General features: G+C 71.2%; 49 protein-coding genes, 1 tRNA gene and 1 pseudogene (1 of these 51 cut by a window edge). 32 read left to right on the top strand and 19 right to left on the bottom strand.

Annotated features, from left to right (window positions below):
* The 3 genes from ACGFH8_RS04275 to ACGFH8_RS04265 all read right to left on the bottom strand — a co-directional run.
* Positions 1–550, bottom strand: partial view of an NAD-dependent epimerase/dehydratase family protein gene (locus tag ACGFH8_RS04275; protein ID WP_393363139.1) — the 5' portion only. The gene continues 101 nt to the left of window position 1, outside the view; 550 of the gene's 651 nt are visible here — the first part of the coding sequence; it begins with the start codon at positions 548–550; its stop codon lies off the left edge, out of view.
* Positions 551–643: 93 nt separating this feature from the next.
* Entirely contained in the window at positions 644–1,393 is a 750-nt protein-coding gene (locus ACGFH8_RS04270; protein WP_393363137.1) for a transcriptional regulator, read from the bottom strand.
* A 31-nt stretch (positions 1,394–1,424) separates the two neighbouring features.
* Positions 1,425–1,507: transfer RNA gene (locus ACGFH8_RS04265), tRNA-Leu, on the bottom strand.
* Positions 1,508–1,588: 81 nt separating this feature from the next.
* On the opposite strand from ACGFH8_RS04265, the gene ACGFH8_RS04260 reads away from it, so the two are divergent.
* The 8 genes from ACGFH8_RS04260 (at position 1,589) to polA (ending at position 11,686) form a co-directional block, all read left to right on the top strand.
* Positions 1,589–2,212 (top strand): ANTAR domain-containing response regulator, encoded by a 624-nt coding sequence (locus tag ACGFH8_RS04260; RefSeq protein WP_088991522.1) that lies wholly within the window; start codon positions 1,589–1,591, stop codon positions 2,210–2,212.
* A gap of 68 nt (positions 2,213–2,280) precedes the next feature.
* Positions 2,281–3,468, top strand: a complete 1,188-nt coding sequence (locus ACGFH8_RS04255) for a hypothetical protein (protein WP_393363134.1) — start codon at positions 2,281–2,283, stop codon at positions 3,466–3,468.
* 365 nt (positions 3,469–3,833) lie between these two features.
* Positions 3,834–4,985, top strand: a complete 1,152-nt coding sequence (locus ACGFH8_RS04250; protein ID WP_393363131.1) for a branched-chain amino acid ABC transporter substrate-binding protein — start codon at positions 3,834–3,836, stop codon at positions 4,983–4,985.
* A gap of 66 nt (positions 4,986–5,051) precedes the next feature.
* Positions 5,052–6,035: a branched-chain amino acid ABC transporter permease gene (locus ACGFH8_RS04245; RefSeq protein WP_393363128.1), complete on the top strand. Its 984-nt coding sequence runs from the start codon at positions 5,052–5,054 to the stop codon at positions 6,033–6,035.
* Positions 6,032–7,189, top strand: coding sequence for a branched-chain amino acid ABC transporter permease (locus tag ACGFH8_RS04240; protein ID WP_393363125.1), 1,158 nt, complete (start codon positions 6,032–6,034; stop codon positions 7,187–7,189). Before ACGFH8_RS04245 ends, ACGFH8_RS04240 begins: the two co-directional genes overlap by 4 nt.
* Positions 7,182–8,123 (top strand): ABC transporter ATP-binding protein, encoded by a 942-nt coding sequence (locus ACGFH8_RS04235; RefSeq protein WP_393363122.1) that lies wholly within the window; start codon positions 7,182–7,184, stop codon positions 8,121–8,123. The genes ACGFH8_RS04240 and ACGFH8_RS04235 overlap by 8 nt, the downstream gene beginning before the upstream one ends.
* Positions 8,110–8,823: an ABC transporter ATP-binding protein gene (locus ACGFH8_RS04230; RefSeq protein ID WP_393363119.1), complete on the top strand. Its 714-nt coding sequence runs from the start codon at positions 8,110–8,112 to the stop codon at positions 8,821–8,823. The genes ACGFH8_RS04235 and ACGFH8_RS04230 overlap by 14 nt, the downstream gene beginning before the upstream one ends.
* Positions 8,824–8,986: 163 nt before the next feature.
* A complete protein-coding gene (gene polA / locus ACGFH8_RS04225) occupies positions 8,987–11,686 on the top strand; it encodes a DNA polymerase I (RefSeq protein ID WP_393363116.1) in 2,700 nt (899 codons plus the stop codon).
* 381 nt (positions 11,687–12,067) lie between these two features.
* Here polA and ACGFH8_RS04220 read toward each other — a convergent pair.
* The 4 genes and pseudogenes from ACGFH8_RS04220 to ACGFH8_RS04205 all read right to left on the bottom strand — a co-directional run.
* A pseudogene (locus ACGFH8_RS04220) lies at positions 12,068–12,412 on the bottom strand (DUF3140 domain-containing protein); the annotation flags it as partial.
* Positions 12,399–12,617, bottom strand: coding sequence for a DUF2945 domain-containing protein (locus ACGFH8_RS04215; protein WP_393363113.1), 219 nt, complete (start codon positions 12,615–12,617; stop codon positions 12,399–12,401). The pseudogene ACGFH8_RS04220 and the gene ACGFH8_RS04215, both read right to left, overlap by 14 nt.
* A gap of 52 nt (positions 12,618–12,669) precedes the next feature.
* On the bottom strand, positions 12,670–13,272 hold the full coding sequence (locus tag ACGFH8_RS04210) for a Uma2 family endonuclease (RefSeq protein ID WP_393363110.1): 603 nt from the start codon (positions 13,270–13,272) through the stop codon (positions 12,670–12,672).
* Between the two features lie 56 nt (positions 13,273–13,328).
* The gene (locus tag ACGFH8_RS04205) at positions 13,329–14,135 is read right to left on the bottom strand and encodes a class I SAM-dependent methyltransferase (RefSeq protein WP_393363107.1); all 807 of its coding nucleotides are present in this window, start codon (positions 14,133–14,135) and stop codon (positions 13,329–13,331) included.
* 458 nt (positions 14,136–14,593) lie between these two features.
* On the opposite strand from ACGFH8_RS04205, the gene rpsA reads away from it, so the two are divergent.
* Positions 14,594–16,105, top strand: a complete 1,512-nt coding sequence (gene rpsA, locus ACGFH8_RS04200; protein WP_357069728.1) for a 30S ribosomal protein S1 — start codon at positions 14,594–14,596, stop codon at positions 16,103–16,105.
* A 612-nt stretch (positions 16,106–16,717) separates the two neighbouring features.
* Positions 16,718–17,899, top strand: a complete 1,182-nt coding sequence (coaE, locus tag ACGFH8_RS04195) for a dephospho-CoA kinase (RefSeq protein ID WP_393363103.1) — start codon at positions 16,718–16,720, stop codon at positions 17,897–17,899.
* Between the two features lie 9 nt (positions 17,900–17,908).
* Here coaE and ACGFH8_RS04190 read toward each other — a convergent pair whose 3' ends face one another.
* Positions 17,909–19,675 (bottom strand): hypothetical protein, encoded by a 1,767-nt coding sequence (locus ACGFH8_RS04190; protein WP_393363100.1) that lies wholly within the window; start codon positions 19,673–19,675, stop codon positions 17,909–17,911.
* Positions 19,676–19,975: 300 nt separating this feature from the next.
* Between ACGFH8_RS04190 and uvrB the strand changes: the two genes are divergently transcribed.
* The 4 genes from uvrB (at position 19,976) to ACGFH8_RS04170 (ending at position 24,624) form a co-directional block, all read left to right on the top strand.
* Entirely contained in the window at positions 19,976–22,084 is a 2,109-nt protein-coding gene (gene uvrB, locus ACGFH8_RS04185; protein ID WP_393363097.1) for an excinuclease ABC subunit UvrB, read from the top strand.
* Between the two features lie 74 nt (positions 22,085–22,158).
* Positions 22,159–23,094 (top strand): helix-turn-helix domain-containing protein, encoded by a 936-nt coding sequence (locus tag ACGFH8_RS04180; RefSeq protein WP_393363094.1) that lies wholly within the window; start codon positions 22,159–22,161, stop codon positions 23,092–23,094.
* A gap of 111 nt (positions 23,095–23,205) precedes the next feature.
* Entirely contained in the window at positions 23,206–23,574 is a 369-nt protein-coding gene (locus ACGFH8_RS04175) for a VOC family protein (protein WP_393363091.1), read from the top strand.
* Positions 23,575–23,766: 192 nt separating this feature from the next.
* Positions 23,767–24,624: a helix-turn-helix domain-containing protein gene (locus tag ACGFH8_RS04170; RefSeq protein ID WP_393363088.1), complete on the top strand. Its 858-nt coding sequence runs from the start codon at positions 23,767–23,769 to the stop codon at positions 24,622–24,624.
* 102 nt (positions 24,625–24,726) lie between these two features.
* Here ACGFH8_RS04170 and ACGFH8_RS04165 read toward each other — a convergent pair whose 3' ends face one another.
* A complete protein-coding gene (locus ACGFH8_RS04165; protein WP_393363085.1) occupies positions 24,727–25,020 on the bottom strand; it encodes an antibiotic biosynthesis monooxygenase family protein in 294 nt (97 codons plus the stop codon).
* Between the two features lie 93 nt (positions 25,021–25,113).
* Here ACGFH8_RS04165 and pnuC point away from each other — a divergent pair, with 93 nt between their 5' ends.
* The 3 genes from pnuC to ACGFH8_RS04150 all read left to right on the top strand — a co-directional run bounded on the left by pnuC (position 25,114) and on the right by ACGFH8_RS04150 (position 28,149).
* On the top strand, positions 25,114–25,770 hold the full coding sequence (gene pnuC / locus ACGFH8_RS04160; RefSeq protein ID WP_393363083.1) for a nicotinamide riboside transporter PnuC: 657 nt from the start codon (positions 25,114–25,116) through the stop codon (positions 25,768–25,770).
* Positions 25,767–26,834, top strand: a complete 1,068-nt coding sequence (locus ACGFH8_RS04155; RefSeq protein ID WP_393363080.1) for an AAA family ATPase — start codon at positions 25,767–25,769, stop codon at positions 26,832–26,834. The genes pnuC and ACGFH8_RS04155 overlap by 4 nt, the downstream gene beginning before the upstream one ends.
* A 316-nt stretch (positions 26,835–27,150) precedes the next feature.
* Positions 27,151–28,149 carry a TerC family protein gene (locus tag ACGFH8_RS04150; RefSeq protein ID WP_393363078.1) on the top strand — a complete coding sequence of 333 codons (999 nt, stop codon included), beginning with the start codon at positions 27,151–27,153 and terminating at the stop codon, positions 28,147–28,149.
* Between the two features lie 169 nt (positions 28,150–28,318).
* On the opposite strand, the gene ACGFH8_RS04145 is transcribed toward ACGFH8_RS04150, so the two are convergent.
* Together ACGFH8_RS04145 and ACGFH8_RS04140 are read right to left on the bottom strand one after the other, a co-directional pair.
* A complete protein-coding gene (locus tag ACGFH8_RS04145) occupies positions 28,319–29,239 on the bottom strand; it encodes an NlpC/P60 family protein (protein WP_393363075.1) in 921 nt (306 codons plus the stop codon).
* 58 nt (positions 29,240–29,297) lie between these two features.
* Complete coding sequence (locus tag ACGFH8_RS04140) at positions 29,298–30,395, bottom strand: mandelate racemase/muconate lactonizing enzyme family protein (protein WP_393363072.1); 1,098 nt, start codon at positions 30,393–30,395, stop codon at positions 29,298–29,300.
* 44 nt (positions 30,396–30,439) lie between these two features.
* On the opposite strand from ACGFH8_RS04140, the gene ACGFH8_RS04135 reads away from it, so the two are divergent.
* On the top strand, positions 30,440–31,237 hold the full coding sequence (locus ACGFH8_RS04135; protein ID WP_393363068.1) for a tyrosine-protein phosphatase: 798 nt from the start codon (positions 30,440–30,442) through the stop codon (positions 31,235–31,237).
* Here the strand turns inward: ACGFH8_RS04135 and ACGFH8_RS04130 are convergent.
* Both ACGFH8_RS04130 and ACGFH8_RS04125 read right to left on the bottom strand, forming a co-directional pair.
* Complete coding sequence (locus ACGFH8_RS04130) at positions 31,206–31,583, bottom strand: lysoplasmalogenase family protein (protein WP_393364495.1); 378 nt, start codon at positions 31,581–31,583, stop codon at positions 31,206–31,208. The two genes, ACGFH8_RS04135 and ACGFH8_RS04130, sit on opposite strands and share 32 nt — an antisense overlap.
* A 77-nt stretch (positions 31,584–31,660) precedes the next feature.
* Complete coding sequence (locus ACGFH8_RS04125; protein WP_393363066.1) at positions 31,661–32,863, bottom strand: RNA-guided endonuclease InsQ/TnpB family protein; 1,203 nt, start codon at positions 32,861–32,863, stop codon at positions 31,661–31,663.
* 56 nt (positions 32,864–32,919) lie between these two features.
* On the opposite strand from ACGFH8_RS04125, the gene tnpA reads away from it, so the two are divergent.
* On the top strand, positions 32,920–33,192 hold the full coding sequence (tnpA, locus tag ACGFH8_RS04120; protein ID WP_393363063.1) for an IS200/IS605 family transposase: 273 nt from the start codon (positions 32,920–32,922) through the stop codon (positions 33,190–33,192).
* Positions 33,193–33,297: 105 nt separating this feature from the next.
* Here the strand turns inward: tnpA and ACGFH8_RS04115 are convergent, their stop codons facing one another.
* Both ACGFH8_RS04115 and typA read right to left on the bottom strand, forming a co-directional pair.
* Complete coding sequence (locus ACGFH8_RS04115; RefSeq protein ID WP_393363060.1) at positions 33,298–34,149, bottom strand: serine hydrolase; 852 nt, start codon at positions 34,147–34,149, stop codon at positions 33,298–33,300.
* Between the two features lie 112 nt (positions 34,150–34,261).
* Positions 34,262–36,130 (bottom strand): translational GTPase TypA, encoded by a 1,869-nt coding sequence (typA, locus tag ACGFH8_RS04110; RefSeq protein ID WP_393363057.1) that lies wholly within the window; start codon positions 36,128–36,130, stop codon positions 34,262–34,264.
* 133 nt (positions 36,131–36,263) lie between these two features.
* Here typA and ACGFH8_RS04105 point away from each other — a divergent pair, with 133 nt between their 5' ends.
* Both ACGFH8_RS04105 and ACGFH8_RS04100 read left to right on the top strand, forming a co-directional pair.
* The gene (locus tag ACGFH8_RS04105; RefSeq protein ID WP_393363054.1) at positions 36,264–37,682 is read left to right on the top strand and encodes a DedA family protein; all 1,419 of its coding nucleotides are present in this window, start codon (positions 36,264–36,266) and stop codon (positions 37,680–37,682) included.
* A gap of 33 nt (positions 37,683–37,715) precedes the next feature.
* Complete coding sequence (locus ACGFH8_RS04100; RefSeq protein WP_393363051.1) at positions 37,716–38,597, top strand: transglycosylase SLT domain-containing protein; 882 nt, start codon at positions 37,716–37,718, stop codon at positions 38,595–38,597.
* 49 nt (positions 38,598–38,646) lie between these two features.
* Here the strand turns inward: ACGFH8_RS04100 and ACGFH8_RS04095 are convergent, their stop codons facing one another.
* Positions 38,647–40,773: an MMPL family transporter gene (locus ACGFH8_RS04095; protein ID WP_393363048.1), complete on the bottom strand. Its 2,127-nt coding sequence runs from the start codon at positions 40,771–40,773 to the stop codon at positions 38,647–38,649.
* A gap of 123 nt (positions 40,774–40,896) precedes the next feature.
* Here ACGFH8_RS04095 and ACGFH8_RS04090 point away from each other — a divergent pair, with 123 nt between their 5' ends.
* The 5 genes from ACGFH8_RS04090 (at position 40,897) to ACGFH8_RS04070 (ending at position 46,104) form a co-directional block, all read left to right on the top strand.
* Positions 40,897–41,412 carry a MarR family winged helix-turn-helix transcriptional regulator gene (locus ACGFH8_RS04090; protein WP_393364492.1) on the top strand — a complete coding sequence of 172 codons (516 nt, stop codon included), beginning with the start codon at positions 40,897–40,899 and terminating at the stop codon, positions 41,410–41,412.
* A gap of 3 nt (positions 41,413–41,415) precedes the next feature.
* The gene (locus tag ACGFH8_RS04085) at positions 41,416–43,098 is read left to right on the top strand and encodes a CocE/NonD family hydrolase (RefSeq protein ID WP_393363045.1); all 1,683 of its coding nucleotides are present in this window, start codon (positions 41,416–41,418) and stop codon (positions 43,096–43,098) included.
* A 160-nt stretch (positions 43,099–43,258) separates the two neighbouring features.
* Positions 43,259–44,140 (top strand): hypothetical protein, encoded by an 882-nt coding sequence (locus tag ACGFH8_RS04080; protein ID WP_393363042.1) that lies wholly within the window; start codon positions 43,259–43,261, stop codon positions 44,138–44,140.
* A 111-nt stretch (positions 44,141–44,251) separates the two neighbouring features.
* Positions 44,252–44,827, top strand: a complete 576-nt coding sequence (locus ACGFH8_RS04075) for an ArsR/SmtB family transcription factor (RefSeq protein WP_393363039.1) — start codon at positions 44,252–44,254, stop codon at positions 44,825–44,827.
* Entirely contained in the window at positions 44,824–46,104 is a 1,281-nt protein-coding gene (locus ACGFH8_RS04070; protein ID WP_393363036.1) for an MFS transporter, read from the top strand. Before ACGFH8_RS04075 ends, ACGFH8_RS04070 begins: the two co-directional genes overlap by 4 nt.
* Positions 46,105–46,152: 48 nt before the next feature.
* Here ACGFH8_RS04070 and ACGFH8_RS04065 read toward each other — a convergent pair whose 3' ends face one another.
* A complete protein-coding gene (locus tag ACGFH8_RS04065; RefSeq protein WP_007462771.1) occupies positions 46,153–46,356 on the bottom strand; it encodes a cold-shock protein in 204 nt (67 codons plus the stop codon).
* Positions 46,357–46,549: 193 nt separating this feature from the next.
* Between ACGFH8_RS04065 and ACGFH8_RS04060 the strand changes: the two genes are divergently transcribed.
* Positions 46,550–47,233, top strand: a complete 684-nt coding sequence (locus ACGFH8_RS04060; RefSeq protein WP_393363034.1) for a class I SAM-dependent methyltransferase — start codon at positions 46,550–46,552, stop codon at positions 47,231–47,233.
* Between the two features lie 102 nt (positions 47,234–47,335).
* The gene (locus ACGFH8_RS04055; protein ID WP_393363032.1) at positions 47,336–47,944 is read left to right on the top strand and encodes a DedA family protein; all 609 of its coding nucleotides are present in this window, start codon (positions 47,336–47,338) and stop codon (positions 47,942–47,944) included.
* Positions 47,945–48,143: 199 nt separating this feature from the next.
* On the opposite strand, the gene ACGFH8_RS04050 is transcribed toward ACGFH8_RS04055, so the two are convergent.
* Both ACGFH8_RS04050 and ACGFH8_RS04045 read right to left on the bottom strand, forming a co-directional pair.
* Positions 48,144–48,797 carry an MBL fold metallo-hydrolase gene (locus tag ACGFH8_RS04050; protein WP_393363029.1) on the bottom strand — a complete coding sequence of 218 codons (654 nt, stop codon included), beginning with the start codon at positions 48,795–48,797 and terminating at the stop codon, positions 48,144–48,146.
* A gap of 7 nt (positions 48,798–48,804) precedes the next feature.
* Entirely contained in the window at positions 48,805–49,521 is a 717-nt protein-coding gene (locus tag ACGFH8_RS04045) for a maleylpyruvate isomerase family mycothiol-dependent enzyme (protein ID WP_393363026.1), read from the bottom strand.
* Positions 49,522–49,699: 178 nt separating this feature from the next.
* Between ACGFH8_RS04045 and rsgA the strand changes: the two genes are divergently transcribed.
* The 4 genes from rsgA (at position 49,700) to uvrC (ending at position 56,914) form a co-directional block, all read left to right on the top strand.
* On the top strand, positions 49,700–50,770 hold the full coding sequence (gene rsgA / locus ACGFH8_RS04040) for a ribosome small subunit-dependent GTPase A (RefSeq protein ID WP_393363024.1): 1,071 nt from the start codon (positions 49,700–49,702) through the stop codon (positions 50,768–50,770).
* Between the two features lie 165 nt (positions 50,771–50,935).
* Complete coding sequence (uvrA, locus tag ACGFH8_RS04035) at positions 50,936–53,881, top strand: excinuclease ABC subunit UvrA (RefSeq protein ID WP_393363021.1); 2,946 nt, start codon at positions 50,936–50,938, stop codon at positions 53,879–53,881.
* 366 nt (positions 53,882–54,247) lie between these two features.
* Positions 54,248–54,733, top strand: coding sequence for a Rieske (2Fe-2S) protein (locus tag ACGFH8_RS04030; RefSeq protein WP_393363018.1), 486 nt, complete (start codon positions 54,248–54,250; stop codon positions 54,731–54,733).
* 156 nt (positions 54,734–54,889) lie between these two features.
* Positions 54,890–56,914 (top strand): excinuclease ABC subunit UvrC, encoded by a 2,025-nt coding sequence (gene uvrC / locus ACGFH8_RS04025; RefSeq protein WP_393363015.1) that lies wholly within the window; start codon positions 54,890–54,892, stop codon positions 56,912–56,914.
* The last annotated feature ends 34 nt before the right edge of the window (positions 56,915–56,948 follow it).

Below are 56,948 nucleotides of genomic sequence, written 5' to 3'. Positions count from 1 at the left end.
GCAACAACCGCCGCAGCACCGGGACGAGCGGTCGCGTCACCGCGTACGCCAACCGGTACCACCGGGTCTTCGACACCGCCCCGTACGTCGGCTGGATGAAACCCGGTCGCGCCGCGTAGCCGTTGGACAGCAGCTCGATGATCGCGTTCTCGGCGCGACCCTTGACCCGCGCCCACATCACCCGGCCCCGACCCGACGAATCGGTCCCCTGACCCGAGACGTAGACGAACGTGACCTGCGGGCTCACCTCGGCCAACAGCCGCGCCGCCGCGAGCGGGTAGTCGTAGCTGACCCGCGTGTACGCCGCCTCGTCGAGGCCCAGCGAGGAGACCCCCAGGCAGTAGAAGCAGGCGTCCACGCCGGTCAACTCGGCGCGCACCGGGTCCAACTCGCCCACGTCCGCGACCGTCAGCTCCCGCAGCTTCGGATCCTGCCGGCCGGTCGGCCGCCGGCCGACGGTCACCACCTCCCGCACGTCGTCGGCGAGCAGACACTCGCGCAACACGCCCTGGCCGACCATGCCGGTCGCACCGAAGATGACCACCCGCATCAGTTCCCACCCCTGTCGTCGACCCGGTAACCGGCCATCCGCCCGCGCGTCGATCAGGCTCCCACGATCGGCACGACCCACGCGAGGCGGCGGTCAGGACTTCGGGCCGACGTGCCGGTCCAGCGTGGCGACCGCAGCCCGCCGCGCCACCGAGAGCGAGTTGCGCCGGTTCATCCGCCAGGCGATGCCCAGCAGGTCGAGCGCCCACTGGCACAGCGCCATGATCTCGGCCGACTCGTTGACGAACATGTAGCGCGGATAGACGTAATGCCGCCCTCGGGTGGTGACTCGGTTGGCAGTGCGGCAGCCGTCGGAGTGGAACAGCCCGCGCAGGAAATCGCCGGGGTAACTCTCCACAATCGATCGCTGCCAGTCGGCCAGGACGATCGGACGCTCGTGCTTCTTGCCGGGGCCGTGCTGCGGGAGCAGGCACGGCCAGTGCACACCGTAACTCTGCACTCCCACGCAACCCTGTTTCTGGACACGCTGCACCTTTGCCGCGAGCACGGCCCGCATGGCGACGTCGCACGCCTCGATCAGCCCTGGCCATGCGTCGGAGCAGTAGATGCGCAACACCGGCACGCGCGCGGTCGTCACCAGGTGGCCGTCGCCGAGGTAGAGGCCGAGCAGATAGGCATAGGCGGCGGGCTCCGTCGGATTCTCGACATCCGGCCGGCATCGGAAGCACCGTAGCTCCGTGCCGCGCTTCACCGGTTCGGGCCGATCGACGCACCAGTGCCAGACCGTGGCGTACGGCAGGGAGAGGGTGCGGGCTACTGCGTGGATGGTGTCTCCGCGAGCGCGGAGAGCGCGGGCCTGCGCCCGCATCTGCGGTGGATGCACACCCGCATCATCGAACAGGTGTATGACAGAGTGCCGGGAGCGGGATTCGAACCCGCAAGCCCTTTCGGGCAGAAGTGTTTGAGACTTCCGTGTATGCCGTTCCACCATCCCGGCGGGTGGCGCTTACTGTACCCGACTACTCTCATGCGGGAGCATGGGTGGTAGCCGTGCAGTGATCGATGGTGGGAGTGGCTGGTGGCTGAGATGCCGACGGATGCCGAGCGCAGGCGCGTGTTGATCGCCGAGGATGAGGCGCTGATCCGGCTGGACCTCGCCGAGATGCTTGTCGAAGAGGGTTACGAGGTGGTGGGGGAGGCCGGTGACGGCGAGACAGCCGTCCGCCTCGCCGAGGAGCTGAAGCCCGATCTGGTCATCCTCGACATCAAGATGCCGATCATGGACGGGCTGGCCGCCGCCGAGCGGATCGCCGGCGCCCGGATCGCTCCGGTGATCATCCTGACCGCGTTCAGCCAGCGTGACCTGGTGGAGCGGGCGCGGGCGGCGGGCGCGATGGCGTACCTCGTGAAGCCCTTCCAGAAGAGCGACCTGGTCCCGGCGGTGGAGATCGCACTGTCGCGCTACTCCGAGGTCGCGGCCCTGGAGGCGGAGGTCGCGAGCCTGACCGACCGCCTGGAGATCCGCAAGGCGGTGGAGCGCGCCAAGGGCGCGTTGATGACCACGTACGGGATGACCGAGCCGCAGGCGTTCAAGTGGATCCAGCGCACGGCGATGGACCACCGGATGACCATGAAAGAGGTCGCCGAGCGGATCCTCGCGGAGACCGCCGGCGGCGAGGTGTCGCAGCAGCCGACTGTCTGAGTCCCCGACCCGCGCGAACCGGCCGCGCCGGGCCACCGCGCGCGGTCCCCGGTGGTTAGCATCGGCCGATGTCCGTCCGACGGGTGATCGCGGTGTCCGGCCTCTTCGCGCTGCTGCTCGCCGGGTGCGACGGGCCGAGGGTGCCGAGCGACGCCGAGTCGACGCCGGCCGCCGCGCCGGCGCTGCGTCCGGATTGGCAACCCCTGGCGCTGCCGGCGCCGCCCGGTGGCGCGGGCCGTCTTCTCCTCCGCGACGCGACGGCGTGCGCGGGTCGCTGGTTCGTGGTCGGTGGCGTGCTCGACGCCCAGGGTGGCACCCGACCGGCGGCGTGGACCAGTGTGGACGGTGCGACCTGGACGGTGCAGCCGGTGCGGCCGGATTCCTTCTACGGTCGGCAGAACGTGTTCCTGTCGGTGGCCTGCCGGGACGGGGAGGCGGCGCTGATCGGGGCCAAGGTCGGCGGCGCGCACGGCTATCCGCGGGTGAGCACGTGGCGGCAGGTGGCCGATGGCGCGCTCGTCGAGGTGCAGGCGTCGTTCGAGACGTACGGCGGGCCGAAGGCGGTGAACGTCTCCCGACTGACGGCCGGTGCGGCGGGTTGGTTGATCGTCGGTAACCGTTCGGCGGGTGCGGCCTCCTGGGTGTCGTCGGCGGACGCGGCGGAGTTCGCGTTGGTCGAGGGCGCGCCGGAGCTGGCCAGTGACGCGGTGGGGGTGACCTGGGCGTTCGACGCGGTGGCGACGTCTGCGGGTTGGCTGGCGGTGGGGGGAATGCTGCCGGCCGGTCGGATCGACCGTGACCCGGCGGTGTGGTCGTCGCCGGACGGGCGCTCGTGGCGGCGCACGGTGTTGCCGGGCGGGTCGGAGTACGAGGAGTTGCAGCGGGTGACGCTCGTCGGCGGGGTGCCGGTGGCGGTCGGGCTGCGTGGGGGGACGTTCGGCGCGTGGCGGCAGGAGGCCGGTGGCTGGGTGGCCGGTGGGACGTTCGGGCGGTGGGCCGGGGCCGGCGTGCAGGCGGTGGCGTCGCTGGTGTCGTCGGGGGATCGGCTGTTCGCCGCGGTGACCGACGGGGCGCGGCACTCGGTGTGGGTGTCGACGGATCGGGGTGGGTCGTGGCGGGAGGTCACGATGCCGCTCGACGTGCCGGCGGGCGTCGATCGGGACGTGACGCTGGTGGCGGTGGGTGACCGGTGGTGGTTGGCGGCGGATGACGGCACGCGAGCCGGGTTGTGGTGGGCCGCCGGCCCGGGAGTCTGAAAGCCGACGGTGCCCCGAGGCGCCACCCCCGGCTGCCGGAGATGGCGCTGCTTTCGCTGTTCACCGGGGGTTTTTTCGGCGGGTAGGGGTCCCCGTGAGCGCGGGCGGACTGCGCCCGGGCGCGGGCTTAAGGACCGATTGACGGATTCACCTGTTACGGGCATCGACATGATTGCCCACGTCTTCGTAACGGTTTCGCAGACCCAGCCTTCAGGCCTTCCGGGACGGTATGTCGTGTCGGTACGCTCCGCCATCACGAGCCGTAACGCAGGGGGAGTCCCTGCGGGGTGGGTGGAATTGCGGTCTGCTGCTGTCGCCGTCGCAACGGGTCAGTCGCGTCCGCATCTGGAGGAGGTCAGGAAGCCGTGAGGCGAAGCTATGTACGGGCGCTGGGCGCGGTTGCGCTCGCCGCGACCCTGGTGGTCTCGGCTGGTTGCCAGGATTCTGGTGGCGGCGACGATAAGGCCGCGTCCGGTGACTGCGGTGGCAAGATCGCGATCTTCGGCGCGTTCACCGGTGACAACGCGGGTCTGGTGATCCCGTCGCTCAACGGTGCGAATCTCGCCCTGGAGCAGTTCAACGCGGCGAACCCGAACTGCAAGGTCACCATGCAGCAGTTCGACACCCAGGGTGACCCTGCGGTGGCGACCCCGTTCGCGAACCAGATCGCGGGGGACAACTCGTTCCTCGGTGTCATCGGTGGTCACTTCTCCGGTGAGTCGGACGCGACGATGCCGATCTACCAGGCCGCTGGCCTGGCGATGGTCAGCCCGTCGGCGACCCGCACGGACCTGACCCAGAAGGGCAACACGTCCTTCTACCGGGTGGTCGGCAACGACGGCACGCAGGCCGGCGCGGTGGCGAGCTACCTGAAGACGCAGAACGCGCAGAAGGTCTTCCTGGTCGATGACGCCAGCGCGTACGGCGCGGGCATCACCGAGGAGCTGGGCAAGCAGCTCGGCCCGCTGATCGTCAACAAGGACAAGATCCAGGAGCGGCAGGCGCAGTTCGACGCCACCATCTCCAAGATCAAGTCGGCGCAGGCGGACTTCGTCTTCTACGGCGGTTACACCCGTGAGGCCGCTCCGCTGGTGAAGCAGATGCGTGCCGCAGGTGTCCAGGCCAAGTTCGTCGGCCCGGACGGTCTCTACGACCCGGCGTTCCCGGCGGGTGCCTCCGGCGGTGCCGAGGGCGCGATCATCACCTGCCCGTGCCTCCCGGCTGACAAGGCCGGCGGCACCTTCTCGGCGGACTACCAGAAGAAGTTCGGCATTCCGCCGGGCTCCTACGGTGCCGAGGGCTTCGACGGCGCGACGATCTTCCTGGACGCCTTCAAGGCCGGCAAGAAGACCCGCGCCGAGATCCTGGCGTTCGTCAAGGCGTACGACAAGCAGGGTGTGTCGAAGTACATCAAGTTCGACTCCAAGGGCGACGTCGACCCCTCGAAGGTCGTCATCTGGGCCTACCAGATCAAGGGCACGGCTATCGAGGCGCTGCAGGAGCTCAAGCTCAGCTGACGCCCACGAAATGGAGTGCGGCCGGGGTGTCTCACCCCGGCCGCACTCGATTCAAGGAGACCCCCGGTGCATTTCGATGAACTGATCGGCCATCTCGGCCAGCACACGGTCGATGGCCTGTCCAAGGGCGCCATCTACGCCCTGATCGCCCTTGGTTACACCCTCGTCTATGGCGTCCTTCGTCTGATCAACTTTGCGCACTCCGAGGTCTTCATGGTCGGCACCTTCTCGGTGCTGATCCTGTGGACCCAGCTCGGGGTGCAAAATAACCCGCCCATCGGCCAGGCGATCCTGTTCCTGGTGCTCGGCCTGGTCGTCGCGGCAGTCGCCTCGGGCGGCACCGCTCTGGCGCTGGAGCGGATCGCGTACCGGCCGCTGCGGCGTAAGAACGCGCCGCCGCTGATCTTCCTGATCACGGCGATCGGTCTGTCGCTGGTCTTCGTGGAGCTCTTCGGGCAGGTGCTGCCGAAGTTGCTCGGTGGCGTGCTGCCGGAGGCGTTCGGCCGGCCCCGGCAGATCGTCGGTATGCCGACGATCATCCAGCAGGAAACCCTGTTCACCATCGGCAACACGGCGATCACGAACATCCAGTTGATCGTCTTCGTCGCGGCGGTGGCGATGATGGCGGTGCTGGACTGGTTCATCAACCGCACCCGGTACGGCCGGGGTGTGCGGGCGGTGGCCCAGAACCCGGAGACCGCCGCGTTGATGGGCGTCAACCAGGAACGCGTGATCATGCTGATCTTCGTGCTGGGTGGCATCATGGCCGGCGCCGCCGCGCTGTTGTGGAGCATGCGGTTCGGCTTCACCCAGAACAGCATCGGCTTCGTGCTGGGCCTGAAGGCGTTCACCGCCGCGGTCCTGGGTGGCATCGGCAACCTGCGCGGCGCGCTGCTGGGTGGCCTCTTCCTCGGCATCGTCGAGGTGTACGGCGCCACGCTCTTCGCGTCCAACTGGGAGGACGTCATCGCCTTCGTGGTGCTGATCGTGGTGCTGATGTTCCGGCCCACCGGCCTGTTGGGTGAGTCGCTCGGGAGGGCCCGCGCATGATCGACAAGATTCGCTCCGCAGACCGCCGCCGCGTCGGCATGCTGACCTCCATCGGCGACCGCTGGCGGGCGCTCACGAAGTGGCAGCAGGCCCTCGGGCTCGCCGCCTTCGTGGCGATCCTCTACTACCTGCCACTGCTCGGCATCCCGGGCCTGACCTGGTTGCGTACCGACTCGATCGAGGGCGGTAACAACTGGGCCGGTGTGCTCTTCATCTGCGCCATCTACGTGCTGGTCGCGATCGGCCTGAACGTGGTGGTCGGCCTCGCCGGCCTGCTCGACCTCGGCTACATCGGCTTCTTCGCCATCGGGGCGTACAGCGTTGCGCTGTTCGGTTCGGTGAACTCGCCCGTGGTCAAGTGGATCCAGCAGGAGTTCAACCTGCCGCCGACCTGGGCGGTGACCTGGGCGATCTGCCTGTTCATCGCGATCGTGCTGACGATGATCTCCGGGGTGCTGCTGGGCTGGCCGACGCTGCGCCTGCGCGGCGACTACCTGGCCATCGTGACCCTCGGCTTCGGCGAGATCATCCGGATCGTGGCCCGCAACGCCACCGGCCTGACCAACGGCCCGGTCGGCATCTCGGCCATCCCCGGCCCGGAGGGCGCGCCGTCGCCGGACAACAAGGTCTTCGGTCTGATCGACGCGAAGCCCTGGTACTGGTTGGCGATCACCTTCGTGCTGGTCATGGTGTTCCTGGTCCGTCGGCTGGAGCACAGCCGGGTCGGTCGGGCCTGGTTGGCCGTCCGGGAGGACGAGGACGCCGCCGCGGTGATGGGCGTGTACCCGTTCAAGTTCAAGCTCTGGGCGTTCGCCATCGGCGCGGCGCTCGGCGGCCTGTCCGGCTTCCTGTTCGGCAGCCGGAACGCCTTCATCGACCCGACCCAGTTCAACGCGAACCTCTCGATCCTGTTCGTCGCCATGGTCGTGGTCGGTGGATCCGGCAACATGATCGGCGTCTCGCTCGGCGCGGTGCTGCTGGCGTACCTGCCGGAGCGGTTCCGCGACTTCGCCGACTACCGGTGGCTGGTCTTCGGTCTGGCCATGGTCCTGGTGATGATCCTGCGTCCGCAGGGCCTGGTCCCGAGTCGGCGGCGTGCCCGCGAGTTGAAGGACCGCGCGGCAGATGCAGAGGAGGTGCCCGCTCATGTCTGACCAGCCCACCAGCACCGCGACGCCGAAGATCCCCACCCAACCGGGGCCTCGGTCGGTGCTGCTCGAAGTCGACGACGTCACGCTCCGCTTCGGCGGTGTGGTCGCCCTCGACAAGATTAATTTCCAGATCTACGAGGGCGAGATCCTCGGCCTCATCGGGCCCAACGGCGCCGGCAAGACCACCAGTTTCAACGTCATGACGGGGGTCTACAAGCCGACCTCGGGGGCCGTCCGGTTCCGCGGCCAGCGGGTGACCGGCCGCAAGCCGCACCAGATCAGCCAGTTGGGCATCTCCCGGACGTTCCAGAACATCCGTCTCTTCCCGGAGATGACGGCACTGGAGAACGTGATGGTCGGCACCGACTCGCGGCACAAGACGAGCGTGCCCGGGGCGCTGTTCCGGCTCTACCGGGTGCGACCGAAGCCGGAGGAGCTGCCGCAGGTCACCGCCGCGTCCGGGATCGTCCGGACCTGGCAGCAGGTGCGCCTGTCGGCGGCGAAGATCTTCGGTCTGTCCCGGCACATCCTGGAGGAGCGGGCGGCCGAGCGTAAGGCGCTCGAGCTGCTGCGCTTCGTCGGGATCGCCGACCGGGCCAACGACGAGGCCCGCAACCTGCCGTACGGCTACCAGCGCCGACTGGAGATCGCCCGAGCGCTGGCCACCGAGCCGAAGCTGATCTGCCTGGACGAGCCGGCCGCCGGCTTCAACCCGGCGGAGAAGGAGGAGCTCCTCGCCCTGATCCGGCAGATTCGTGACATGGGCCTGACCGTCCTGCTCATCGAGCACGACATGCGCCTGGTCATGGGTGTCACCGACCGGATCGTGGTGCTGGAGTTCGGCCGCAAGATCGCCGAGGGTGCGCCCGCGGAGGTCAGCCGCGATCCGAAGGTGATCGCCGCGTACCTGGGGGAGCCCGCCGATGACGCTGCTTGAGCTGGAGAACGTCGCCGTCGCGTACGGCCGGATCGAGGCGTTGCACGGCATCAACCTGACCGTCAACGAGGGTGAGGTGGTGGCCCTGATCGGCGCGAACGGCGCCGGTAAGACCACCACCATGCGGGCCATCTCCGGGACCCGGTCACTCGCCGGCGGGAAGATCACGTTCAACGGCGAGGACATCACCAGGCTCCGCGCCGACCTGCGGGTGGTCCGGGGGCTGTGCCAGTCGCCGGAGGGCCGGCAGATCTTCCCCGGCATGACGGTGCTGGAGAACCTGGACATGGGGGCGTACACCCGGCGGGACTCCGCCGGCGTCGCCGCCGACCTGGACCGGGTGCTGACCCTCTTCCCGCGGCTGGCCGAGCGGCGCAAGCAGGCCGGTGGCACGCTCTCCGGCGGCGAGCAGCAGATGCTCGCGGTCGGGCGGGCGCTGATGAGCCGGCCGAAGTTGCTGCTGCTCGACGAGCCGTCGATGGGTCTGGCCCCGTTGGTGATCCGGCAGATCTTCGACATCATCACGGAGATCAACCAGCAGGGCATGACCATCCTGCTGGTGGAGCAGAACGCCCAGCAGGCGTTGTCGCGGGCTCACCGCGGCTACGTGCTGGAGACCGGTCAGATCGTGAAGGAGGGGTCCGGTCAGGACCTGCTGCACGATCCGTCGGTCAAGGAGGCGTACCTCGGCGTGGCCTGAGGTCGCGTGACGACGGGGCCGGCCGGCGAGGATCACCTCGCCGGCCGGTCTCGTTTCGCGTGGGCGGGCCGGGCGGCGGTGTCCAGCGCGACGCCGAGGGCGCGCTGTGCCCCGCGCGAGGCGGCGAGCGGTTCTGTCGGGCGTACGGACTAGAGTCGCTGCCGTGACAGCTACGACACCGCGCCTGCTTCTCGTCGACGGACATTCCATGGCATACCGGGCATTCTTCGCCCTGCCCGTGGAAAACTTCTCCACCACGACGGGTCAGCCGACAAATGCGGTGTACGGCTTCACCTCGATGCTGATCAACGTGCTGCGCGACGAGCAGCCCAGCCACATCGTGGTGGCCTTCGACGTCTCCCGCCACTCCTTCCGCACCGACAGGTACGCGGAGTACAAGGCCGGCCGCAGCGAGACCCCGACCGACTTCAAGGGCCAGGTCAGCCTGGTCAAGGAGGTCCTGGCCGCACTCCAGATCCCGGTGGTGGAGAAGGAGGGCTTCGAGGCCGACGACGTCATCGCCACGCTCGCCTGCCAGGCCCGTGACCAGGGCATGACGGTGCTGATCAGCAGCGGTGACCGCGACGCGTTCCAGTTGGTCGACGACCAGATCACCGTCCTCTACCCGCGCAAGGGCGTCTCCGACCTGGCCCGGATGGACCCGGCGGCGATCGAGGCGAAGTACGGCGTTCCGCCACAGCAGTACCGGGACCTGGCCGCGCTCGTCGGCGAGACCAGCGACAACCTGCCCGGCATCCCCGGCGTCGGCCCGAAGACCGCCGCCAAGTGGATCACCACGTACGGCGGTGTGGAGGGCGTCATCGCCCGCGCCGACGAGATCAAGGGCAAGGCCGGCGACAGCCTGCGGGAGCGGCTCGCCGACGTGATCCGCAACTACGAGATCAACTGCCTGGTGTCCGACCTGGAGCTGCCGCTGCGCCCGGAGGACGCCCGGTGGACCGGATGGGACCGGGAGGCGGTGCACCAGGTCTTCGACACGCTGGAGTTCCGCATCCTGCGCGACCGCCTCTACCAGTACCTGGAGGCGGTCGAGCCGGAGGCCGAGTCGGGCTTCGACCTCACCGGCGAGGTGCTCACCGAGCCCGGCGCGTTGGCCGGCTGGCTGAGCACGCACGCGCCGACCGGCACCCCGGTCGGGCTGGCGGTCAAGCTCGACACCGGCCCCAACCGCCGGCACACCGCCTCGATCACCGGTCTGGCGCTGGCCACCGCCGGCGGTGCGGCGGCCTGGGTCGACCCCACCGGCCTCGACGCCACCGACGAGGGCGCCCTGGCCGGCTGGTTGGCCGACGCGCAACGGCCCAAGGTGCTGCACGACAGCAAGCCGGCGGTGCTGGCCTGCGCCGCGCACGGCTGGCAGCTCGCCGGCATCGTCCGCGACACCCAGATCGCCGCGTACCTGGCCCGCCCCGACCAGCGGTCCTACGACCTGACCGACCTGGCGCTGCGCTACCTGCACCGCGAGCTGCGGGTCGACGTCCCGGAGACCGGTCAGCTCACCCTCGACGGGCTCGGCGACGAGAGCGTGGCCGAGCAGAACCTGATGCTCCAGGCCCGGGCCACCCTCGACCTGGCCGACGCGATCGACGCCGAGTTGTCCCGCGACGGCGAGCAGTCCGCCCGGCTGATGGCCGGTGTGGAGCTGCCGCTGATGCGGGTCCTCGCCACCATGGAGAGCACCGGCATCGCGGCCGACAACGACTATCTCCACGAGTTGGAGGCGCACTTCGCCGGTGAGGTCAAGACCGCAGCGCAGGGCGCGTACGAGGCGGTGGGTCGGGAGTTCAACCTCGGCTCGCCCAAGCAGTTGCAGGAGATCCTCTTCACCGAGCTGGGCCTGCCGAAGACCAAGAAGATCAAGACCGGTTACACCACCGACGCCGACGCCCTGCAGTGGCTCTACGCGCAGCAGCCGCACCCGGTGTTGGCCCACCTGCTGCGCCACCGGGACGTGGCCAAGCTCAAGTCGACGGTCGACGGGCTGCTCAAGTCGGTCTCCGACGACGGCCGGATCCACACCACCTTCAACCAGACGGTGGCGGCCACCGGGCGGCTCTCCTCCACCGAGCCCAACCTGCAGAACATCCCGATCCGCACCGAGGAGGGCCGGCGGATCCGTCGGGCCTTCGTGGTGGGAGAGGGCTACGAGTGCCTGCTCACCGCCGACTACAGCCAGATCGAGATGCGCATCATGGCGCACCTGTCGTCGGACGACGCGCTGATCGACGCGTTCAACTCCGGCGCCGACTTCCACGCCGCGACCGCCTCGTCGGTCTTCGAGGTGCCGCTCGACGAGGTCACCCCCGACCAGCGTCGCAAGATCAAGGCGATGAACTACGGCCTGGCGTACGGGTTGAGCGCCTTCGGTCTGTCCCAGCAGCTCGGAATCAACACCGAGGAAGCCCGTGCGCTGATGGAAAACTACTTCGCCGGTTTCGGCGGAGTGCGCGACTACCTGCACCAGGTTGTCGCCCGGGCCCGCCAGGACGGCTACACCTCCACCATCCTGGGTCGCCGCCGCTACCTGCCCGACCTGGTCAGCGACAACCGGCAGCGCCGCGACATCGCCGAGCGGATGGCCCTCAACGCCCCGATCCAGGGCTCCGCGGCCGACATCATCAAGGTGGCGATGCTGCACGTCGACACTGCGCTCAGCGAGGCCGGGCTGCGGTCACGGATGCTGTTGCAGGTGCACGACGAGCTGGTCTTCGAGGTCGCCCCCGGTGAGCGGGAGGCGCTGGAGGCGCTGGTCCGGCGGGAGATGGGTGGGGCGTACCCGCTGTCGGTGCCGTTGTCGGTGTCGGTCGGCGACGGGCGCGACTGGAACAGCGCTGATCACTGATCTGTGGTTTCGGTGAGGGGTCTGGGGCGGCCCGACCTTCTCCCGGCGGCTCGATCCCTGCTTTGTGGTTGCGGTGGGGGTTCCGGGGCAGCCCGACCCACTCCGGGCGGTCAGGCTTGATCCCTGCGTGGGTCGGGCTGCCCCGGAACCCCTGACCAGGTCGCCGTGGTCGCGGCGGTTGGCGCGGTGGGTCAGGTGGTCGGGCTGCGCCGGAGCCTCACCGGGTTGTCCTGATCGCGGCCGTTGGCGTGGTGGCCGGGCACCGGGCCCGGCGGGCGCCGTTCCAAGATCTGCGCAACTTCGGGGAAAGTGCTGTGTCGCGGCGTTGTGAGGCATCAAGTTCACCGAAGTTGCACGGATCTTGCGGCGGTTGACCGGCTACTTCGTGGGGTCGTGGCCCCAGTTCATCAGGGACCAGCGCCACTTGGTGTCGCGGACGTTGCCGGAGGGGCGCTGCGCCATGTGTCGGCGTACGTAGCCGACCACCTTGCGCATGTGCTTGTAGTCGCCCTCGGACAGGTCGCCGCGTTTGCGCCGGAGCAGGTTGATGATCTTCCGGCCGGATTCGTGTCCGACGGACTCGCCGCCACCGGAGCGGCCGCCCTTGTGCCAGCCGACCTGCTTGGACTCGTCGGTCTCCAGCCACGTGGACAGCTCAGCGGGCTTCATGTTCACCGCCTCGGTGAACTCCCGATAGGTGTCCCGGCCCTCGTTACTTCTGCTCATGACGCAGCGCCTCGGGTCGGTGGGCCACGTCGCGGCCCGTACCGTCACTGCGGACCAGGTACTGCGGGTCGTCGGGAGCCGCGTTCACGGCCCGCCCACTGATCCGCGTCCGCTCGGTGATCGTCTCCTGCACCACGCCGTACGCGCGGCTGCCGTGGGCCGACCAGGAGACCTGGTCGCCCTTGCGGAATCGCTGCTCGGCCATGCTCCTCGGCTACCCGACACCGGCGCGGCGAAACGGCCGTGCCGGGGAGGCGCTACGGGGTGATCTCGGCGATCGGCAGCTTGATGTCGAACGGCTCGGCCAGCTCGATCACGTCGGCGCCGTCGGCGACCAACTCGTACTGCCGCTCACCACCGGGTCCCACCCGGTCGCCGATCCGGTACGCGTAGACGTGCACCGGGTCCTGCTCGATGCGCCAGTAGAACGGGATGCCGGCGGCGGCGTACTCGCCGGGCTTCGCGAACCTGTCGATCCGTCGCGTCCCGGGCGAGACGATCTCCACGGCGAGGACCACGTCCACCGGACGCAGCAACGACCGGCCGGATGGCACCTCGGCCTGGCACAGCAGGACATCCGGTTGTCGGCTGGTATTGAAACTGAGCCCGACTCCGAGGGCCTGGGCGACCCGAAGGTTGCCCGGGGCGTGCCGTAGCAGCCAGCCGGCGAGTAGGAGGGAGATGGTTTGATGGCCCAGGGTGGGGGAGGGTGTCACCTGGATTACTCCGTCGACGAGTTCGACGCGGGGGGCGTCGTCCGGCAGGGTGAGCAGGTCCTCCAGCGAGTAGTCGGCACGCTGCTGCCGCATCGGGTCCGGACACCAGGGGCCAGGTGATGTCGGGATGGGCTCGGCGCTCATGGGACGAGCCTACCGGCGGTCGATGCGACGCAGGGCGGACTGCGGGTGCGACGCGCTCACTCCGCGGGCTTCTCGGTGACGAAGATGGCGGTGCCGGGGAAGAGCCGACCGCGTAACGGGCTCCACTGCCCCCAGAGGCCCTCGTGCCCCTCGGGCCATTCCGGCTCCACCAGGTCCAGCAGCCGGAACCCCGCGCCGACCAACTCCCGGATCCGGTCGCCGAGGGTGCGGTGCTGCTCCACGTAGGTCGCGACGCCGGACTCGTCCTGCTCCACGTAGGGGGAGCGGTCGAAGTACGAGTGCACGGCCGTCAGCCCGCCCTCGCCGGGGTCGTCCAGGAAGATCCAGCGCATCGGGTGCGTCACCGAGAACACCCACCGCCCGCCGGGGCGCAGCACCCGGTGCACCTCGGCGTGCAGGGCCGCCGAGTCGTCCACGAACGGAATGGCGCCGAAGGCGGTGCAGGCGAGGTCGAACGCCTGGTCGGCGAACGGCAGGGCGAGCGCGTCGGCCTGCACCAGCGGTACGCGTACCCCGGTGCGGCCGGCGGCCTCGGCGGCGTGCCGCAACATGCCGGCGGACAGGTCGAAGGCGACCGGCCGGGCTCCCTGGGTGGCCAGCCAGCGGGCGGCGGCGGCCGCACCGCAGCCCACCTCCAGCACTCGTCGGCCGGGCAGGTCACCGAGCAGTCGGGCGTCGGCCTCGCGCAGGCCCTCCGGGCACCAGACGAAGTCCACGTCGCCGAGGAACGCGCCGTGCTCAGCCTGGTAGTCGTCGGCGTCGGTGTCCCACCAGCCACGGTTGGCCCGCCGGGCCTCGGCGTCACCCACCCGGCGCCGGGTGACCCGGCTGTCGTCATCCACGCGCTCACGCTAGGCCCCACCCACCCGTTGGGTGCGGCGGCGCGTCCAAGATCTGCGCGACTCCTCGCGCGGCACCGTGTGATCGACTCGGTTTCCGTGCGTCCGGGCTGTCCGGGCCGTGGGGACACGCCGGTTTCCAGGAGATCGAGGCAACGACTGGGGCTGCTGTGACGCACGAGACAGCAGGGGTGTTTTCCGGGCGATTGTTCGTCTTTCGCAGGTCACCGCACACAGAGAAGCCGGGAGGGCTTGCACGCTGTGGTAATGCGCACGGTAGGCTAGACGATGCGCTCGCGGATCGCGTTGCCTCGGCAGGGAGCAGGCACGCGGTCGACGGAGCCACATCATGATCTCACTAGGCGATCGTTCGGTGTGCCCGGCGACGGATCCGTTGGCGCGAACAGGTCACTGCGACACCAGCCTGCTGTGACAACCCACCGACCGGAGCAACCGCCCACATGACGAGCAGCATCGAGGCCCCCTCGAGCGCCACCCGGGTCACCCACGACGATCTCGGTTCCGAGGAGGCATTCCTCGCCGCGATCGACGAGACCATCAAGTACTTCAACGACGGCGACATTGTCGAAGGCACCGTCGTCAAGGTCGATCGGGACGAGGTCCTGCTCGACATCGGCTACAAGACCGAGGGTGTCATCCCCTCTCGGGAGTTGTCGATCAAGCACGACGTGGACCCCGCCGAGGTTGTGACGGTTGGCGACCACATCGAGGCCCTGGTCCTCCAGAAGGAGGACAAGGAGGGTCGTCTGATCCTCTCCAAGAAGCGGGCACAGTACGAGCGGGCCTGGGGCACGATCGAGAAGATCAAGGACGAGGACGGCGTCGTCCGCGGTTCGGTCATCGAGGTGGTCAAGGGCGGCCTCATCCTCGACATCGGGCTGCGCGGCTTCCTGCCCGCGTCCCTGGTCGAGATGCGTCGTGTGCGCGACCTGCAGCCGTACGTCGGGCGGGAGCTCGAGGCCAAGATCATCGAGCTGGACAAGAACCGCAACAACGTGGTCCTGTCCCGCCGGGCCTGGCTGGAGCAGACGCAGTCCGAGGTGCGCACCGAGTTCCTCAACAAGCTGCAGAAGGGCCAGGTCCGCAAGGGCGTCGTGTCCTCGATCGTCAACTTCGGCGCCTTCGTCGACCTTGGCGGCGTCGACGGTCTGGTGCACGTCTCCGAGCTGTCCTGGAAGCACATCGACCACCCGTCCGAGGTTGTCGAGGTGGGCCAGGAGGTCGAGGTCGAGGTCCTGGACGTCGACCTGGACCGCGAGCGCGTCTCGCTGTCGCTGAAGGCGACCCAGGAGGACCCGTGGCGGCAGTTCGCCCGCACCCACGCGATCCAGCAGATCGTGCCGGGTAAGGTCACCAAGCTGGTGCCGTTCGGTGCGTTCGTCCGGGTGGACGACGGCATCGAGGGCCTGGTCCACATCTCCGAGCTGGCCGAGCGCCACGTGGAGATCCCGGAGCAGGTCGTCCAGGTCGGCTCCGAGGTCATGGTCAAGGTCATCGACATCGACCTGGAGCGTCGCCGGATCTCGCTGTCGCTCAAGCAGGCCAACGAGGGCTTCGTCGAGGGCGAGGAGCACTTCGACCCCACCCTCTACGGCATGGCCGCGACGTACGACACCGAGGGCAACTACATCTACCCGGAGGGCTTCGACCCCGAGACGGGCGAGTGGCTCGAGGGGTACGACAAGCAGCGCGAGACCTGGGAGAACCAGTACGCCGAGGCTCGTCAGCGCTGGGAGGCCCACACCAAGCAGGTGCAGACCTCTCGGGCCGCCGACGCCGAGGCTGCCGCCAACCCGACCCCGGTCGTTCCGGCCGCGGGCGGCACCGGTGGCGGTGGCACCACCTCCTCGTCCAGCCCGGCCCCGAGCCGGCAGGCCGAGGAGCCGGCCGGCACCCTGGCCACCGACGAGGCGCTCGCCGCACTGCGGGAGAAGCTCGCCGGCGGTAAGTGACCCGCTGAACGACTGAACGACGACGGGCCCCGCCCCCACGATCTCCGGATCGTCGGGGGCGGGGCCTTCGCCGTACCCGCCGTACGCCCCCGGGGCGCGAGCCGAGGGCGGGGCATCCCGGGCGGGTCGCGCGGGCGGGGTATCCCGGTCGAGTCGCGGGCGGGGCATGGTCCGGAACCGAGCCCATGAAGCCCCAAACCCGGCACCAGGACCAGGTGATTGCCAGCCCCGGACTGCCCCCGCTTCGCGATCTTGCACTTTCTGTCCCGACACAGGGGGCATATCACCTATATGGACAACCGAAACTGCAAGATCCGCGCGAACTTCTCGCGAGACACGCCCTGACCTAGCTGCACTCCCAGGAGTCCCTTATCCAGCACGTGCTGACCTGCCGGCCACAGCCCTGACGCAACGGTGTTGGCATCCTGGTTCGAGCACGATCTTGGCGCGGGGGCGCGGGGGCGCGGGGGCGCGGGGGCGCGGGGGCGCGGGGGCGCGGTCGAAGCCGGGCGCGGTCGAAGCCGGGCGCGGTCGGGGCCCGAGATGGGCTCGGAGGTCACCGGGCTGTGGGTGGGTTTGGCGGCGGGCTTGTGGATCCGGTTGACTGGTCGGGTGCTGAGGGTGGGATTGACCGGCGGGATCGGGTCGGGCAAGAGCGCGGTGGCGGCGCGGCTCGTCGAACGGGGAGCGGTGCTCATCGACGCCGACCGGGTGGCCCGGGAGGTCGTCGCGCCGGGCAGCGACGGGCTGGCCGAGATCGTCGCCGCCTTCTCCGACGCGGTGCTGGACGCCGACGGCGCGCTGGACCGTGCCGCACTGGGCGCGGTGGTGTTCGCCGACGAGGCCGCCCGCCGACGGTTGGAGTCGATCACGCATCCTCGGGTGCGGGCCCGCACCGCGGAGTTGGCCGCCGCGGCACCTCCCGACGCGATCGTCGTCAACGACGTGCCGCTGCTGGTCGAGGTGGGTCTCGCGCCGACGTACCACCTGGTGATCGTGGTGCAGACGGCCGTGTCGACCCGACTGGAACGGCTGGTGCGCGACCGGGGGATGGGTCGCGTGGAGGCCGAGCGGCGGATCGCCGCCCAGACCGACGACGCCCGTCGCCGGGCGGCTGCCGACGTGCTGCTCGGCAACGACGGGAGCCTGGCGGCGTTGCACGACGCCGTCGACGCGCTCTGGCGGCAACGGCTGCGGCCCTACGAGGACAACCTGCGTCAGCGGCGGGTGGCGCAACCGGACGGGGACGACCCGACGGGGACCGACGCGGGCTGGCCCGAGCAGTACGCGCGGCTGGCGGCCCGGATTCGGCACACCCTGGGCCCGGACGCCCTGCGGATCGACCACATCGGCTCGACCGCGGTGCCCGGCCTGGCCGCCCAGGACGTCATCGACGTACAGGTGGCCGTGTCCAGCCTGACGGACGCCGACGGGGCGTTGACCGACCGGCTGGCGAACGCCGGGTTCCCGCGGGTGCCGGGGCAGTGGTGGGACGATCCGCGCCCGGCCGGCAGCGGTCGGTGGGAGAAGCGGCTGCACGGCAGCGCGGATCCGGCCCGTCCGGTTCGCCTGCACGTGCGGCTGGAGGGGTCGCCCGGCTGGCGGTACGCGTTGCTGATGCGCGACCACCTGCGTGCCGACCCGGATCAGCGGGCCGCGTACCTGCAGCTCAAGCGGGACCTGGTCGACGCGGCGCCGGCCGCCGGCGGCTCCGGCACGGCCCGGGACCCGTGGTTCGACGAGGAGTACCTGCGGGCCGAGCAGTGGGCCACGCAGACCGGCTGGCGGCCCTGAGCGCACCGCTCAACGGGCACCGGGCCGAACGGGGGAGGGCCGAGGTTTGGCAGCCGGTCGGGGCACCGGGGCCAGTCGGGGCACCGCGGCCGGGTGGAGATCCAGCTGGGCCCACGCGTTGCCGCTGGTGCGCAGCTCCAGCCGCCGCAGCGACCCGTCACGGTCGATCCAGTAGCGCAGCCGCGCGGCTGCCGCACCCACCTCGACGACGTCCACGGTCCGTCCGGCGGTGACGTCCTCGCGTACCCGCACGGCCGTGCCGCGTGGCCCGACCGACCCGGCGGCCAGCGCGGCGTCGACGAGCAGGCCCACGTCGTCGCCGGCGGATCGGGACACCCGCCACGCCCCGGCCGGGGGCGGCAGCGGTGGCCGCCCCGGCGCCTCCGCCGTGCCGCCACCGGCGACCGCCGCCGGCAGGTCCGCTCGGGCCAGACCTGCGGCGTCGCGCCGCAGCAGGCTCCGGCGATCCGGTACGCCCAGGTCGGCAACCGCGAGGTACGCGGTACGCGTGGTCCAGCTCATCCAGCCGGTGCCCCGCAGGTTCGTGTCCGTGCCCGTCGGCGCGGTGAGCGTGACCCCCACACCGCCCTGGGCGCGTAGCCGGACCGGCAGCCGGTCCAGTCGACGCTGTTCGGCGTCGCTCAGCGCGCGGGGGAGGCCCGGCCGGCCGCCGAGGGCGTCCACCGGCCGCAGGGTCGGCCGGTCCGCCCGGTGCAGGGTCACCGTGACCGGGCCGACGCCGGGCAACCGGGTGACGAGCTTGTGCAGCCGAGCGTCCTGGTCGAGCCAGTACCGGGTCTGCCCGTCCGGCTCGGTGCCCGCCGACGAGGAACCCGGCACCCGCGCCGGGCTGCTGCCCGCCGGGGTGCTGCTCGCCGTGGTGCTTCCGGCCGGGCTGCTGCTGGCCGTGGTGCTGCCGGCCGGGGTGCTGCTCGCGGCCGGTGCCCCGGCGGGTAGCGGTGCCTGGAGAACGTCCACCGGGCCGCCCGCCACGGTGTCCCGGGCGATCCAGCGCGCGGTGCCGCCCGACACGGCCGGGGCCGCGTCCGGGCGGTCGGCCGCGAGGCCGAGGAGCAGGTCGAGCACCGGCGCCAGGCTCGCCTCGGGCGGCAGGCGGTGCAGCCGCCACCGATCGGTCGGAGGCACCAGCGGAGGCGCGGCGGGGGTGGGCACCGCCGCCGGGTCGGGCCGGATCACCAGCACCGACCCGGCCCTCTGCACCAGCCCGCGTTCGGCACCCGCGCCGGGCCCGCCCACGTCCAGGTAGAGCAGGGACCGCGACCAGTCCACCCAGCCCACCAGCTCGATCCGGGCCGCGTCGACGCCGGCCGTGACGCGGACCCCGGCGCGTAGATCCCGCAGGTTGGTGACCCGCAGGGCGGCCAGTCGCTCCCCCTCGGCGGCGGTCAGCGGCCGGGCGGGCTCGGGTGGGTCGGGCGCCCAGCTCAACAGCCCGAACACCAACGCCGTCGCGGACGTCACAGCGGTCAGACCGAGCACCATCAGCACGGTACGTCGCCGGCGGCGGCCGGCCGGGCCGGGACCTGCGGTGTCGGTGGTGTCGGCGGTCGAGTCGGTGGTGTCGTCGGGCCGGGTGGTCCTCGGGGTCCTGCCGGAGCGCCGGGCGGTGGCGCCGCGGCGACCGGCGCCGAGCGGTCCGGCGGCCGGGTTGCCGTGCTTGCCTGCCGCGGAGGTGCTGCGCCTGTCGGTGCCGCCCGGTCGGGGCGTGGCCGTGGGGGTGGTGGTGTCGGGCGGCGGGGTCGCAGAGGTGTCCACGGATGTGAAACGGGCGGGGAGGCGCCGGGGTGACGAGCATGGGGCGCTCGCGGCGGCCGGTCTGCGCCTCGAGCGCGACCACACGGGTGCGCACGCCGGACGAGCCGGGTGCTGCGACCGCAGTGCCGGGGGCAGCCGGCCGTGATGACGGCCTGGCCACCGGCCCGGTCGGCCGCCGCGAGCGGCCTACATGGAGAGGGTAGTCCCGGTGACATGGGCCACACAATGGGAATATTGAAGCTGATCACGTACCTGGCGTGACGGCCAAACCTGTCGGACCTCCGGCGTACCGTTGACGGCATGGCGCTCGACATTCCCCGGCTCGACAGCCGCTTCCAGGTCGTCAGTGAGTTCCAGCCGGCCGGCGACCAGCCGGCAGCCATCGACGACCTTGAGCGTCGGGTTCGGCGCGGCGACCGCAACACAGTGCTGCTCGGCGCGACCGGCACCGGCAAGAGCGCCACCACGGCGTGGTTGATCGAGCGGTTGCAGCGCCCGACCCTGGTGCTCGCCCCGAACAAGACGCTCTGCGCGCAGCTCGCCAAGGAGTTCAGCGAGCTGCTGCCGCACAACGCGGTCGAATACTTCGTCTCGTACTACGACTACTACCAGCCCGAGGCCTACATCCCGCAGACCGACACCTACATCGAGAAGGACTCCTCGATCAACGAGGAGGTGGAGCGGCTGCGGCACTCGGCGACGATGTCGCTGCTCACCCGCCGCGACGTGATCGTGGTGGCGACCGTCTCGGCGATCTACGGCCTGGGCACCCCGGAGGAATACCTCAATCGTGCGGTGAAGGTGCAGGTCGGGCATGAGCTCGACCGCGACCAGTTGCTGCGCCGGCTCGTCGACATCCAATACACCCGCAATGACATGGCCTTCCAGCGCGGCACGTTCCGGGTCCGCGGCGACACGCTGGAGATCATCCCGGCGTACGAGGAGCTGGCGATCCGCATCGAGCTGTTCGGTGACGAGGTGGAGAAGCTCTACTACCTCAATCCGTTGACAGGTGACGTGGTCCGCGAGGTCGACCAGTTGGTGATCTTCCCCGCCACGCACTACGCGGCCGGCCCGGAGCGGATGGAGCGGGCGATCCGTGACATCGAGGTGGAGCTGGCCGAGCGCCTCGCCGAGCTGGAACGGCAGGGCAAGCTGCTGGAGGCGCAGCGGCTGCGCATGCGCACCACCTACGACATCGAGATGATGCGGCAGGTGGGCTTCTGCTCCGGCATCGAGAACTACTCGATGCACATGGACGGGCGGCTGCCCGGCAGTCCGCCGCACGCCCTGCTCGACTACTTCCCCGACGACTTCCTCACGGTGGTCGACGAGTCGCACGTCACCATCCCGCAGATCGGCGGCATGTACGAGGGCGACGCGTCCCGCAAGCGGATGCTCATCGACCACGGGTTCCGGCTGCCCAGCGCGGCCGACAACCGACCGCTGCGCTTCGACGAGTTCCTGGAGCGGGTCGGCCAGATGGTCTACCTGTCCGCGACTCCGGGCACGTGGGAGATGGAGCAGGCGCAGGGCGAGTTCGTCGAGCAGGTCATCCGGCCCACCGGTCTGGTCGACCCGGAGGTCGTGATCAAGCCGACCAAGGGTCAGATCGACGACCTGATGCACGAGATCAAACTGCGTACCGACCGCGACGAGCGGGTCCTGGTCACCACCCTGACCAAGAAGATGGCCGAGGACCTGTCCGACTACCTGCTGGAAAACGGCATCCGGGTGCGCTACCTGCACTCGGAGGTCGACACCCTGCGCCGGGTGGAGCTGCTGCGCGAGCTGCGCAAGGGCGACTACGACGTGCTGGTCGGCATCAACCTGCTCCGCGAAGGCCTGGACCTGCCCGAGGTGTCGTTGGTGGCGATCCTCGACGCCGACAAGGAGGGCTTCCTGCGCAGCGGCCGGTCGCTGATCCAGACCATCGGGCGAGCCGCCCGTAACGTCTCCGGTCAGGTGCACATGTACGCCGACAAGATCACACCGTCGATGGCGGCGGCGATCGACGAGACCGATCGGCGTCGGGCCAAGCAGATCGCGCACAACGAGGCGCACGGGATCAGCCCGGAGCCGTTGCGTAAGAAGATCCACGACATCCTGGACGACATCTACCGCGAGGCGGAGGACACCGAAAACTCCCGGGTCGGTGGCGCGGTGCGTCAGCTTTCCCGGGGCAAGGCGCCGGTCAAGGAGACCCGGAGCCGGAGTCGGGGCGCCGCCACGACCACCTCGCGGGAGGGGATGGCCCGCGCCGACCTCGCCCAGCTCATCCAGGAGCTCAGCGACCAGATGCTGGCCGCCGCCCGCGAGCTGCAGTTCGAGCTGGCGGCCCGGATCCGTGACGAGGTCTCCGACCTGAAGAAGGAGCTGCGCGGCATGGACGCCGCCGGCGTGAAGTGACGACAATCGGCGGGGCGTGACCGGCGCCCCGCCGAGGGGGCGGCCGACCCGGGCGGGCGAAGGGTGGGGCGAGGATGACCGCTGTGGCACCGGTCGGGGAGATGATCCTCGGGCTGCCCGAGATCAGCCTGCGCCCGTTCGTCGACAGGTACGTCGGCTATCGGGAACGGGCGGACCTCCCACTGGTCCGCCGGGAGCCGGCGGGCGTCTTCGTGGTGCTGATCCTGGGCTGGGGCGCCCCGCTGGAGGTGACCGACCCGCGCAGCGCGGAGCGCGGCGCCAGCGGGGTCGACTCGTTCGTGGCCGGCACCTTCGACGGCTGGTGCACCACGCGCACGATGGGTGTGGGGGAGGGCGTCGAGCTGCTGCTCGCTCCACTGACCGCCCGCAGGCTCCTCGGTCTGCCGCTGAGCGAGCTGACAAATCGTGCCGTGGGTGTCGGGCAGCTCCCGGGCCGTTGGCTGGATCGGCTGCGGGGCCAACTCGCCGACGCGGCAACCTGGCCGGAGCGCTTCGCCCTGCTCGACCGGGTGCTCACCGGCCGCCTGGCGGCGTCGCCGCCGGTGGACGCCCAGCTCGACTGGGCGTGGCGGTGGCTGGTGGCCAGCGGTGGCCAGGAGGGTGTCGGTGTACTCGCCGACGAGCTGGGCTGGAGCCGGCGGCACCTCGCATCCCGGTTCCGGCAGGAGATCGGGCTGCCACCCAAGATGGTCGCGCGGTTGCTGCGCTTCCAGCACGCGTGCACGACGCTGAGCGACGTGGGGTCGCACGCCGTGCTCGCCCCGGGCGCCAGACCGCCGAGCGACGCCGGCCCGTCCGCGGCCGACGCGGACCCGTCCGGCCCGGGACCGTCCGCGACCTCATCCGGCAGGGCGCACGCCGTGGACTGGGCCGCGGTGGCGGCGCGCTGCGGCTACTACGACCAGTCGCACCTGATCCGGGACTTTCACCAGTTCGCGGGGGCGACCCCGACCGCGCTGCTCGCCGCCCGGTCGACCCTGGCCGGCTGACGCACCGCCCGGTCGACCCTGGCCGGCTGACGCACCGCCCGGTTCCCGAACGACCCGCCGAGGTCACATTCGTCCAATCCGGTTTCGGGCTGGCGGCCGCACACTGTGGTCATGCGAACCGTCTATCCCGTCTTCCGTTACCCCGATCCCCGCGCCGCGATCGACTGGCTCTGCTCCGCCTTCGGTTTCCAGGTGCACGCCGTGCACGACGCACCGGACGGCAGTGTCGCGCACGCCGAACTCGTCCTCGACGGCGGCATGATCATGTTGGGCGCTCGGGCCGACGCGACGCCCAGTCCGGCTCACGACCACTGGTCGGTGTACGTGGCCGTGCCGGACGTCGACGCCCACTGTGCCCAGGCCCGTGCGGCCGGGGCCGAGATCACCCAGGAGCCGTTCGACACCGACTACGGCTCCCGTGACTACGCGGCCCGCGACCTGGCCGGCAACGTCTGGGCCTTCGGCACCTACCGGCCCTGAGCCCCGGGCCGGCCGTGAGCCGGGTCGGTCCTGCGGTCGTGGGCCTCGTGGAGCGGCCCGCCGGGCAGGCCGCCCACACCGGAACGGTCGGTCCAGACCGCCGGCCGCGCCGAATGACCTGATTGCGGTGAGCGAGCGAGCTATTGCACTGGGTGATCGTCCTGCGTACGCTCCCTCGTTGGGGAGGCCGGGATGCCGCTGCCAACAAGTCCTGTCATTCGACGTGCACGTCTCGGCGCTGAGTTGCGCCAACTGCGTCGGCGCGAGGCGCTGACCCTCGAGCAGGTCTGCGACCGGCTGGGCTGGGCCTCGACGTCGAAGCTGTCCCGCATCGAGCTGGGCCAGAGCCGTCCCGATCTCGCGGACGTGCTCGATCTGCTGGACGTCTACAAGGTGCCCTCGCCCGTCCGGGACGCGCTGATCGTGATCGCCCGGGACGCGGCGACCAGCCGCGGCTGGTGGAAGACGCTCGGCGAGATGAGCGAACGCCAGCGCACGTACGCCGAGTTGGAGGCGGGCGCCGCCGACATCGTCGAGTACCAGCCGGCGGTCGTGCCGGGGCTGCTCCAGACGCCCGCGTACACCCGGGTGTTCGTGGAGGCCGGCGCGCGGTTCACGCCGGAGCTCGATGTGGAGTCCGAGGTGCGTGCCCGTGCGCTGCGGCAGGAGGTATTGCGGCGGGCCTATCCGCCGCGCTACACGGCGGTGCTCGCCGAGGCCGCCTGCGACCCGGGCGACCTGCCGGACGAGGTCTGGCGCGCACAGGTACGGCATCTGGTCGCCGTGACCGGGCTGTCCCATGTCACGGTGCGGCTGCTGCCCCGCGGGGTGGCCGGTGGCGGGCTGCACCCGCTCACCCCGTACTCCTGCTATGCCTTTCCCGACCCGGCGGACCCGCGGACGGTGATGCTGGAGACGTTGACCACCGACGTGCGGTTGGCCACCGTGCTCGACGTCGACCGCTACCAGCGGATGACCGAGGCGTTGCTGGCCGCCGCGCTGTCACCGGAGGAGACGGTCACCCTGCTGGCGCGCCGCGTCGGCGAGTAGGAACCACGCCGCGCGGCCACCGGGCCCGGCGCCCCCGAGCCCGTCGGGACCGGTGGTCGGCGCGTGCGCAGGGCACGATAACCGCGGGGTACGACAGCAGACTCAGGCCGGCACGTCGAGGAAGTGCTCGACCAGGGGCGGCCCGGCGAAGTGTGGCCCGATCAACGCCCGCCACTGCGCGAACCGCTCGGTGGCCCGGAAGTTGTTCTCGTGCGCCTCGACCGAGTCCCATTCGACGAGCAGCACGAAGCGCGTCGGCGACTCGATTCCCCGGGTCATCCGGACGGACCGGCAGCCGGTCGCCCCGGCGAGAACCGGGTGACCCTCGGCGTACGCGGCGGCGAACGCGTCCTCGTGTCCGGGCAGTACGTCGATCAGCGCGACCTCAAGCACCATGTCGGAAAGCCTCTCACGGTGGGCCGGTCGGGCGGTGTCGCGGGGTCCGTTCCGGTGTCGGCGACGCCCCTCGGGGGCCCCTAGGGTGGGGTCGTGATCATCGACTGGCTCACCGGTACCGCATTCGAGGTGGCCGGCACGGCCACCACCTGGGCGGAGCTGCTGGGGTTCGCGACAGGTGTGCTCAACGTGTGGCTGGTGGCCCGACAGAGGATCGCCAACTGGCCGGTCGGCATCGCCAACGTGGTGCTGCTCATGCTGTTGTTCTGGACCGCGGGGCTGTACGCCGACGCGGGGCTCCAGGTGGTCTACGTCGCGCTCGGCTGCTATGGCTGGTGGCACTGGTTGTTCGGTGGCGAACGGCGGAGCCGGCTCACGGTGAGCCGGACCGGGCGCCGAGAGTGGCTGCTGTTGGCGATCGTCGGGGTGCTGCTCACCGGCGGGCTGTGGGCTCTGCTGGACCGGGCCACCGACTCGACCGTGCCGCTGCCGGACGCGGTGACCACGGCGCTGTCCCTGCTGGCCACCTACGGACAGACCCGCAAGCGGGTGGAGAGCTGGTGGCTCTGGATCGCCGCCGACCTGATCTACATCCCGTTGTACGCGTACAAGGGACTGCACCTGACCGCCGTGCTCTACCTGGTCTTCCTTGGGCTGTGCGTGCTCGGGTTGCGGGCCTGGCGGGCGGACCTGCGTCGGGTCGACAGGCCGACCCCGGTTCCGCCCGGCCCGGCGCCGGTGAGCGCGTGAACGCCGACGCAGAGTTCGGGCACGGGTTGGTGGTGGGCAAGTTCTACCCGCCGCACGCCGGGCACCACGCGCTGATCGCGGCCGCCGCGGCCCGCTGCGCCGAGGTCACCGTCGTCGTCGCGCCCTCGCGCCGGGAGTCCATCCCGCTCGCGCTGCGGCTCGACTGGTTGCGTGAGGTGCACGGGGACACCCCGTGGGTGCGCTTCGTCGGCAGGTACGACGATCACCCGGTCGACTACGACGACCCGGCCGTCTGGGACGCGCACTGTGCGGTGTTCCGCGACGCGGTCGGTCCCCGGAAGGTGGACGTGGTCGTCTCGTCCGAGGCGTACGGGGCGGAGTTGGCTCGCCGCTTCGACGCCGTAGGAGTGTCGGTGGATCCGGATCGGCGAACCGTGCCGGTCTCCGGCACCGCCGTCCGCGCGGATCCGGCGGGTCACTGGCGGTTCTTGAGCCCGCCGGTGCGCGCCTGGTTCGCTCGGCGGGTGGTGGTGGTCGGCGCGGAGTCGACAGGCACCACCACGATGGCCGCGGCGCTGGCGGCGCACTACGGCACGCGTTGGGTGCCGGAGTACGGCCGGGAGTTGACCGCTGACAAGCTGGCCCGGTTGCGGGAGCGCGTTCCGGGGGCGACCGTCTTCGACGTCACCTGGGACACCGACGACTTTCGCGCGGTGGTCCGCGAGCAGCAGGCGGCCGAGGACGCGGCGGCCCGGGTCGGCGGTCCGCTGCTCATCTGCGACACCGATGCGCGGGCCACGGCGGTGTGGGAGGAGCGTTACCTGGGCAGCACGTCGCCGGAGGTGCGGGCGGCGGCCCGGAGGCCTGCGCTGTACCTGCTGACGGATCACCGGGACGTGCCCTTCACCGACGACGGGCTGCGCGACGGCGAGCACCTGCGGGCCTGGATGACCGAGCGGTTCCGGAGCGAGTTGGCCGGGTGCGGGGTGCCGGTGGTGGAGTTGGTCGGTACGCACGCCGAGCGACTGGCCCGGGCGGTGCGCGCGTGCGACGACCTGCTGGCCGCCGGCTGGTCGCTCAGCGATCCGATACTAGCCTCCTAGGACACCTGGCGGGTGTGCGGCGGGATTCCCGGGACCAGTGGTGTTCAGCGACACCGGGTGCCCGGGGTGTGATCACGGGGCGTGGTGGGCAACAATGGTCACCGAGGAGGGGAGTATTCCTTCGCGACGGAGTCGTCAGCACGGTCGATCGTCGGAACCACGGCGACCCGACCCGGCTCCGTAGGTCGCCGTTTCCGTTCGCGGGCGGCGGCGGAAGAGACCTCCGACAGTCACCAGAGTGAGCGACAGCGGCACACCGGCCCGAGCGGGGGCGTACGGTGTGCCCGACGCCGCGTGTCTGCCGGAGGAAAGAACGTTGGACGTGTCCGGATTAGTGTGGGCGGGGACGCTTGTCGTACTGACCGCGGTCCTGCTCGTTGACCTGTTGATCATTGGCCGGCGCCCGCACGAGCCGAGTGTGCGGGAGTCGAGCCTCTGGGTCGCCTTCTACGTCGGGCTCGCCCTGCTGTTCGGGGCGGGTGTCTGGCTGACCGCTGGTGCCAGCCCGGCCGGGCAGTTCTACACCGGCTGGCTCACCGAGTACAGCCTCTCGGTGGACAACCTCTTCGTCTTCGTGATCATCATGGCCCGCTTCGGGGTGCCCCGGCAGTACCAGCAGAAGGTGCTGCTCGTCGGCATAGTGCTGGCCCTGGTGATGCGCGGTGGGTTCATCGCCGCCGGTGCGGCGCTGATCTCGCAGTTCTCCTGGGTCTTCTACATCTTCGGCGCGTTCCTGATCTACACCGCTGTCAACCTGGCCCGGCAGGGCGAGCCGGACGAGGACGAGTTCTCCGAGAACGTGCTGATCAGGTGGAGCCGCAAGGCGTTGCCGATCTCCAAGGAGTACGACGGCGCGAAGCTCACCACCCACTCGACCGGCAAGCGGCTGTTCACCCCGATGCTGATCGTGATGATCGCGATCGGCACCACCGACCTGATCTTCGCACTGGACTCGATCCCGGCGATCTTCGGCATCACCCAGGAGCCGTACCTGGTCTTCACCGCGAACGTCTTCGCGCTGATGGGCCTTCGTCAGCTCTACTTCCTGCTCGGTGGCCTGCTCGACCGCCTGATCTACCTGAGCTACGGCCTGGCCGTCGTGCTCGGCTTCATCGGCGTCAAGCTGGTGCTGGAGGCGTTGGCCGACAACCAACTGCCGTTCATCAACGGTGGCGAGCACGTCGGCTGGGCACCGCACATCCCGATCTGGCTGTCGCTGCTTGTCATCCTCGGCACCCTGGGCATCGCCACCGCCGCCAGCCTGATCAAGTCCTCCCGGGACCGGCGCCGCGAGCTGGCCGACGCCCGTCGCTGACCGGAGACCGGCCGGGCGCCCCGATGCGCCCGGCCGGTCCCCACCCGGTGCGCGCGCCGACTAGCGGCGGATGTCCTGGCGGTCCGACCCCGGTGCGCGTTGACCAGCGGCGGATGCCCTGGCGGTCCGACCCCGGTGCGCGCCGATCAGCCGAGGATGACCCCCGCCGTCAGACCCGGTGTGCGCCGACGAGCGTGGCGGTCCGATCGGCCGGTAGTGGCTCTTCGATGACCCGCCGCCGCCGGTAGCAGGCGTGCAGCATCCGCCGCTCGCCGCCGGCCCCGGGTGGGGCGGTGACGATGCCGATGTGGTGGATCTTGCGGCCGGGTCGGGCGAAGAAGTAGAGGTCACCGGGGCGCTCCGCCCCCAACGCCAGCGGGGTGGTGGCGACGGCCTGGTCGTCGGCGTCGCGGGGGAGCAGCACCCCGAACCGCCGCCAGGCCAGGTGCACCAGCCCCGAGCAGTCGATGCCGTGCGCGGAGAGACCGCCCCAGATGTAGGCCACGTGCAGCAGCCGCTGCGCCACCGCGAGCGCCTGCTCGGCGGTCGGCGCGGCGGCCGAGGCCGGGACCAGGTGGCTGTCGGGCAGCCAGAGCGGCGCGGCCTGCCCCGGGGCGTGCACCGGCCGCCAGTCGTCGCGGGCGGGGCCGGTCGGCACCAGGCGGGTGCCGACGACGACGCCGGGCAACACCACAGGCCCGCCCGGGGCGGCGTGCAGCGCGGTGACCGTGGCGTCCACCACCACCTGGGCGTCGGTGCGGGTGACCGGGTCGACCGCGGCCAGTTGGTCGGCGGGGAGCCAGCCCGGGTAGCCGCGCGGGTCCAGCTTGGCGGCCGGCTGCTCGACGGCGACGACGCGGGCCCAGCCGTCCGGTCGTAGCTCGCTGACGAGGACCCGCTCGCCGAGCAGGAGTTGGCTCAGCACACAGTCGCCGACCTGCTGCTCGGTGCTGAGACCGGAGACCCAGGCCAGGATGTCGGCGCCGGCGGTCAGCGCCGGGCGATCGACCGGACGGACCGCCTCGGGCGAGGTCCACAGTGTTGCCACCGCGACGCGAACGACGGCCTCGCGGCCCGGTTGCAGCTCCACGTCAACCCCCAGATCGAGTCGGTTGTCCAGGGAACCCTATGAAAGAAAACAACACTCATCAAGCGCGAGCCTGCACCTTAGCTTCAGCCAGCCCGGAGATGCCCAGGCCGGGGGCGTTCGGCAGCACCACGGTAGCCCCGTCGTACCGTATCCCGCCCTGCACCGGCGACCAGGCCAGCCACCAGGCGGCGTCCAGGTCGCTGACCGCTGTGGTGCCGTACGCGGCGACCAGGCTCGCCGCCGCCCCGATGCCGACCTGACTCTCCATCATCGAACCGACAACCGTGCCGAGCCCGTGGGCGGAGGCCAGGTCGAGGAGGGTACGCGCCGGGTGCAGCCCGCCACACTTGGCCAGCTTGACGTTGACCAGGTCGGCGGCCCGACGGCGGATCACCTCCACCAGGTCGCGGACCCCGAAGACCGCCTCGTCGGCCAGGATCGGCACGGACACCCGGTCGCTGACCCAAGCCAGCCCGTCCAGGTCCCAGCGGGGCACCGGCTGCTCGACCAACTCCACGTCGAGCCCGGCGTCCTCGATGCCACGAATCACCCGGACCGCCTCCCGGGGCGACCAGCCCTGGTTGGCGTCCAGCCGGATCCGAACCCCGGGGCCGACGGCCGCGCGGACGGCGCGTACCCGGTCCAGGTCGGTGCTCGCGTCGGTGCCGACCTTCACCTTGAGCACGCCGAACCCGTCGGCCTGCCGCTGCCGCGCCGCCGCCGCCAGGTCCACCGCGTCGCCCGCCGCCAGGGTGACGTCCGTCGGGACCCGCAGCGAGGTGCCCCCGAGCAACCGCACCAGGGGTACGCCCAGCCGTCGGGCGGCGAGGTCGTGCAGGGCGACGTCCACCGCCGCCTTCGCCGCCTCGTTGCCCGCCACCGCGCGCTGCACGTCGGCGCACCGGGTCACCAGGTCGTCCGGGTCACGACCGATCAACCGCGGACCGAGCAGTTCGCCTACGCACGCCCGCGCGCCGGCGACCGACGCACCGGTGACCTGCCAGACCTGGGGCGCCTCGCCGAAGCCGGACCGACCGTCGGTGTCGACGAGTTCGACGACGAGCGTGTCCACTGTGGTGGTACGGCGCAGCGCGGTGACGAACGGGGTGTGTAAGGGGGCAGAAACCCGGTGGGTGCGTACCTCCGAGATCGTCATGTGAGGCACCCTATACGCAGGCACGCGGCAGGATGGGGGACCGGATGACCGGGCAGAGTTGGGAGCTGGTGGGCGCACCGAACGCGCGTGAGTTGGGTGGGCTGGTCGGCGCCGGCGGCCGGCGGGTCCGGGTGGGACAGCTGATCCGGACTCCGGCGCTGGGTCGGCTGACCGACGAGGACCTGCCGGTGCTGGCGAAGCTGGGGCCGGCGTGCGTGCTGGATCTGCGCGCCCCCGCGGAGATCGCGGTCGCCCCGGCGGATCGGCTGGCCGGCGAGCCGCGGCTGGTGTGCCTTCCGGTGCACGACCCGGAGCACCCGGTCTTCACGTACGTCTCGGCGGTGCTGCTGGGCCACGACCTGGACGCGTACGCGGAGTTGGCCCGACAGGGCACGGCGGGGGCGATGGCGGCCATCTACCGGTGGTTCGTCACCGGGGAGTCGGCTCGGGTCGGCTTCGCCGAGGCGGTACGGCTGGCCACGCGGCCGGAGAACCTGCCGATGGTCTACCACTGCTCCGCCGGCAAGGACCGCACCGGGTGGCTGACCGTCATCCTGTTGACGGCGCTCGGGGTGGACGAGGCGGCGGTCCGCGCCGACTACCTGCGCAACAACGAGCTCACCGAGAGCCTGCGGGCGGTGATCGTCGAGGCGATGCGTCGGCGGAATCCCGAGCTGGACGTCGACGCGGTGCTGCCGGTGTTGGAGGTCCGCGCCGAGTACCTCGACGCCGGCTACGACGAGGTGCGCCGGGTGCACGGCTCGTTCGACGCGTACCTGCGCGACGGGTTGGGGTTGACCGACGAAACCCTCAGCGCGTTGCGGGCGCACCTGTTGGAGTGACCGGCGCGCCGGTGGGTGTGCCGGTGCGGGCGGCGCGGCCGGTGACGATCAGCGCCTGGCCGGCGGCGTAGGTCGCCATGACCAGCACCGGCGCGCCGGGTGGCTGGGCCACCCCGGCCACCCCGGCGGCGATCAACAGGTCGGAGCCGAGGAAGAGCGCGGCGCCGAGGCCGACCCGCCAGCCCTGGGTGGCGGCGGTGCTCGCCATGGCGGCCAGCGCTACCGCGTAGGCGGCCACCGGTACGGCCAGCCCGACGTCGATCAGCCCCGTCCACATCCAGGTGAGGGCGACGACGGTCAGCGTCGCGTACCCCAGGGGAACCGCGACCAGCGGCGTGCGGCGCAGCGCGGTCGCGGCACCGTGCCGAGTGAAGGCCGCCAGTTGACGTCCTCTCCGTCCTGAAGGGCGGAGATTCCGGTCTGTTACACCCCCGGAGGGGCAAGCTCCCGGTGGGTAACCGCTTCTCTGCGCGGTGCCGGCACGGGTGCCGGTCTTATCTGCGCTCGACGGTCGTTGAGGTCCGCCCGTCCGGCGGCCCTGATGTTCTTGGCGGCGTTCACGTCTCGGTCGTGCAGGCTGCCGCATGGGCAGCCCCACGTCCGGACATTGAGCGCCATCTTGTCGTTGATCCGGCCGCAGTCCGAGCACATGCGCGTCGACGGGAAGAACCGATCTACCCGGACGAAGGTGCGCCCGCGCCGGGCGGCCTTGTACTCCAGCATGGCCGCGAACTGCGACCACCCAGCGTCGTGCACCGACTTCGCCAACCGTGTCCGGGCCAGACCGGTCACGCACAGGTCCTCGACGAACACCGCTTGGTTGTCGCGGATGATCTGCGTCGAAAGCTTGTGCTGCCAGTCCCGCCGGGTGTCGGCCACCTTCGCGTGCGCGCGGGCGACCTTCCGGACGGCCTTCTTGCGGTTCTTGCTGCCCCGCTGCTTGCGGGACAAGCCCTGCTGCAATCGGCGCAGCTTGCGGGCTGCCCGGCGCAGGAACTTTGGCGCGGTCACCTTCGTCCCGTCGGACATCACTGCGAAGTGCGTCAACCCCAGGTCGATGCCGACCTCCGAGTTCAGCTCGGGCAACGGCTGGTCGACGGTCTGCACCACGAACGAGGCGAAGTACCGACCGACGGCGTCTCGGACCACCGTCACCGACGTCGGGGCAGCCGGCAACTCCCGCGACCAACGGACTTCCAGGTCGCCGATCTTCGGCAACCGCAGTCGACCGTTGTCGAGGACCCTGAACCGGGCGTTGGCGGTGAACCGGACCGCCTGCCGGCTGTCCTTACGGGACCGGAACCGGGGAGGAGCGACCTTACGACCCTTGCGCTTGCCCGAGAGCGAGGCGAAGAAGGTGCGGTAGGCCTTGTTCAGGTCAGCGAGGGCCTGCTGCAACACCACCGACGACACCTCACCCAGCCACGCCCGCTGTGGGGTCAACTTGGCCGCGGTAACCCGCTTGGACAGCTCGGCGTCCGTCGGGTACGGCAGGCCAGCCTCGTGTGCTTCCTGTCGCACGCGCAGCCCGTCGTTGAACACCACCCGCGCGCACCCGAACGCCTTCGCCAGCGCCTCGCGCTGGACGGCATCCGGGTAGAGCCGGTAGTTGTACCGAAGCTGCACGGATCGAGCCTACCTAGGACATCATGCGGACGGTGTGCGCCCACTTCTAGACCGAGTTGGTCGAGTTCAACGGCGAGGAGAACCACGTCCATCTGCTGGTGAAATTCCGACCCAAGCTCGCCCTGGCGAAGCTGGTCAACTCTCTCAAGGGTGTGTCCAGCCGGCGGCCGCGCCAAGAGTTCCCTGACCTCGCCCGCCACTACTACCGCGCCAACCACCTGTGGTCGGCGTCGTACTTCGCCGGCTCCCTCGGCGGGGCATCCCTGAGCGTCCTGCGGCAGTACATCGAGCAACAGAACCGTCCGGCCCAGGGCACGCTCGGGCCTTGACGGCCTCCCGCGCGGGCTCTCACCACCGCCCTGAAGGGCGGTGCACCAGCCCGCATTTCGGTAGCCGCAGTCGGTGGCGCTGTCCTCGCCGCCGAGACTGTCGGGTCAGAGCTGGTGGCGGGCGGCCCAGACCTGCGCCGAGATGTCCGCGAGCAGCAGGCAGGCGTCGTCCTCGACCTGGTCGTCGCCCCCGGCCGGGTCGGTGGTGGTGCAGACGGCGATCAGGTACGGCGGGGCGTCGGCGGGCAGCACCACGCCGACCCCGTGGCGCACACCGCGTACCCAACCGCTCTTGTGCGCGATGCGGGTGCCCTCGGGCAGGCCGGCGGCCAGGTCCTCCCGGTGTTCCTGCGCGAGCAGGACGTCCAGCATGGCCGAGCAGGCCGCCGGCGAGGCGAGCCGGCCCGGGGCGCCGGCCCCGGTGGCCAGCGCGCCGAGCAGGGCGGCCAGGTCGGCGGCGGTGACCGTGTTGGTGATGCCAGCCGCGCGGGCGGCGAAGTCCTCGATGCCCCGGCCCGTGCCGCTGCCGCGGGCACCGGCCAGCGCCCACACCTCGGCGACGGCGGGCAACCCGACGTGTCCGATGACCAGGTTGGTGGCCAGGTTGCTGGACCGCACGATCATCCGCTCGGCCAGCCAGCGCAGCGACGCCGTGCCACCCAGCCGGTCCCAGACGGCGTCGTCGTTGTCGTAGGGCTGCGCGCAGGAGAAGCGGGGCGCGCCGGACTGCGCGGAGTCGAACTCGTTGACCACGGGGACCGGGGCGTCCAGGTCCAGCGTGCCCGCCTCGGCGGCCCGGTGCAGGGCGGCGAGCACCGCCACCTTCATGGTGCTCGCGGCGTAGTGGCCGGCGTCCGGGTGGCGGGTCCAGGTCGGCGGCGCGTCGAGCCGCCCCACGTACGCGGAGACGGTGCCGGGCACCTGGTCCAGGTGGGCGTCGAGATCATCCCAGGTCATGCCGGTGACCGTAGCGGATCAAGCGAGGGTGGGCTCGCGTACCCGTCGGGGGAAAGACGACGGGCGCGTCGGCCGCAAGCGGCCGACGCGCCCGGTGTCGGGTGCTGGTGGGTCAGCCGGCGTGCTTGCGGCGGGCGGTGGCCCGGCCCCGCAGCTGCTGGTCGAGCACCACCTTGCGGATGCGCACCGTGGCAGGGGTGACCTCGACGCACTCGTCCTCGCGGCAGAACTCCAGGGCCTGCTCGAGGGTGAGCTTGCGCGGCGGGACCAGCTTCTCGGTCTCGTCGGAGGTCGACTGCCGCATGTTGGTGAGCTTCTTCTCCTTGGTGATGTTGACGTCCATGTCGTCGGAGCGGGAGTTCTCCCCGACGATCATGCCCTCGTACACCTCGGTGGTGGGCTCGACGAAGAGCTGACCGCGCTCCTGCAGGTTGGTCATCGCGAAGGCGGTGACCGCGCCGGCCCGGTCGGCGACGAGCGAACCGTTGTTGCGGGTACGCAGCTCGCCGAACCACGGCTCGTACGACTCGAAGACGTGGTGCAGGATGCCGGTGCCCCGGGTGTCGGTGAGGAACTCGGTGCGGAAGCCGATCAGGCCGCGCGCCGGGACCAGCCACTCCATCCGGATCCAGCCGGTGCCGTGGTTGACCAGCTGCTCCATCCGACCCTTACGGGTCGCGAGGAGCTGGGTGATGGCGCCCAGGTATTCCTCCGGGGCGTCGATGGTCAGCCGCTCGACCGGCTCACAGGTCTTGCCGTCGATTACCCGGGTGACCACCTGCGGCTTGCCGACGGTCAGCTCGTAGCTCTCCCGGCGCATCTGCTCGACCAGGATGGCCAACGCCAGCTCGCCGCGGCCCTGCACCTCCCAGGCGTCCGGCCGCTCGGTGGGCAGGACCCGCAGGGACACGTTGCCGATCAGCTCCTTGTCGAGCCGGTCCTTGACCATCCGCGCGGTGACCTTGGAGCCCTTGAGCCGGCCGACGAGCGGCGAGGTGTTGGTGCCGATGGTCATCGAGATCGCCGGCTCGTCGACGGTGATCAGCGGCAACGCGACCGGGTTCTCGACGTCGGCGAGCGTCTCACCGATCATGATCTCGGGGATGCCGGCGACGGCGATGATGTCGCCCGGTCCGGCCGTGTCGGCCGGCTTGCGCTCCAGGCCCTCGGTCATCAGCATCTCGGAGATGCGGACCCGCTGGGTGCTGCCGTCGGTGCGGCACCAGGCCACCGTCTGACCCTTGTTGATCGTGCCCTGTCGGACCCGGCACAGCGCCAGCCGGCCGAGGAACGGCGAGGCGTCGAGGTTCGTCACGTGCGCCTGCAGCGGCGCGCCGTCCTCGTACGCGGGGGCGGGGATGGTGTCCAGCAGGGTGCGGAACAGCGGCTCCAGGGAGGTGCTGTCGTCCGGCACCGAACCGTCGGCGGGCTGGGTCAGCGAGGCGATGCCGTCGCGGGCGCAGGCGTAGACGATCGGGAAGTCGATCTGCTCCTCGTCGGCGTCCAGGTCGAGGAAGAGCTCGTAGGTGTCGTCCACGACCTCCTTGATCCGGGCGTCGGGGCGGTCCACCTTGTTGATCACCAGGATGATCGGCATCCGGGCCCGCAGCGCCTTGCGCAGCACGAAGCGGGTCTGCGGCAGCGGGCCCTCGCTGGCGTCGACGAGCAGCACCACGCCGTCGACCATGGTCAGGCCGCGCTCCACCTCACCACCGAAGTCGGCGTGGCCGGGGGTGTCGATGATGTTGATGGTGACCGGGTCGGAGCCGTCCGCCGGCAGGTACCGCACGCCGGTGTTCTTGGCCAGGATCGTGATGCCCTTTTCCCGCTCCAGGTCACCGGAGTCCATCACCCGCTCGGTGTTCTCGCCCCGGGCGCCGTACGCCCCGGCCTGCCGCAACATGGCGTCGACAAGCGTGGTCTTGCCGTGGTCGACGTGAGCGATGATGGCGACGTTGCGGAGGTCGGTGCGAAGCTGCATACCCTCTATCCTTCCGCCTGCGCTCGCGCAGGCCGCGTCGGGGTCACCCCCAGGTGCCCCTGATCTATGGTGAAACTGCTGTCCGGCTGGTTACCCCGGCTGGCATGCTGACTCCCGTGTTCCGGGGGCCTGAGTGCACGACCTGCTGACCTGGGTGCAGAGTCTGCCCGCCCTCTGGATCTACCTGGTCGCCGCGCTGATCGTGGCGGGCGAGACCGCGGTGATCTTCGGCCTGCTCGTGCCGGGTGAGGCTACCCTGCTGCTCGTTGGCTTCCTCACCTACAACGGTACCTTGCGGCTCGGACCGGCGTTGCTCGCGATGATCGTCGCGGCGGTTCTCGGTGACGGGCTGGCCTTCCGCGCCGGCCGGCGCTACGGGCCCCGGCTGCGCGCCGGGCTGGGTCACCGGGTCGGTCCCCGGCGGTGGGCCAGGGCCGATGCCATGCTCGCCCGGCTCGGTGGGCGGGGTGTGTTCGCGGCCCGTTGGGTGGCTTTCGCCCGCACCCTGGTGCCCCGGTTGGCCGGTGCGGCCGGCATGCCGTACCGGCGGTTCGCACCGTGGAACCTGGCCGGGGTGGCGACCTGGGTGGGCGGCTCGGTCCTGCTCGGTCACCTCGCCGGTGAGTCGTACGACACGGTCTCCCGGCTGCTCGGCCGGGCCACCGGCGTGGCGGGGCTGCTGCTGGCCGGCCTGCTGGGCGTCGTGCTCGTCGGCCGGTGGCTGGGTCGCAATCCCGACCCGGTCCGCGCGCTGCTGTCCCGGGCCGGCGCGCTGCCCCCGGTGCGGTGGCTCACCGCCCGCTACGGGGTGCTGTTCTTCCTGGTGGCCATGCGGATCGGACCGGCCTGGACGCTGCTGCTCAATCTGGCCGCCGGGCTCCTGCTGCTCTTCGCCGCCGGGCTCGCCATCGCCGGGCTGCTCGCCCTGGTGATCCGCAACAGTGGGCTGGCCGCGCTCGACGACGCCATCGCGGGGTGGTTCGCCGCCCGGCGTACCCCGGACGCCGCCGAAGCCACGATGGTCGTGGTGTCGGTGGTACGAGGGTCGGTGTTGATCGCCCTGGTGGGGTTGGTGGCGGCGGTGCTGGCGTGGCGCAACCGACCCTGGCGGGCGGACCTGCTCAGCGTGGTCGGCACGGTGGGCGCGTTCGTGCCGCTCGTGGTGTTGGCGGTGGCCGCCGAGGTGACAGGCGCGCACAGCACCGCGCCGGGCGGCGGCGAGGTGGCCGCGCTCTCGACCCAGAACGCCGTGGTCGCGGCGAGTTTCTGCACCCTGGCCTGGCTGGTGTCGCGCAGCGCCCGCTGGCCGGTGGCGGTGGCCGCGTGGACGACCGCCGCCGCGGGGATGCTCGGGATCGGCGGCGCACGGCTCTACCTCGGCCTGGACTCGGCGAGCGGGGCCGCCGCGGCGGTGCTGCTCGGGGTGCTCTGGACCGTGGTGTTCATGGTCGCCTGGGCCACCCGGGACCGGGCCGTGGGTGATCTCGAGCAGCCGGACGACCAGGCGGTGACGCCGCCGCAGGGGCACCGGCGGCCGGTGGAACCTTGTTAGGGTGCGACGACTGTCACACGGGGAGGCACCACGATGGTTCGACTGACCAATCGGCTGAGCGCTGCGGTGCTCGTCGGGCTGCTGGTGTCGGGTGTGCTGGCCGGGTGCGCAGGCGAGGGGAAGAGCCCGCCGGACCAGAACGCCCCGGTCGCGTTCTCGGACATGCCGGCGAATCCCTCCTCCGAGGAGGTCACCGAGGCGCCGAGCCCGTCGGTGAGCGCCGTGGAGTCGATGGGTGCGGCGCCGAGCCGTCGCGCCTCCCCGTCCCCGACCGTGAAGCCGAAGAAGAAGCCGACCCGTACGGCCCCGAAGCCGCTCGCGGTGGCGAAACCGCCCACCGAGACCCTGGTCCCGCCGGCCCCGCCGAAGCCGGTGCCGAGCTCCTGCAAGCCGACCTACCGGGGCACTCAAGCAGCCCAGGCCGAGGCGAAGGCGGCGTTGACGGACGCGGCTGCCCGTTCCTACTGGCCGGTCTCCGCGCCGGACATCAAGATCCCACTCGGCCTGCTCAAGGCCACCGCGTGGCAGGAGAGCGGCTGGCAGTCCAACATCTACGCCTGCGACGGCGGCGTGGGGTTGCTGCAGGTGATGCCGAACACCGCGACCTGGATGAACCAGCGCTTCGAGCAGAGCTACCAGATCGACGACTACCGGGACAACGCCTTCCTCGGGGCCACCTACCTGGCCTGGGCCACGAAGTACATCGGTGACATGTACTTCGGGTCGGACTTCCGCCTCGACCCGGCGCTGTGTGGGGCCGAGCTGAATTCCTGCCTGCTCAACGCGGTCATCGCCGCGTACAACGCCGGACACGGCGCGGTGGCGCAGGAGGGCCAGCCCCTGGCCATCCCCAACCCGTCGTACGTGCGCAACGTGCGGGCGCTGATGACCGAGTGCGTCTGCCTGGGTTACTGATCGCGGGCGGGGCCGTGCCGGTGTCGCCATGGCCCCGGGCGCGTGCCGGTCAGTCGCGGGCGGCGACCGGCTCCGGCGACGCCGGGCTGTCGGCCGGCTGGTCCGGGGTGATCCGGCCGGGCCACCAGAAGCGGTCTCCGAGCAGGAACGCCAGCGCCGGCACGAGGACGGTGCGCACCAGCAGGGTGTCCAGCAGCACGCCGATGCAGACGATGATGCCGATCTGGGTCAGCGTGATCAGCGGCAGCACGCCGAGGACGGCGAAGACCGCGGCGAGCAGCACTCCGGCGCTGGTGATCACCCCGCCGGTGACCCGCAGGGCGGAGAGCATCCCGTCGCGGGTGCCCGCGCCGCGCGCGTCCTCCCGGGCCCGGGTGACCAGGAAGATGTTGTAGTCCACCCCGAGCGCCACCAGGAACACGAACGCGAGCAGCAGCACACCGCTGTCCAGCGCGGGAAAGCCCAGCACGTGGTCGAAGAGCAGCCACGCCGCGCCGAGGCTGGCGAAGAACGACGCGATCACGGTGAGCACCAGCAGCAGCGGAGCGAGCAGGCCGCGCAGCAGCAGCACGAGCACGGCGCCGACGAGCAACAGGATGATCGGCAGGATCAGTCGCAGGTCGCGGTCGTTGGCCTCGTCGGAGTCGTAGGTGGCGGCCACGGAGCCACCGACGATCGCCCCGGATGGCGTGTCGGCGCCGGCCGCGGCGGGCGGAGCGGAATCGGGGACGGCGGCGACCGCCTCGCGCAGGGCCTCGATGGCGCGGTCCGAGGCGGTGGTCCCGGGTTCGGCGTCCAGGACGACGTCGACCTGGGCGACGGCGTCACCGGCGTCGCCGGGGCGTGCCGAGGCGACCCCGGGCACGGCGGTGGCGGCCTCGGTGACGGCCCGCGCCGCCGCCGGGTTGGTGAGCACCGCCACCGGCTGGGTGCTGCCGGCGGGGAACGCGCGGGCCAGGGTCTGCGCCCCGGTCACCGCCTCGGGCTCGGCCCGGAACTGTTCGGTCTCGGACAGGCCGGTGCGGATCCCGAGCCCACCCAGCGCCAGACCGCCGAGCAGCAGGGTGGCCAGCACCGCGACCACCACCGGGCGGCGTTGCACGGCGGTGCCGAGCCGGCCCCAGAGCCGTCCCTCCCGGGCCGGGCCACCGACGCGGGGCACGAACGGCCAGAACAGGCCGCGGCCGAGGAGCACCAGCACGGCGGGGAGCACGAACAGCGCCGAGAGCATGGCGAAGACCACACCCGTGGCGCAGGCCACGGCGAGGGCCCGGTTCGTCTCCTGCTCGCTGAGCAGCAGGGTGAGGACACCGAGCACCACGGTGCCGCCGCTGGCGAGGATGGGCTCGGCGGTACGGCGCAACGCGGCGCGCATCGCCGCGTACCGGTCCTGCTCGCGCCGCAGTTCCTCGCGGTAGCGGGCGATGAGCAGCAGCGCGTAGTCGGTGGCGGCGCCGAAGACGAGCACGCTGGCGATGCCGGTGACCTGGCCCTGCTGGAGGTTGATGCCGACGGCCGGCACGATGGCGTCGACCGCGCGCAGGGTGAGCTGTTCGGTGGCGGCGACCACGACGAGTGGCACGATCCACAGGAACGGGCTGCGGTAGGTGATCAGCAACAGCAGCGCCACCACGGCGGCGGTCACCGCGAGCAGGGTGACGTCGGCCCCGTCGAACACCGAGGACAGGTCGGCGGTGAAGGCCGGTGCGCCGGTCACCTCGGCGTTCAGCTCGCCGGGCAGGTCGCCCAGCGCGGCGCGTAGCTCGTCGACAGTGCCGGTGACCTCGTCCTGACCACCGCTGGTGTCCACTGGCACGGCGACGAGCGCGACCGCCCCGTCCGGGGAGAGCTGCGGGGGACTGACCCGTCCACCCACCGCGAAGCGGCCCAGGTCGCCGGCGCGGGCGGTGACGGCGGCCCGGTCGGCCTCGCTCAGCGCCCCGCCGTCGCCTCGACTCACCACCACGATGGCCGGCTGGACCTCGCTGGACGGCAACTGCTCCTGGAGGCGTTCCACCTGTGTCGACTGCCACCGCACCGACAGGCCGGTGGCGGAGACCGGGGCCGGGTTGTCCGGTTGGGGCGTTCCGAAGACGACCGCGCCGACGACGATCGCCGCGGCCACGGTGAGCCAGGCGGCCAGCCGGCCGCGCGCGACCCCGGTGAACACAGACATCAGATGACCCCAAAGTCCTTCGGCAGCCGAGTATCTTGATAGCCGAGATTATCGAGGGCTGTTCTATGCTGCAACCCGGGAGACCGACGACGGGAAGAGCGGCGCGAGGTGGCGACTCACGGCATGTACCGGCGGCGCGACACGCGCCGCGAGCAGCTGGTCGCGGAGATCACCAACAACCTCCGGCGGTACGCGGTGGACGCCCAGCAGGTCGGCCACGCCTTCGCCAACCTGCACGGCCTCAACCCGACCGACCTCCAGGCCCTGATCGCGGTGATGGACGCCGAACTGCTCGGTGACCCGATCACCCCCGGCCGCCTCGGTGAGCAGCTCAATCTCTCCTCCGGCTCGGTCACCGCCCTGATCGACAGGCTGGAGCGGGCCGGTCACATCCGCCGGGACCGGGACACCGTCGACCGGCGCAAGGTGCTGCTGCACTTCGCCGACCAGGGAGCGGCCCTGGCCATGCAGTTCTTCCAGCCGCTGGGCGCGCGTACCGACACGGTGATGGCCCGCTTCGACGACGGCGAGCTGGAGGTGGTGCACCGGTTCATGGCGCAGATGAGCGAGTCGCTGCGGGGGCACCGGGACGCGGTGCGCGCCGCCCGGCCCGGGTCGCCCCGCCCGCCGACGGGCTGAGCCGTGCCGGCCCGGCTGGTCACCCGCCTCGCGGCCGTCGCGCTGCGGTTGTCGCCGACCCGTCCCGGCCCGGTACGGGTCACCCGCGACATCCCGGTCCGCACCCGCGACGGTGTGGTGCTGCGTACCGACCACTACGCCGCGGCGGTGCGCGGCGCGCCGACCGTGCTGATCCGCACCCCGTACGGGCGGGGCGGACCACTGCGGCTGCTCGGCCGGCTGCTCGCCGCGCGGGGTCGGCACGCGGTGATCCAGGACTGCCGGGGCACCGGAGGGTCCGGTGGCACCTTCGCACCGCTCGTGCACGAGCGCGACGACGGAGTGGACACCCTGGACTGGCTGCGTCGCCAGCCCTGGTGGTCCGGCCAGCTCGGCATGTTCGGGGTCAGCTACCAGGGCTTCGCGCAGTGGGCGCTGGCCGCCGACGCCGGTGCCGAGCTGCGCGCGATGGTCGCGGTGGTGACCGCCTCGGCCACCCGGGACTCGACGTACGCGGGGGAGTCCTTCGCCCTGGACACCGTGCTGACCTGGGCGGAGCTGCTGCACGCGCAGAACGTCGGATGGCTGGCCCGCCAGTGGGAACTCAAGCGGGGCCAGCCCCGGCTGGCCGCCGCGCTGGCGCACCTGCCGCTCGCGGACGCCGACCGGGTGGCCACCGGCGTGACCATCCCGTTCTTCCAGGAGTGGCTGCGCCACCACACCCCGGAGGCGGCGTACTGGCGCGAGCGCGTCTTCGCCGACCGGGTGGCCCGGGTGCGGGCGCCGGTGGTCCTGGTCAGCGGTTGGCACGACATCTTCCTGCCCGCCCAACTCGACGACTACGCCACGCTGCGCGCCGCCGGCACGCGGCCACGCCTCGTCGTCGGCCCCTGGACACACGGCAGCCCGGGGCTGTTCGTAGCCGCCCTGCGGGAGGGGTTGGCCTGGCTGGACGAGCACCTGACGGCGGCGCCACCGGCCGGCCGGCGGGCGCGCCGGGTCGGGGCCGCCCCGGTCCGGTTGCACGTGGGTGGGCCCGGCGGCGGCTGGCGGGACCTGCCGGACTGGCCACCTTCGACTGTCGAGACGGCCTGGCACCTGCATCCGGGAGGTGAGCTGGCGGTCCGCCCGCCGCTCGCGTCGACGCCGGACGAGTTCCGGTACGACCCGGCCGACCCCACCCCGTCGGTGGGTGGGCCGCTGCTGGTCGCCAAGCAAGCCGGCCCGGTGGACAATCGGCAGGTCGAAGCCCGCCCCGACGTGCTGACCTACACCAGCGCCCCGCTGGCCGGCCCGATCGAGGTGATCGGTCCGGTACGCGCCGAGATCCACGTCCGTGGTGAGCTGCCGTACCTGGACGTCTTCGTGCGGCTGTGCGACGTGGACCGCCGCGGTCGCTCGTGGAACGTGTGCGACGGTCTGGTGCGGGTGACCCCCGAACGCTTCCCCGCCGACCCGTCCGGGGTGCGGCGGGTCCCGGTGGCGCTCTGGCCGACCGCGTACCGGTTCGCCACCGGGCACCGGCTGCGGGTGCAGATCGCCGGTGGCGCCCATCCCCGGTGGGCGCGCAACCCCGGCACCGGGGAACCGCTCGGTACGGCGGTGACGCTGCGTGCCGGTTGGCGGCAGGTGCTCCACGACCCCGCTCACCCGTCGGCGCTGCTGTTGCCGATCGTCCACTCAGCCCCGACGGCACCCTCAATCTAAAAAGAACCCTCCTGAGCTGGGCATTCATCGATAATGCGGGCTATGGTTGGTGTACCGCCCGGTGCCGTGCAGCAAGCCGACCGGGATCGCCCGAAGCCCAACACCGCGTACGCGGTGTGACGTCGTACCCGGTCCCCGCCCTATCCGAGAGGGGGACCCCATGACACGGGCCCCGGCAAACCTATTGGCCGTCCGAAGCCTTCTCCTCACCCACCTGAACGTCGACCCGAAGACTGTCCGCGCCGCCGACCTGGAGCCGGACGAGGTTGGCATCGTCGGCGACCCGGACCACCGCGGCGGCTATCACTGCGGCTCGGACCGGGTGGTCACGAACGACTATTCGGTCGTCGAGTCACCCCGGGACCGAGCCGGACTGACCCTGGACGCGGCGGCGCTGGACGTCGGCCAGTTCGAGGTCCGCTCCGCTGGCCGTACGCACACCATGAGGAGTTTCTCGCTCTGGTGCGTGGCCCAGTGCGTCGCGAACGCCGCCGACACCCGGGACCTCCGCGAGATCATCTACAGCCCCGACGGTTCGACCGTGAAGCGGTGGGACCGCCTCGGCAAGCGCAGCACCGGCGACAGCTCGCACCGCTGGCACACCCACTTCAGCTTCTTCCGTGACGCCATCAAGGCGGGTCGCGACCAACGGCCGTTGTTCCGCCGCTACCTCAGTTCCATCGGACTCCTGGAGGACGACGACATGACCCCCGAAGAGCACAACTGGCTGGCCACGGTCCACACGAACCTCACCGTGCTGGACGGCCGAAACCCGATCGGCCAGATCTACACCCGGATGGCGGAGGGTCGGGACGACACCGGCGCCCCGGTGGCCGGCAACTGGAACCTGCAGGCGATGACGAAACAGCTCACCGCCCTGCAGAGCACGCTGAACGCACTGGCCGCGAAGGACTTCACCGATGAGACGGCGATCATCGAGGGCGCCCTGGCCGGGCTGACGCCGGAGAAGATCGCCGCGGCCATTCCGCCCACCGTCGCCAAACAGGTCGCCGACGAGCTGTCCCGCCGGATGGTCGCCTGAGCGGAGGGGCGGTCCGTAGCCGCCGGGTCGCCCCTCTCCGCACCCCCATCCGCAACATCTGTTGAGCAATAACCGTTGCGCAACGGCTGTTGCGGATGCCATGGTGGCGGTATGGAGACCCCCGACGTACGCCACGTCACCGACTCGCGGGTGCTGGCCGCCCTGGCCCACCCGCTGCGTCGCCGGCTGATGGACGTGCTCAAGGTGCACGGGCCCTCGACCGTCGGCCTGCTCGCCGAGCGCACCGACCAGGCGCCGGCGAACGTCAGCCACCACCTCAAGGTCCTCGCCGCCGCGAACCTGGTCACCGAGGCTCCCGAGCTGGCCCGCGACCGGCGGGAGCGGTGGTGGCGGCTCGTCACCCGAGGAGTGCGCTGGTCCAACACCGACTTCGACGCCGACCCGGCCGCCCGAGCGGTCGCCGACGCCGCCACCTCGCTCAACCTCGACCGGCACGTCGCCCTGGCCCGAGCCTGGCACGCCGCCGACGAGGCTGAGCAGGCATCCTGGCACGACGCCGCGTTCTCCACGGACCACTGGCTGCGCCTCACGCCCGAGGAACTGGCCGAGCTGAGCCGCGAGATGATCGGCATCCTCTCCCGCTGGGCCAACCGGGACCTGCCCGACGACCACGCCGAGCGCCGACCGGTCTTCGTGTTCGTCCACGGCGTGCCGGCGCGACCGTGACCGCCACCACCCGCAGCCACCCGACCCCCGTCCGCCAGGCCGGTGGCCTGCTGCGGCACCGGGACTTCCGGCTGCTCTGGACCGGCCAGACGGTCAGCAGCATCGGCAGCAACGTCACCACAGTCGCGTTGCCCCTGGTCGCGGTCGCCGTCCTGGACGCCGGCACCTTCCAGGTGGCGGTGCTCACCGCCGCGGCCTGGCTGCCCTGGCTGCTGATCGGCCTGCCCGCCGGCGCCTGGGTGGACCGGCTGCCCCGCCGACCCGTGATGGTGGCCTGCGATCTGTTCCGCGCGCTGCTGTTCCTCACCGTGCCGCTCGCCGCCGCACTCGACCGGCTCACCGTGACGCACCTGCTGGTGGTGGCGCTCAGCGCCGGCGTCGCCCGGGTCTTCTTCGAAACCGCCGACCAGGTGTACCTCCCGGTGCTGCTGCGACCCGAGCAACTGCCGGAGGGCAACGCGAAGCTGCACGCCACCCAGACCGCGAGCTATGTCGTCGGACCCGGCGTCGCAGGTCTGATCGCCCAGCTCATCGGTGCGGTCACCGCGCTGCTGCTGGACGCGATCAGCTTCCTGGTCTCCGCGGTGTGCCTCCTGCGGATCCGCACCGTCGAACCACGCGCACGCCGGGAGGACCGGTCCCGCTCACTGCGCCGCGACATCGCCGAAGGGCTGCGTTTCGTCGCCCGGGACCCGTACCTGCGGGTGCTGACGGTCTTCGGCGCGGCCAGCAACATCGGGCTGACCGGCTACCAGGCCGTCCTCGTGGTCTTCCTGGTCCGTGAGTTGCGTCTCGAACCGGGTCTGGTGGGCGTCCTGATCGCCGTGATGAGCGCCGGAGGGATCATCGGGGCGTTGCTCGCCACCACGCTGGGCCGGCGCTGTGGCACCGCGCGGGCACTGCTGATCGCCGGGGTGTTCACCGGCCCGCCAGCCCTGCTCATCCCGCTCGGCACACCCGGCATCGGCTTGGCCTGGCCAGCCCTCGGCGGCCTGTTGATCGGCCTGGGGGTGGCCATCGGCAACGTCGTCAAGGGCGCCTTCCGGCAGACCTACACGCCGCACCACCTGCTCGGCCGGGTGACGGTGAGCATGCACCTGCTCAACTACGGCACGATCCCGCTCGCGGCAGTGCTCGCCGGAGCCCTCGGCGCGCGCTACGGCGTCGCGACGGCAATTGTCGTGATGACCGCCTGGTTGGCGGTCACCCCGTTGATTCTGTTGATCGGACCGATCCGGAGGCGGCGGGACCTGCCCGCCGCCCCGGCGGCGTCTTGAGTGCGCTGCGACGGCGGCCGGAGACCGGCCGCCGTCACCGGCACGGAGCTACATCGGGCGGACGTTGTCCGCCTGCGGACCCTTCTGCCCCTGGGTCACCTCGAACTCGACCTTCTGGCCCTCGTTGAGCTCCCGGTAGCCGCTCGAGGCGATGGCGGAGTAGTGGACGAACACGTCCGGCCCTCCACCGTCCTGCTCGATGAAACCGAAGCCCTTTTCCGAGTTGAACCACTTAACCGTGCCGGTTGCCATGCATCTCTCCCTGTTCAAAGCGGCTGACCCTCGGCCTCTGGCCGATGATCGCCCGTACCTGTCCGACAGTAACGGGCGAAACCCCAATCCGCTGGCCGAAGTGCCGTAGGTCTTCGTGTGAACTCGGGTGAACTCTGCGCGCCGGCACGTGAAACCTGCCCCGACCACCCGCCGCTGGGGCATGCTTGCGCCGATGAGGGGTGCCGCAGCCGACGTGCTGACCGAGCTGGAGCGCGAGATCGACGCGCCCGGCGCCGGCCTGGACCGGCTCCGGTTGGTGCCCACCCCGTTCGTCCCCGAGGTGCGGCTGTACCTGGCCGAGGACGCGATCGTCTTCTGGGCTCGGATGGAGGCAGCCGCCGGGCACGCCCTGCCGGCGCCGTACTGGGCGTCCGCCTGGGCCGGCGGCCAGGCCCTGGCCCGGCACCTCCTGGACCACCCCGAGCTGGCCGCCGGACGTCGGGTCCTCGACCTCGCCGCCGGCTCGGGACTGGTGGCCATCGCCGCCGCGCTCGCCGGCGCCGCGGAGGTGGTCGCCAACGACATCGACCCGTACGCCGTCGCCGCCGTCACCCTCAACGCGCGGGCCAACCGGGTCGACGTCGACGTCACCGGGGACGACCTGCTCGACGGCACCGACGCGGAGGCCGACCTGGTGGTCGCCGGAGACGTCTTCTACGACCGCGCGATGGCCGAGAAGATGCTGCCCTTCCTGCAGAGGGCCGCCGCCCGGGGCGCCGACGTGCTGGTCGGTGACCCCGGCCGAGGGCACCTACCGGCGGACCGCCTGACGGTCCTCGCCGACTATCCGGTACCCACCACCGAACCCTCGGTCGACTCGTCGTTGCGCCGGGTGCAGGTGCTGCGACCCGTCTGAGCGCGGACACCGCCTCAGGGACGACCCCGAGACCGATACCAGGGGGGCCTGGGGGCTGGAACCGGATGTCCGAAGTGGTCCGGCGGCCATAGCGTACGAGGCATGACGCAATGGCTGGCACAAATCGGCGAACTACCCGTTCTGCTGCTGATGGGTGCGCTCGGCCTCGTCATGCTCTTCGACGCCGTACCCCTGCTGGGTGTCCTGATCCCCGGCGACGTGGCGATCCTGGCCGCCGTCGGGGTGGGCCGCCCGACCACCGGGCTGGCGACCTTCACCGCGGTACTGGTCGGCTGCCTGGCCGGCTGGTCGCTGAGCTTCCTGATCGGCCGCCGCTACGCCGAGCGGCTGCGACACAGCCGGATCGGCGGCTGGATCGGTGAGCCGCGCTGGTCGGCCGCGGAGGGGATCCTGCGTCGCGGTGGCGGCCGGATGATGATCGTCGCGCCGTTCCTGCCCGTGTTCAACGCGCTGCTTCCGCTGGCCGCCGGCGGGCTGCGGATGTCGTACCGGCGATTCCTCGGCTGCGCGACGCTCGGCGCCGCCGCCTGGGCCGGTCTCTACCTCGCGCTGGGCACGGCATCCCGATCGCTGGCCGGGCTGCTGCCGGGGCAGCCCAGCCCGCTGCTGGTGACCATGGGGGTCGGGATGGTGCTGGCTTCCGTCGTGCTGTTGGGGGCGCGGCGGCGGTTGTTCGTTGTTGCTGGTTGAGGGTTCTTCTGGGTCGGTGGTTGCGGTGTGGGGGCGGGGCCTGCCGTGCCCGGCTCCGGGCGGTCAGGCTTGATCCCTGCGCCGGGCACGGCAGGCCCCGCCCCCGTCGGGGTTCCGTTCCGTCCGGTCGTGCCGCGTCCGCCGAGGGTTGAGAGATCTTCAGGGTGAACGGTCAGCGTTTGGTTCCCTGTGTGGTTGGTTACCAGCCTCTTGCTTTCCATTGGGGGAGGGCTGGGCGTTCCGCTCCCAGGGTGCTGTCCCTGCCGTGGCCGGGGTAGAACCAGGTGTCGTCCGGGAGCTTGTCGAACAGCTTGTGCTCGACGTCGCCGATCAGAGCGGCGAAGCGCTCCGGGTCCTGCTCCGTGTTTCCCACACCACCTGGGAAAAGACTGTCACCGGTCCAAAGGTGCGGGGTGCCCGCCGGGTCGCGGTAGAGCAGGGCGATCGACCCCGGGGTGTGCCCCTTGATGTGGATGACCTCCAGCGCGCAGTCGCCGACCGGCACGGTGTCGCCGTCGGCGAGACGTTCCGCCTCGATCGGCAGCCCGTCCGCGTCGTCGGCGTGCACCAGGGCCCGCGCGCCGGTCTTGGCGACGACCTCCTCCAGGGCCACCCAGTGGTCCATGTGCTGGTGGGTCGTCACCACGGCGGTGAGCCCACCGTCGCCGATCAGCTCCAGGAGCCGGGGCGCCTCGTTGGCGGCGTCGATCAGCACCTGGTCACCGGTGCCCGTGCAGCGCAGCAGGTACGCGTTGTTGTCCATCGGACCCACCGACAGCTTGCTGATGGTCAGCCCGTCCAGCTCGCGTACGGCCGGCGGGCCGCCGTGGGTGACGTCTCCGCTATAAGTCATGACTTTTCTAGATCCATTCCGGTGGAGTAGGCAGGGGGCCGTCGGGAGTGACGGAGAGCGAGCCGCCGTCGGCACGGCCGATCAGCCAGGCGGCGAGGTCGGGCACGGGGCCGGCGACGACCGGGGCGTCGACGCGGTCCCCGATCACCACCTCGTGCCCGCTGCCGTCCGGGCGTAGCACCAACGACGGCGGTGTCGGACCCGTGGAGTGATGGCTGGCCGCCTCGCGCAGCAGCCGGTGGGCGAACGTCTCCGACCAGTGCGCGGGTCGGTAGTCGGCGGCCAGGTCGAGGTGGTGCACCTCGATCTCGCGCAGCCGACCCCACACGAGCAGCGCGGCCGGCCACGGGCCCCTGCGGGCCTGCACCGTCGCCGCCCAGGCCTGCGCGGGCATCGCCGCGACCGCCTCGGCGAACAGGTCGGCGGTGCGCCGTAGATCGTCCAGGTGCTCGGCGGGCGGGCGGTCCGCGCCGGTCTCGATGTCGGTGGTGCGGGCCGCGAGCGAGGCGTACATCGGCAGTGCCTCGCCGGTGCGGGCCGCCGTGAGCAGGTTGACGAAGCCGTCGGCGTTGCGGGCCAGATGCGCCAGCACGTGGCCGCGCGTCCAGCCCGGCAGCAGCGAGGCGGCGGCCAGGTCCGCGACGTCGAAGGACGCTGCGGTACGCAGGAGTCGGCTGGTGGCCGCGTCCACCTCGCCCATCAACAGGAGCGGATCCGTGGTCACCCGTCGACCCTAGCGGTCCGCCGCCGCGCCGTCGCCGGGGAAATCGCTTTCGGCGCGTCGGCGCGCGACCTACCGTCAGCGGCAGACGCGGCACCGGGACATCGGACGGAGGTGGTGATCATGCCGGACGTGGCACGCGTGTTCCGCCATCACCTGCTCCGACACCGATGAGGATGCCATGACGATCGATCTGACCGCGCTCGGCTGGGATGCCGATCGGGAAACGTACGCCGCACGACGCGGCGAGCACCACCCGGGCCGGGTGGCCCGGGTCGACCGGGGGGTCTGCACGGTGCTCACGGCTGCCGGCCCGGTCCGCGCCAGCCTGGGCGGCGCGGTCCTGGCCACCGCCGTCCGGGACCCGTCGGCGCTGCCCTGCGCCGGAGACTGGGTGCTGCTCACCACCTGGCCGGACCGCCGCGTCACCGTGGAGGCGGTACTACCGCGGCGGGGCGCGCTGATCCGCCGTACCGCCGGCAAGGACGCCAGCGGCCAGGTGCTGGCCGCCAACCTGGACACGGCCGCCGTGGTGGAGCCGGTGCACCCCGAGCCGGACGTGGGCCGCATCGAGCGACTGCTGGCCCTGGCCCACGAGTCCGGCGCCCGGCCACTCGTCGTGCTGACGAAGGCCGACCTCGCGGCCGACCCGGCCGCGCTGGCCCGCCAGCTGGCCGCGGTCGCCCCCGGGGTGCCGGTGCTGCCGGTCAGCGCCGAACGCGGGGTCGGACTGGACCCGCTGCGCGCCGAAGTGACGCCCGGCCGCACGCTCGGCCTGCTCGGGCCCTCCGGGGCTGGCAAGTCGAGCCTGGTCAACGCGCTGGTCGGGGCGGTGATGATGCCCACACAGACGATCCGACGCGTGGACGGCAAGGGTCGGCACACCACCACCTGGCGGGCGCTCGTGCCGATCCCCGGCGGCGGCGCCGTGATCGACACGCCCGGGGTGCGCGCGGTGGGCCTGCTGGACGGCGCGGTCGGGCTCGACCGGGCGTTCGCGGATATCGCCGGGCTGGCCGAGGGCTGCCGGTACGCCGACTGCGGCCACGACGGCGAGCCCGCCTGCGCGGTCCGCGAGGCGCTGCAGACCGGCGAGCTGCCCACCCGCCGGTGGGAGAGTTGGCGGCGGCTGCAGGGCGAGGTGGCCCAGGAGAGCCGACGGCGGGAGGCGCGGGTGGCGGCGGAACGGCGCGGTGGGTGGCGCTCGGCCCGGCGACGGGCCGCCCGGCCTCCGACGCCGGGCGGGTTCTGACCGGCGGCCGACCGGGCTGAGCTGGGGGAATGTGCGGGCGGGGGAAACTGTCATACCTCGGGGCTAGAGTTGCCGAGGCGTGATTTCCGCGCCCGCACGACCGCTCAGATCATCCCAGAGCGGGACAGATCCTTCGCTTCGTCTTCTCCCGGGAGTACACGCACCGTGGCCGACCGACTGATCATCCGTGGCGCGCGCGAGCACAACCTGCGTGACGTCAGTCTCGACCTGCCCCGGGACGCACTCATCGTGTTCACCGGGCTGTCCGGGTCGGGCAAGTCGAGCCTGGCCTTCGACACGATCTTCGCCGAGGGGCAGCGCCGCTACGTCGAGTCGCTCTCGTCGTACGCCAGGCAGTTCCTCGGCCAGATGGACAAGCCAGACGTCGACTTCATCGAGGGCCTGAGCCCCGCCGTCTCCATCGACCAGAAGTCCACCTCGCGCAACCCGCGATCGACCGTCGGCACCATCACCGAGGTCTACGACTACCTGCGCCTGCTCTACGCCCGCATCGGCGAGCCGCACTGCCCGGTCTGTGGCGAGCGCATCTCCCGGCAGAGCCCTCAGCAGATCGTCGACCGGGTCCTCGCGATGGCCGAGGGCACCAAGTTCATGGTGCTCGCGCCCGTCATCCGTGGTCGCAAGGGCGAGTACGTCGACCTCTTCGCCGAGTTGCAGGCCAAGGGCTACGCCCGGGCCCGCGTCGACGGCGTGGTGCACCCGCTGACCGAGCCGCCGAAGCTCAAGAAGCAGGAGAAGCACACGATCGAGGTGGTGATCGACCGCCTCACCGTCAAGGCGAGCGCCAAGCAGCGGCTGACCGACTCGGTCGAGGCGGCCCTGGGCCTGTCCAGCGGCCTGGTGCTGCTCGACTTCGTCGACCTGCCGGAGAACGACCCGGACCGGGAGCGCCGCTACTCCGAGCACCTGGCCTGCCCCAACGACCACCCGCTGGCCATCGAGGATCTCGAGCCCCGGGTCTTCTCCTTCAACGCGCCCTACGGCGCCTGCCCGGAGTGCACCGGCCTGGGCACCAAGAAGGAGGTCGACCCGGAGCTGCTGGTCCCCGACCCGGAGCGCAGCCTGCGCGAGGGCGCCATCCAGCCCTGGTCCACCGGGCACAACCTGGAATACTTCCTGCGCCTGCTGGAGGCGCTCGGCGAGGCCCAGCACTTCGACGTCGACACCCCGTGGCGGGCGCTGCCGGCGCGGGCGCAGAAGACGATCCTGCACGGCTCCGACGACCAGGTGCACGTGCGCTACCGCAACAAGTATGGCCGTGAGCGCTCCTACTACACCGGCTTCGAGGGCGTGGTGCAGTGGATCGAGCGCCGGCACTCCGACACCGAGTCCGAGTGGTCCCGCGACAAGTACGAGGGCTACATGCGCGACGTGCCGTGCGCGGCCTGCGGCGGCGCTCGACTCAAGCCCGAGGTGCTCGCGGTCACCCTGGCCGGCAGGAGCATCGCCGAGGTCTGCAACCTGTCCGTGGGGGAGTGCGCCGACCTGCTCGCCGGCATCGAGCTGACCGACCGGCAGAAGCTGATCGCCGAGCGGGTCCTCAAGGAGATCAACGCCCGGCTGCGGTTCCTGCTCGACGTCGGCCTGGACTACCTCTCCCTGGACCGGCCGGCCGGCACGCTGTCCGGCGGCGAGGCGCAGCGCATCCGGCTGGCCACCCAGATCGGCTCCGGCCTGGTCGGCGTGCTCTACGTGCTCGACGAGCCGTCGATCGGGCTGCACCAGCGCGACAACCACCGGTTGATCGAGACCCTGATCCGACTGCGCGGCCTGGGCAACACGCTGATCGTGGTGGAGCACGACGAGGACACCATCCGCGTCGCGGACTGGATCGTCGACATCGGGCCCGGCGCGGGCGAGCACGGCGGCAAGATCGTGCACAGCGGCTCGGTCCCCGCGCTGCTGAAGAACAAGGAGTCGATCACCGGGGCGTACCTGTCCGGGCGTCGGTCGATCCCGACGCCGTCGACACGCCGCCCGCAGGATCCCGGTCGGGAGCTTGTGGTGCACGGCGCGCGGGAGCACAACCTGCGCAACCTGACCGTCCCGTTCCCGCTGGGCCAGCTGATCGCGGTCACCGGGGTGAGTGGTTCGGGCAAGTCGACGCTTGTCAACGACATCCTGTACGCGGTGCTGGCCAACCAGATCAACGGCGCCCGGCTGGTGCCCGGCCGGCACACCCGGGTCTCCGGGCTGGAGCACGTGGACAAGGTCGTCGGCGTGGACCAGTCGCCGATCGGCCGGACGCCGCGCTCCAACCCGGCCACCTACACCGGGGTCTGGGACCACGTCCGCAAGCTCTTCGCCGAGACCACCGAGGCGAAGGTACGCGGGTACGGCCCGGGTCGGTTCTCCTTCAACGTCAAGGGCGGGCGCTGCGAGGCCTGCTCCGGCGACGGCACCATCAAGATCGAGATGAACTTCCTGCCCGACGTGTACGTCCCCTGCGAGGTCTGCAAGGGCGCCCGGTACAACCGGGAGACCCTGGAGGTGCACTACAAGGGCAAGACCGTCTCGGACGTGCTGGAGATGCCGATCGAGGAAGCCGCCGAGTTCTTCTCCGCCATCCCGGCCATCCACCGGCACCTCAAGACCCTTGTCGACGTCGGCCTGGGCTACGTACGCCTCGGCCAGCCCGCGCCCACCCTCTCCGGCGGCGAGGCGCAGCGGGTCAAGCTCGCGTCCGAGCTGCAGAAGCGCTCCACCGGACGGACGGTCTACGTGCTCGACGAGCCGACCACCGGTCTGCACTTCGAAGACATCCGCAAGCTGCTGATGGTGCTGGAAGGGCTTGTCGACAAGGGCAACACGGTGATCACCATCGAGCACAACCTCGACGTGATCAAGACGGCCGACTGGTTGATCGACATGGGTCCGGAGGGGGGCCACCGGGGCGGCACCGTTCTCGCCACGGGCACCCCCGAGGAGGTCGCCGAGGTCGCCGAGAGCCACACCGGCGAGTTCCTGCGCCAGGTGCTCAAGCTCGACGGCAAGGCCAAGGGTGCGGCCGCCGCCACCACCCGCGCGGCCAAGGCCAACGGTGTCACCAAGGCGAGGGCGAGCCGCAAGGTGCCCGCCGCCGCACGCTGACAGTTACCTCCTGACAGCGCCTGATCGGCTTCGTGCGAACCGGCCGGCCCGGTCCGGCCGGTTCGTGCGGCCCGGCCGGGCCCGGTCCGGCCGGTCGTTCGCGGCTCGCTGCGACCCGCTGGGTTCGTGCGGTCTGGGTCCGGTCGGGACCGGCCGGACTCCGGTGCGGGGCGTCCGGTCGGGTCGGCGGCGATTCCCCGACTGGTGTCGCGGCGTTCGTGACGGCGTGGCCTGGTCGGTCGAGGCGCGCCCCGTCTCATTTCCCGGTTCGGACGGATGCCGTGGTGAACCATCCGGCACAGTTGCTCGTGTGGACAAGGTGTGGCCGGCTCTTGACCGGCGCGGCGGGTTAGAGAGAGGCGAGGCATGAGTGACGATCAGGCGCTGACCGGTCCGGGTACGCAGACACGTCGTACCCTGCTCACCGGCGTCGGGGCGGTCGGCGCGGCCGTCGTCTTGGCGGCCTGCGGCAGTGACGACGGCGACAGTGGCAGTGGTGCTCCCACCAGTGGGGGCCCGGCGGTGCCCAGCACCGGTGACGCGGGTGGCGGCGACCGGCAGGGCGCGCAGTCGCTTGCCACCACCGCCGACATCCCGGTCGGCGGCGGCAAGGTCCTCGCCGCCCAGGGTGTGGTCATCACCCAGCCCGTGGCTGGCCAGTTCAAGGGCTTCAGCCCGATCTGCACCCACCAGAACTGCCCGGTGACGAACGTCGACGGCGGCACGATCAACTGCACCTGCCACAACAGCAAGTTCTCGATCGAGGACGGCTCGGTGAAGGCCGGCCCCGCCACCAAGCCGCTGCCCCCCAGGGACATCAAGGTCACCGGAGACCAGATCTCGCTGGCCTGACCGGCTCGGGGGAGCGGCAAGCGCTCCCGCCAGATGATCGACTCGCGTTTCAGGAAGTCGGGGTGTCTGCGGCCAGCCGACACCCCGACTTCCCGGAAACCGAGTGGATCTAGCGCCTGCAACGGGCTGTCGGTGGTGCGGACTAGGCTTGGTGGCGTGGCTGACCCCTCGACCTACCGTCCCGCGCCCGGCACCATCCCGGAGTTACCAGGGGTCTACCGCTTCCGAGACGGCACCGGCCGGGTGATCTACGTCGGCAAGGCGAGAAACCTGCGCAGCCGGCTCAACTCCTACTTCGGCGACGTCTGGAATCTGCACGAGCGCACCCGGCAGATGGTCACCACCGCCGAGTCGGTGGACTGGATCACCGTCGGCACCGAGGTCGAGGCGCTCCAGCAGGAGTTCACCTGGATCAAGCAGTACGACCCCCGATTCAACGTCCGCTACCGCGACGACAAGTCGTACCCCTATCTGGCCGTCACCCTCAACGAGGAATACCCCCGGTTGCAGGTGATGCGCGGTGCCAAGCGCAAGGGGGTGCGCTACTTCGGTCCGTATTCGCACGCCTGGGCCATCCGGGAGACCCTCGACCTGCTGCTACGGGTGTTTCCCGCCCGGACGTGCTCGGCCGGCGTGTTCAAGCGCGCCGGCCAGGTCGGCCGTCCCTGCCTCCTCGGCTACATCGGAAAGTGCTCGGCGCCGTGCGTCGGCACCGTCTCCGCCGACGAGCACCGCGCGATCGTCGACGGGTTCTGCGACTTCATGGCCGGACGCACCGACACCATGGTCCGCAAGATCGAGCGCGAGATGACCGAGGCGAGCGAGCAACTGGAGTTCGAGCGTGCCGCCAAACTGCGCGACGACGTGGCCGCGCTGCGCCGGGCCATGGAGAAGCAGACAGTGGTGCTGGGCGACGGCACCGACGCCGACGTGGTCGCGTTCGCCGACGACCCGCTTGAGGCGGCCGTGCAGGTCTTCCACGTTCGCGACGGCCGGGTCCGCGGCCAGCGAGGGTGGGTGGTGGAGAAGACCGAGGACCTGACCACCGGAGACCTGGTACACCACTTCTGCACCCAGGTGTACGGGGGTGAGCAGGGTGAGGCCGACGTCCCCCGGGAGTTGCTGGTGCCCGAGCTGCCCGCCGACGCCGACGCGCTGGCGGAGTGGCTCTCCGACCACCGGGGCAGCCGGGTGTCGCTGCGGGTGCCGCAGCGCGGCGACAAACGCTCACTCATGGAGACCGTGGAGCGCAACGCGAAGGACGCGCTGGCCCGGCACAAGCTGAAACGTTCCGGTGACCTGACCACCCGGGGCAAGGCGTTGGACGAGATCAGCGAGGCGCTGGACATGCGCACCTCGCCGCTGCGCATCGAGTGTTTCGACATCTCCCAGATCCAGGGCACCGACGTGGTCGCCAGCATGGTGGTCTTCGAGGACGGGCTGCCCCGCAAGAGCGAGTACCGGCGGTTCATCGTCCGGGGTGCCACCGACGACCTGTCCGCCATGTCCGAGGTGCTCCGCCGCCGATTCGCCCGATACCTGGACGCGCGGGCCGAGACGGGCGAGGTGGGGGTGGAGTCGGCCGACGACCAGGCCGCCCCGGAAGACGCGGTGGAGCCTCAGGTCGGTGTCCTGATCGACCCGACCACCGGCCGGCCGCGGAAATTCGCGTACCCACCGCAGTTGGTGGTCGTCGACGGCGGCGCCCCACAGGTCGCGGCCGCCGCGCAGGCCCTCGCCGACCTGGGGATCGACGACGTGGCGCTGTGTGGGTTGGCCAAGCGTTTGGAGGAGGTCTGGCTCCCGAACGACAACCTGCCGGTCATCCTGCCGCGCACCTCGGAGGGGCTCTATCTGCTGCAACGGGTCCGTGACGAGGCCCACCGGTTCGCCATCACCTTCCATCGGCAGCGCCGATCCAAGCGGATGACCGAGTCGGCGCTGGACCACGTGCCCGGTCTCGGGGAGGTACGGCGCAAGGCGCTGCTGCGCCATTTCGGATCCCTCAAGCGGCTCTCCGCCGCAACAGTCGAGGAGATCATCGAGGTGCCCGGGGTGGGTCGGCGTACCGCCGAGGCGATCCTGGCCGCCCTCGACAAGGACGCGACGACCGACAAGGACGCGACGACCGACAAGGACACGACGACCGACGAGAGCGCGGCAGCGACACCGGGCACCTGAGGCCGCCCGCGCCGTTCGGCGCGATCAGTCCCTC

The organism is Micromonospora sp. NPDC049175 (assembly GCF_043197345.1).
Taxonomy (GTDB): domain Bacteria; phylum Actinomycetota; class Actinomycetes; order Mycobacteriales; family Micromonosporaceae; genus Micromonospora.
Note: the sequence above shows the minus strand (reverse complement) of the source record. Positions and strands in the feature narration are given on the sequence as shown.

Coding starts and splice junctions, on each gene's coding strand:
- ACGFH8_RS04180 (WP_393363094.1), top strand. CDS start 22,159: ATGACCGCTGTGGCACCGGTCGGGGAGATGATCCTCGGGCTGCCCGAG.
- ACGFH8_RS04080 (WP_393363042.1), top strand. CDS start 43,259: ATGACACGGGCCCCGGCAAACCTATTGGCCGTCCGAAGCCTTCTCCTC.
- rsgA (WP_393363024.1), top strand. CDS start 49,700: ATGACGATCGATCTGACCGCGCTCGGCTGGGATGCCGATCGGGAAACG.
- ACGFH8_RS04065 (WP_007462771.1), bottom strand. CDS start 46,356: ATGGCAACCGGCACGGTTAAGTGGTTCAACTCGGAAAAGGGCTTCGGT.
- ACGFH8_RS04255 (WP_393363134.1), top strand. CDS start 2,281: ATGTCCGTCCGACGGGTGATCGCGGTGTCCGGCCTCTTCGCGCTGCTG.
- ACGFH8_RS04055 (WP_393363032.1), top strand. CDS start 47,336: ATGACGCAATGGCTGGCACAAATCGGCGAACTACCCGTTCTGCTGCTG.
- ACGFH8_RS04175 (WP_393363091.1), top strand. CDS start 23,206: ATGCGAACCGTCTATCCCGTCTTCCGTTACCCCGATCCCCGCGCCGCG.
- ACGFH8_RS04230 (WP_393363119.1), top strand. CDS start 8,110: ATGACGCTGCTTGAGCTGGAGAACGTCGCCGTCGCGTACGGCCGGATC.
- ACGFH8_RS04135 (WP_393363068.1), top strand. CDS start 30,440: ATGACCGGGCAGAGTTGGGAGCTGGTGGGCGCACCGAACGCGCGTGAG.
- ACGFH8_RS04060 (WP_393363034.1), top strand. CDS start 46,550: ATGAGGGGTGCCGCAGCCGACGTGCTGACCGAGCTGGAGCGCGAGATC.
- ACGFH8_RS04095 (WP_393363048.1), bottom strand. CDS start 40,773: ATGTCTGTGTTCACCGGGGTCGCGCGCGGCCGGCTGGCCGCCTGGCTC.
- ACGFH8_RS04210 (WP_393363110.1), bottom strand. CDS start 13,272: ATGAGCGCCGAGCCCATCCCGACATCACCTGGCCCCTGGTGTCCGGAC.
- ACGFH8_RS04170 (WP_393363088.1), top strand. CDS start 23,767: ATGCCGCTGCCAACAAGTCCTGTCATTCGACGTGCACGTCTCGGCGCT.
- uvrB (WP_393363097.1), top strand. CDS start 19,976: ATGGCGCTCGACATTCCCCGGCTCGACAGCCGCTTCCAGGTCGTCAGT.
- ACGFH8_RS04240 (WP_393363125.1), top strand. CDS start 6,032: ATGATCGACAAGATTCGCTCCGCAGACCGCCGCCGCGTCGGCATGCTG.
- ACGFH8_RS04030 (WP_393363018.1), top strand. CDS start 54,248: ATGAGTGACGATCAGGCGCTGACCGGTCCGGGTACGCAGACACGTCGT.
- rpsA (WP_357069728.1), top strand. CDS start 14,594: ATGACGAGCAGCATCGAGGCCCCCTCGAGCGCCACCCGGGTCACCCAC.
- ACGFH8_RS04100 (WP_393363051.1), top strand. CDS start 37,716: ATGGTTCGACTGACCAATCGGCTGAGCGCTGCGGTGCTCGTCGGGCTG.
- ACGFH8_RS04235 (WP_393363122.1), top strand. CDS start 7,182: ATGTCTGACCAGCCCACCAGCACCGCGACGCCGAAGATCCCCACCCAA.
- ACGFH8_RS04050 (WP_393363029.1), bottom strand. CDS start 48,797: ATGACTTATAGCGGAGACGTCACCCACGGCGGCCCGCCGGCCGTACGC.
- ACGFH8_RS04215 (WP_393363113.1), bottom strand. CDS start 12,617: ATGGCCGAGCAGCGATTCCGCAAGGGCGACCAGGTCTCCTGGTCGGCC.
- ACGFH8_RS04140 (WP_393363072.1), bottom strand. CDS start 30,395: ATGACGATCTCGGAGGTACGCACCCACCGGGTTTCTGCCCCCTTACAC.
- typA (WP_393363057.1), bottom strand. CDS start 36,130: ATGCAGCTTCGCACCGACCTCCGCAACGTCGCCATCATCGCTCACGTC.
- ACGFH8_RS04075 (WP_393363039.1), top strand. CDS start 44,252: ATGGAGACCCCCGACGTACGCCACGTCACCGACTCGCGGGTGCTGGCC.
- ACGFH8_RS04165 (WP_393363085.1), bottom strand. CDS start 25,020: ATGGTGCTTGAGGTCGCGCTGATCGACGTACTGCCCGGACACGAGGAC.
- ACGFH8_RS04090 (WP_393364492.1), top strand. CDS start 40,897: ATGTACCGGCGGCGCGACACGCGCCGCGAGCAGCTGGTCGCGGAGATC.
- ACGFH8_RS04115 (WP_393363060.1), bottom strand. CDS start 34,149: ATGACCTGGGATGATCTCGACGCCCACCTGGACCAGGTGCCCGGCACC.